This window comes from Pseudomonas sp. KB_12 (genome assembly GCF_052114545.1).
Taxonomy (GTDB): domain Bacteria; phylum Pseudomonadota; class Gammaproteobacteria; order Pseudomonadales; family Pseudomonadaceae; genus Aquipseudomonas; species Aquipseudomonas brassicacearum.
Genome location: NZ_JBFREY010000012.1, coordinates 1 through 56,597, shown reverse-complemented (window position 1 = coordinate 56,597; position 56,597 = coordinate 1). Strand labels below are relative to the sequence as shown.

The 56,597-nt window shown below is 60.1% G+C and carries 51 protein-coding genes (1 of these 51 running past the window's edge); 24 read left to right on the top strand and 27 right to left on the bottom strand.

Annotation, left to right across the window (positions count from 1 at the left end):
- The 4 genes from AB4Z20_RS12140 to rpsU all read right to left on the bottom strand — a co-directional run.
- Positions 1–1,100 carry the 5' portion of a bifunctional diguanylate cyclase/phosphodiesterase gene (locus AB4Z20_RS12140; RefSeq protein WP_253469949.1) on the bottom strand. 2,644 nt of this gene lie to the left of the window's left edge, so the window shows 1,100 of its 3,744 coding nt (coding positions 1–1,100); its start codon is at positions 1,098–1,100; its stop codon lies off the left edge, out of view.
- A gap of 124 nt (positions 1,101–1,224) precedes the next feature.
- The gene (gene rpoD / locus AB4Z20_RS12135; protein ID WP_258689541.1) at positions 1,225–3,072 is read right to left on the bottom strand and encodes an RNA polymerase sigma factor RpoD; all 1,848 of its coding nucleotides are present in this window, start codon (positions 3,070–3,072) and stop codon (positions 1,225–1,227) included.
- Between the two features lie 67 nt (positions 3,073–3,139).
- Positions 3,140–5,098: a DNA primase gene (gene dnaG, locus AB4Z20_RS12130; RefSeq protein WP_253469946.1), complete on the bottom strand. Its 1,959-nt coding sequence runs from the start codon at positions 5,096–5,098 to the stop codon at positions 3,140–3,142.
- Between the two features lie 479 nt (positions 5,099–5,577).
- Positions 5,578–5,793 carry a 30S ribosomal protein S21 gene (rpsU, locus tag AB4Z20_RS12125; RefSeq protein WP_002551877.1) on the bottom strand — a complete coding sequence of 72 codons (216 nt, stop codon included), beginning with the start codon at positions 5,791–5,793 and terminating at the stop codon, positions 5,578–5,580.
- Positions 5,794–5,992: 199 nt separating this feature from the next.
- Between rpsU and tsaD the strand changes: the two genes are divergently transcribed.
- A complete protein-coding gene (gene tsaD / locus AB4Z20_RS12120; RefSeq protein WP_253469943.1) occupies positions 5,993–7,018 on the top strand; it encodes a tRNA (adenosine(37)-N6)-threonylcarbamoyltransferase complex transferase subunit TsaD in 1,026 nt (341 codons plus the stop codon).
- Positions 7,019–7,026: 8 nt separating this feature from the next.
- Here tsaD and plsY read toward each other — a convergent pair whose 3' ends face one another.
- Positions 7,027–7,596 carry a glycerol-3-phosphate 1-O-acyltransferase PlsY gene (gene plsY / locus AB4Z20_RS12115; protein ID WP_442089961.1) on the bottom strand — a complete coding sequence of 190 codons (570 nt, stop codon included), beginning with the start codon at positions 7,594–7,596 and terminating at the stop codon, positions 7,027–7,029.
- Between the two features lie 74 nt (positions 7,597–7,670).
- Between plsY and folB the strand changes: the two genes are divergently transcribed.
- Positions 7,671–8,024: a dihydroneopterin aldolase gene (gene folB / locus AB4Z20_RS12110; protein ID WP_253469940.1), complete on the top strand. Its 354-nt coding sequence runs from the start codon at positions 7,671–7,673 to the stop codon at positions 8,022–8,024.
- Positions 8,015–8,533 (top strand): 2-amino-4-hydroxy-6-hydroxymethyldihydropteridine diphosphokinase, encoded by a 519-nt coding sequence (gene folK / locus AB4Z20_RS12105; RefSeq protein ID WP_253469937.1) that lies wholly within the window; start codon positions 8,015–8,017, stop codon positions 8,531–8,533. Before folB ends, folK begins: the two co-directional genes overlap by 10 nt.
- A gap of 151 nt (positions 8,534–8,684) precedes the next feature.
- Here folK and AB4Z20_RS12100 read toward each other — a convergent pair whose 3' ends face one another.
- The 11 genes from AB4Z20_RS12100 to AB4Z20_RS12050 form a co-directional block, all read right to left on the bottom strand.
- Complete coding sequence (locus AB4Z20_RS12100) at positions 8,685–9,911, bottom strand: multifunctional CCA addition/repair protein (protein WP_253469934.1); 1,227 nt, start codon at positions 9,909–9,911, stop codon at positions 8,685–8,687.
- Between the two features lie 63 nt (positions 9,912–9,974).
- Entirely contained in the window at positions 9,975–11,540 is a 1,566-nt protein-coding gene (locus AB4Z20_RS12095) for a SpoVR family protein (RefSeq protein ID WP_253469931.1), read from the bottom strand.
- A complete protein-coding gene (locus AB4Z20_RS12090) occupies positions 11,537–12,808 on the bottom strand; it encodes a YeaH/YhbH family protein (RefSeq protein ID WP_014340517.1) in 1,272 nt (423 codons plus the stop codon). The genes AB4Z20_RS12095 and AB4Z20_RS12090 overlap by 4 nt, the downstream gene beginning before the upstream one ends.
- Before the next feature lie 113 nt (positions 12,809–12,921).
- Positions 12,922–14,844 (bottom strand): PrkA family serine protein kinase, encoded by a 1,923-nt coding sequence (locus AB4Z20_RS12085; RefSeq protein ID WP_442089958.1) that lies wholly within the window; start codon positions 14,842–14,844, stop codon positions 12,922–12,924.
- Between the two features lie 300 nt (positions 14,845–15,144).
- Positions 15,145–15,474 (bottom strand): thiosulfate sulfurtransferase GlpE, encoded by a 330-nt coding sequence (glpE, locus tag AB4Z20_RS12080; protein WP_253469925.1) that lies wholly within the window; start codon positions 15,472–15,474, stop codon positions 15,145–15,147.
- 32 nt (positions 15,475–15,506) lie between these two features.
- Positions 15,507–16,382 carry a symmetrical bis(5'-nucleosyl)-tetraphosphatase gene (locus AB4Z20_RS12075; protein WP_442089955.1) on the bottom strand — a complete coding sequence of 292 codons (876 nt, stop codon included), beginning with the start codon at positions 16,380–16,382 and terminating at the stop codon, positions 15,507–15,509.
- The gene (gene apaG, locus AB4Z20_RS12070; protein WP_214509852.1) at positions 16,382–16,762 is read right to left on the bottom strand and encodes a Co2+/Mg2+ efflux protein ApaG; all 381 of its coding nucleotides are present in this window, start codon (positions 16,760–16,762) and stop codon (positions 16,382–16,384) included. The genes AB4Z20_RS12075 and apaG overlap by 1 nt, the downstream gene beginning before the upstream one ends.
- Before the next feature lie 115 nt (positions 16,763–16,877).
- On the bottom strand, positions 16,878–17,696 hold the full coding sequence (rsmA, locus tag AB4Z20_RS12065) for a 16S rRNA (adenine(1518)-N(6)/adenine(1519)-N(6))-dimethyltransferase RsmA (RefSeq protein ID WP_018607222.1): 819 nt from the start codon (positions 17,694–17,696) through the stop codon (positions 16,878–16,880).
- Positions 17,693–18,682, bottom strand: a complete 990-nt coding sequence (gene pdxA / locus AB4Z20_RS12060) for a 4-hydroxythreonine-4-phosphate dehydrogenase PdxA (protein WP_214509851.1) — start codon at positions 18,680–18,682, stop codon at positions 17,693–17,695. The genes rsmA and pdxA overlap by 4 nt, the downstream gene beginning before the upstream one ends.
- A complete protein-coding gene (gene surA, locus AB4Z20_RS12055; RefSeq protein WP_152667581.1) occupies positions 18,679–19,995 on the bottom strand; it encodes a peptidylprolyl isomerase SurA in 1,317 nt (438 codons plus the stop codon). The genes pdxA and surA overlap by 4 nt, the downstream gene beginning before the upstream one ends.
- Complete coding sequence (locus tag AB4Z20_RS12050; protein ID WP_442089952.1) at positions 19,976–22,744, bottom strand: LPS-assembly protein LptD; 2,769 nt, start codon at positions 22,742–22,744, stop codon at positions 19,976–19,978. The genes surA and AB4Z20_RS12050 overlap by 20 nt, the downstream gene beginning before the upstream one ends.
- A gap of 130 nt (positions 22,745–22,874) precedes the next feature.
- On the opposite strand from AB4Z20_RS12050, the gene AB4Z20_RS12045 reads away from it, so the two are divergent.
- Genes AB4Z20_RS12045 through AB4Z20_RS12035 form a run of 3 tightly spaced genes read left to right on the top strand, consistent with a single transcriptional unit; the run spans position 22,875 to position 25,337 of the window.
- On the top strand, positions 22,875–23,900 hold the full coding sequence (locus AB4Z20_RS12045; protein WP_253469915.1) for an aminoglycoside phosphotransferase family protein: 1,026 nt from the start codon (positions 22,875–22,877) through the stop codon (positions 23,898–23,900).
- Entirely contained in the window at positions 23,897–24,568 is a 672-nt protein-coding gene (murU, locus tag AB4Z20_RS12040; RefSeq protein WP_214509848.1) for an N-acetylmuramate alpha-1-phosphate uridylyltransferase MurU, read from the top strand. Before AB4Z20_RS12045 ends, murU begins: the two co-directional genes overlap by 4 nt.
- Before the next feature lies 1 nt (position 24,569).
- Positions 24,570–25,337 carry a TerB family tellurite resistance protein gene (locus AB4Z20_RS12035; RefSeq protein ID WP_253469910.1) on the top strand — a complete coding sequence of 256 codons (768 nt, stop codon included), beginning with the start codon at positions 24,570–24,572 and terminating at the stop codon, positions 25,335–25,337.
- Positions 25,338–25,553: 216 nt separating this feature from the next.
- Here the strand turns inward: AB4Z20_RS12035 and AB4Z20_RS12030 are convergent, their stop codons facing one another.
- A complete protein-coding gene (locus tag AB4Z20_RS12030) occupies positions 25,554–26,546 on the bottom strand; it encodes an alpha/beta hydrolase family protein (protein WP_442089949.1) in 993 nt (330 codons plus the stop codon).
- Between the two features lie 74 nt (positions 26,547–26,620).
- Here AB4Z20_RS12030 and AB4Z20_RS12025 point away from each other — a divergent pair, with 74 nt between their 5' ends.
- The 10 genes from AB4Z20_RS12025 to trpE all read left to right on the top strand — a co-directional run bounded on the left by AB4Z20_RS12025 (position 26,621) and on the right by trpE (position 39,095).
- Positions 26,621–29,017, top strand: a complete 2,397-nt coding sequence (locus tag AB4Z20_RS12025) for a PAS domain-containing sensor histidine kinase (RefSeq protein WP_442089948.1) — start codon at positions 26,621–26,623, stop codon at positions 29,015–29,017.
- A gap of 123 nt (positions 29,018–29,140) precedes the next feature.
- Positions 29,141–29,770, top strand: coding sequence for a response regulator (locus AB4Z20_RS12020; protein ID WP_122566692.1), 630 nt, complete (start codon positions 29,141–29,143; stop codon positions 29,768–29,770).
- Positions 29,771–30,115: 345 nt separating this feature from the next.
- The gene (locus tag AB4Z20_RS12015; RefSeq protein ID WP_214509844.1) at positions 30,116–31,240 is read left to right on the top strand and encodes an ABC transporter ATP-binding protein; all 1,125 of its coding nucleotides are present in this window, start codon (positions 30,116–30,118) and stop codon (positions 31,238–31,240) included.
- 49 nt (positions 31,241–31,289) lie between these two features.
- The gene (locus AB4Z20_RS12010; RefSeq protein ID WP_214509843.1) at positions 31,290–32,333 is read left to right on the top strand and encodes an ABC transporter substrate-binding protein; all 1,044 of its coding nucleotides are present in this window, start codon (positions 31,290–31,292) and stop codon (positions 32,331–32,333) included.
- A 204-nt stretch (positions 32,334–32,537) separates the two neighbouring features.
- On the top strand, positions 32,538–33,785 hold the full coding sequence (locus AB4Z20_RS12005) for an ABC transporter permease (RefSeq protein ID WP_214509842.1): 1,248 nt from the start codon (positions 32,538–32,540) through the stop codon (positions 33,783–33,785).
- Positions 33,786–33,798: 13 nt separating this feature from the next.
- Entirely contained in the window at positions 33,799–34,623 is an 825-nt protein-coding gene (locus AB4Z20_RS12000; RefSeq protein ID WP_057449609.1) for an ABC transporter permease, read from the top strand.
- A 203-nt stretch (positions 34,624–34,826) separates the two neighbouring features.
- Positions 34,827–35,975, top strand: a complete 1,149-nt coding sequence (locus AB4Z20_RS11995; RefSeq protein ID WP_253469902.1) for an iron-containing alcohol dehydrogenase — start codon at positions 34,827–34,829, stop codon at positions 35,973–35,975.
- A 78-nt stretch (positions 35,976–36,053) separates the two neighbouring features.
- Positions 36,054–36,728, top strand: coding sequence for a ribulose-phosphate 3-epimerase (rpe, locus tag AB4Z20_RS11990; RefSeq protein ID WP_057449607.1), 675 nt, complete (start codon positions 36,054–36,056; stop codon positions 36,726–36,728).
- Positions 36,725–37,543: a phosphoglycolate phosphatase gene (locus AB4Z20_RS11985; RefSeq protein WP_214509839.1), complete on the top strand. Its 819-nt coding sequence runs from the start codon at positions 36,725–36,727 to the stop codon at positions 37,541–37,543. The genes rpe and AB4Z20_RS11985 overlap by 4 nt, the downstream gene beginning before the upstream one ends.
- Before the next feature lie 70 nt (positions 37,544–37,613).
- Complete coding sequence (trpE, locus tag AB4Z20_RS11980; RefSeq protein WP_253469900.1) at positions 37,614–39,095, top strand: anthranilate synthase component I; 1,482 nt, start codon at positions 37,614–37,616, stop codon at positions 39,093–39,095.
- A gap of 174 nt (positions 39,096–39,269) precedes the next feature.
- Here trpE and estP read toward each other — a convergent pair whose 3' ends face one another.
- Entirely contained in the window at positions 39,270–41,177 is a 1,908-nt protein-coding gene (estP, locus tag AB4Z20_RS11975; RefSeq protein WP_442089943.1) for an esterase EstP, read from the bottom strand.
- Positions 41,178–41,588: 411 nt separating this feature from the next.
- On the opposite strand from estP, the gene AB4Z20_RS11970 reads away from it, so the two are divergent.
- From AB4Z20_RS11970 to AB4Z20_RS11955, 4 genes are read left to right on the top strand one after another with little or no spacing between them, the layout of a single operon-like run.
- Complete coding sequence (locus AB4Z20_RS11970; protein WP_063324125.1) at positions 41,589–42,182, top strand: aminodeoxychorismate/anthranilate synthase component II; 594 nt, start codon at positions 41,589–41,591, stop codon at positions 42,180–42,182.
- Positions 42,183–42,191: 9 nt separating this feature from the next.
- Positions 42,192–43,241, top strand: coding sequence for an anthranilate phosphoribosyltransferase (trpD, locus tag AB4Z20_RS11965; protein ID WP_253469893.1), 1,050 nt, complete (start codon positions 42,192–42,194; stop codon positions 43,239–43,241).
- On the top strand, positions 43,238–44,074 hold the full coding sequence (trpC, locus tag AB4Z20_RS11960; RefSeq protein ID WP_214509835.1) for an indole-3-glycerol phosphate synthase TrpC: 837 nt from the start codon (positions 43,238–43,240) through the stop codon (positions 44,072–44,074). The genes trpD and trpC overlap by 4 nt, the downstream gene beginning before the upstream one ends.
- 3 nt (positions 44,075–44,077) lie before the next feature.
- A complete protein-coding gene (locus AB4Z20_RS11955; protein WP_253469887.1) occupies positions 44,078–44,779 on the top strand; it encodes a lipoate--protein ligase family protein in 702 nt (233 codons plus the stop codon).
- Here AB4Z20_RS11955 and crp read toward each other — a convergent pair.
- Complete coding sequence (gene crp, locus AB4Z20_RS11950) at positions 44,776–45,420, bottom strand: cAMP-activated global transcriptional regulator CRP (RefSeq protein ID WP_060740379.1); 645 nt, start codon at positions 45,418–45,420, stop codon at positions 44,776–44,778. The genes AB4Z20_RS11955 and crp overlap by 4 nt on opposite strands.
- Positions 45,421–45,656: 236 nt before the next feature.
- On the opposite strand from crp, the gene AB4Z20_RS11945 reads away from it, so the two are divergent.
- Positions 45,657–46,079, top strand: coding sequence for an OsmC family protein (locus tag AB4Z20_RS11945; RefSeq protein WP_003206127.1), 423 nt, complete (start codon positions 45,657–45,659; stop codon positions 46,077–46,079).
- Positions 46,080–46,193: 114 nt separating this feature from the next.
- Here the strand turns inward: AB4Z20_RS11945 and coq7 are convergent, their stop codons facing one another.
- The 6 genes from coq7 to hemJ all read right to left on the bottom strand — a co-directional run bounded on the left by coq7 (position 46,194) and on the right by hemJ (position 50,643).
- A complete protein-coding gene (coq7, locus tag AB4Z20_RS11940) occupies positions 46,194–46,841 on the bottom strand; it encodes a 2-polyprenyl-3-methyl-6-methoxy-1,4-benzoquinone monooxygenase (RefSeq protein ID WP_014340488.1) in 648 nt (215 codons plus the stop codon).
- A 75-nt stretch (positions 46,842–46,916) separates the two neighbouring features.
- Positions 46,917–47,255 carry a histidine triad nucleotide-binding protein gene (locus AB4Z20_RS11935; protein WP_003206124.1) on the bottom strand — a complete coding sequence of 113 codons (339 nt, stop codon included), beginning with the start codon at positions 47,253–47,255 and terminating at the stop codon, positions 46,917–46,919.
- 81 nt (positions 47,256–47,336) lie between these two features.
- Entirely contained in the window at positions 47,337–48,125 is a 789-nt protein-coding gene (locus AB4Z20_RS11930) for an SDR family NAD(P)-dependent oxidoreductase (RefSeq protein WP_442089940.1), read from the bottom strand.
- Between the two features lie 62 nt (positions 48,126–48,187).
- Positions 48,188–49,156: a DUF805 domain-containing protein gene (locus AB4Z20_RS11925; protein WP_442089938.1), complete on the bottom strand. Its 969-nt coding sequence runs from the start codon at positions 49,154–49,156 to the stop codon at positions 48,188–48,190.
- A 51-nt stretch (positions 49,157–49,207) separates the two neighbouring features.
- Complete coding sequence (locus AB4Z20_RS11920; protein WP_442089936.1) at positions 49,208–50,176, bottom strand: NAD(P)H-dependent flavin oxidoreductase; 969 nt, start codon at positions 50,174–50,176, stop codon at positions 49,208–49,210.
- A 35-nt stretch (positions 50,177–50,211) separates the two neighbouring features.
- On the bottom strand, positions 50,212–50,643 hold the full coding sequence (gene hemJ, locus AB4Z20_RS11915) for a protoporphyrinogen oxidase HemJ (RefSeq protein ID WP_442089934.1): 432 nt from the start codon (positions 50,641–50,643) through the stop codon (positions 50,212–50,214).
- Between the two features lie 135 nt (positions 50,644–50,778).
- Between hemJ and argC the strand changes: the two genes are divergently transcribed.
- On the top strand, positions 50,779–51,813 hold the full coding sequence (gene argC / locus AB4Z20_RS11910) for an N-acetyl-gamma-glutamyl-phosphate reductase (protein WP_214509830.1): 1,035 nt from the start codon (positions 50,779–50,781) through the stop codon (positions 51,811–51,813).
- Between the two features lie 148 nt (positions 51,814–51,961).
- Positions 51,962–52,312 (top strand): iron-sulfur cluster insertion protein ErpA, encoded by a 351-nt coding sequence (gene erpA, locus AB4Z20_RS11905; protein ID WP_003206114.1) that lies wholly within the window; start codon positions 51,962–51,964, stop codon positions 52,310–52,312.
- A gap of 66 nt (positions 52,313–52,378) precedes the next feature.
- On the opposite strand, the gene AB4Z20_RS11900 is transcribed toward erpA, so the two are convergent.
- Both AB4Z20_RS11900 and AB4Z20_RS11895 read right to left on the bottom strand, forming a co-directional pair.
- Positions 52,379–53,470, bottom strand: coding sequence for an anhydro-N-acetylmuramic acid kinase (locus tag AB4Z20_RS11900; RefSeq protein ID WP_442089932.1), 1,092 nt, complete (start codon positions 53,468–53,470; stop codon positions 52,379–52,381).
- A 2-nt stretch (positions 53,471–53,472) separates the two neighbouring features.
- Positions 53,473–54,891, bottom strand: coding sequence for a peptidoglycan DD-metalloendopeptidase family protein (locus tag AB4Z20_RS11895; RefSeq protein ID WP_253469873.1), 1,419 nt, complete (start codon positions 54,889–54,891; stop codon positions 53,473–53,475).
- A 212-nt stretch (positions 54,892–55,103) separates the two neighbouring features.
- Here AB4Z20_RS11895 and tyrS point away from each other — a divergent pair, with 212 nt between their 5' ends.
- The gene (tyrS, locus tag AB4Z20_RS11890; RefSeq protein ID WP_253469870.1) at positions 55,104–56,303 is read left to right on the top strand and encodes a tyrosine--tRNA ligase; all 1,200 of its coding nucleotides are present in this window, start codon (positions 55,104–55,106) and stop codon (positions 56,301–56,303) included.
- The last annotated feature ends 294 nt before the right edge of the window (positions 56,304–56,597 follow it).

Here is a 56,597-nt window from a genome sequence, read left to right as displayed (position 1 = left end):
AGGTCGGCCGGATGAATGATGTTGCGCCAGAAGCCTGGGATCAGCCAATGGGAAAGGGGATAGCCCAGCAAGTCTTCGGCGTGGGGCGACACGTAGCTGTAGGTGAAGTCGCTGACCCTGGCCTCCCAGGCGATGGCCGACAGGCTCTCCACCAGTCCACGGTAATGGTATTCGCTGCTGCGCAGCTCCTGTTCCAGCTCGACCCGCCGGGCGATTTCCGAGCTGAGTCGGCGGTTGATGCGAATCACCACCGCCAGTATGCCGACCAGGAGCAGCAACGCAGGCAGGCCGTAAAGCAGCAAATCTGACCAGAGCTGGCGGTAGTCATGCACATTGCCGACCCACTTCTGCTGGATCTCGTCGACTTCGGCCGGGCTCATGTCCGCCATGACCTTGTCCAGGATGCTTACCAGTATCTTGCTATCTGGAGGGACGGCCATTGCCAATTGATAGCGATAAGGCGTTTCCCCGCTGACGTAAAGACCTTCGAGCTTGAGTTGGCGCAGGCTCCAGACACTGGAGGCCAGATCGCCGACTACCGCGTCTACCTCGTCGGTTGCCAGGGCTTGAAGGGCTGAACTGACGTTGGGCAGCGCCACGAGGTTCAGGTCGGGATGGTGGTTGCGCAGCAGTTCATGGGGGGCATAGTTCTCCACCACGGCGATTTTCAGCCCGTACAGTTCCTTGAGGTTGTGCGGCTGGGCGCCACCGCGATGGGCCAGGATGACAATGGGGAAATCCAGGTAAGGCCGTGTAAACGCCAGGTAATTCTGGCGTTCCGGCGTGGACATGATGCCCGGCAAAAGGTCGATCTTGCCCTGTCCAACCTGCTCCAGCACGGCGGTCCAGCTAACCGGCTCTATGGGGGTGAGCTTGATGGCCAGCCGCTCACGAATGATGTCGACGTAGTCGGCAGCCAGGCCCTGATAGCGGCCCTGGTCGTCACGAAACTCAAACGGCGGCCATGAGGCATCGACACCCAGGCGCAGGTCAGGGTGGTCCTTGAGCCAGCGGAGCTCCTCGTCGGTGAGCGTCAACGCGCCAGCTGTTGCGGTCCAGGTCATCAATGACAGCAAAAGCGCGGCCGTCAGTCTGGGCATCACTGTCTCGACATGGCTTGGGGAGGATGATTCGAGTGTAGACGGACAGGGCGGGGAGGGCTGTAATGAAAGGGATTTTATCTGCACATAACAAAACCCCCGGCAGGGCCGGGGGTTTTGAAGGTCACTCGTCGAGGAAGGAGCGCAGATGCTCGCTTCGCGTCGGGTGGCGCAGTTTGCGCAACGCCTTGGCTTCGATCTGACGAATCCGCTCACGGGTTACATCGAACTGCTTACCGACTTCCTCAAGGGTGTGGTCGGTATTCATGTCGATGCCGAAGCGCATGCGCAGTACCTTGGCTTCACGGGCAGTGAGGCCGGAGAGTACTTCGCGAGTCGCTTCCTTGAGACTCTCGACAGTGGCGACATCGATCGGAGACTGCATGGTGGAGTCTTCGATGAAGTCACCCAGATGGGAGTCTTCGTCATCACCGATCGGGGTTTCCATGGAGATCGGCTCTTTGGCGATCTTCAATACCTTGCGGATCTTGTCCTCAGGCATTTCCATGCGTTCGCCCAGCTCTTCCGGCGTCGGTTCGCGACCCATTTCCTGCAGCATCTGCCGGGAAATACGGTTGAGCTTGTTGATCGTCTCGATCATGTGCACCGGGATACGGATGGTGCGGGCCTGGTCGGCGATCGAGCGAGTGATCGCCTGACGGATCCACCAGGTGGCATAAGTCGAGAACTTGTAGCCGCGACGGTATTCGAACTTGTCCACCGCCTTCATCAGGCCGATGTTGCCTTCCTGGATCAGGTCGAGGAATTGCAGGCCGCGGTTGGTGTACTTCTTGGCGATGGAGATCACCAGACGCAAGTTCGCTTCGACCATCTCTTTCTTCGCGCGACGGGCCTTGGCCTCGCCGATCGACATGCGACGGTTGATGTCCTTGATTTCGGCGATCGTCAAACCGGTTTCGGTTTCCAGCGCGGTCAGCTTCTGCTGGCAACGAATGATGTCCGGTTGCAGGCGACCAATGGCTTCGGCGTATTTGCTCTTGCCCTTGGCCAGTGCATCGGTCCAGCTTTCGTCGACTTCGTTGCCAGGGAACTGGCGCAGGAAATCGGCACGCGGCATGCGGGCATCACGCACGCAAAGCTGCATGATCGCGCGCTCTTGCTGGCGCAGGCGATCCAGGGCACTGCGAACACGCTCGACCAGGCCTTCGAATTGCTTCGGTACCAGCTTGATCGGCATGAACAGCTCGGCCAGTGCCAACAGCTCGGCAATCGCCTGCTTGTTGTTGCGGCCGTGCTTTTTCAGCGCCTTGCGGGTGATTTCCATCTGGTCGGCCACAGCGCCGAAACGCTGTGCTGCGATGACCGGATCCGGACCGCTTTCGGCTTCTTCCTCGTCGTCGCTCGCTTCGGCGTCGTCGTCATCGGTGTCGTCGTCGGCCTTGGCGGCTTTCGCGTCGATCGGTGGCGGCACTTCGGCGGCAGGCGGCGCAATGCCGTCGTCCGGATCGATATAACCGCTCAAGACGTCGGACAGGCGGCCACCTTCGGTGGTGACGCGGGTGTACTCGGAGAGAATATGGTCAACCGTGCCAGGGAAGTGCGCGATTGCGCCCATCACCTCACGGATGCCTTCTTCAATACGCTTGGCGATTTCGATTTCGCCTTCACGCGTGAGGAGCTCTACCGTACCCATTTCACGCATGTACATGCGCACGGGGTCGGTGGTGCGACCAATGTCGGTCTCGACCGCTGCCAACGCTGCGGCCGCTTCTTCAGCGGCCGCCTCGTCGGTATCGGCGTCGGCCAGCATAAGGGCATCCTTATCTGGAGCAACCTCGAATACGTTGATCCCCATGTCGTTGATCATGCGGATGATGTCTTCCACCTGTTCCGGATCTGAAATATCCTCCGGCAGGTGGTCGTTGACCTCCGCGTAAGTCAGGTAGCCCTGCTCACGACCCAATAGGATCAACTCTTTGATACGAGACTGCTGTTGCGCTTTTCCGGACATAACACCCTATCCACTGAAGGTCTTGGCGGGCAAAAAACAAGCCGAGGATTATACCTGAGCTGTGACCTCACGCGCCAGTTGAGGTCGGGTTTGATGCGCAAACATTGCGGCTGAGTAAGTCGCGCAATTGGTTTTTCTCTTCGCTGGTCAACTCGCTCTGGCGAGCTTTTCGCAGAAGTTGTTCCAGGTTTCGCTCGCGTTGGCGGGCGGACAAGCTAGTAATGGTGTCGAAAAACTGTTGTTCAAGGTTGTCTCCCTCAATCAGCCATTCCTTCTCGGCCAGGGCCTTCAACAGGCGCCCCTGCTCGGTGCCATGCCACCGCGCAATCAACTGGAAAGAGTTTAGCTTGGGGTTCTTCTGCACGGCTTCAAGGAGTGCAACCAGCAATTGCGTATTGCTGTGGTCCTCGGCGGCGAAGTGCCCGGCGTCCTCTACTTTTTCCGCCAGTTGCGGGTGATGCAGCAAAGTGCGCAAGGCGGCCAGTGTTGGTGGTTCGACGGCGGCCGGCACGCGCGGGGCACGTGGCTGGTCGCGATCGCCGCGCTTGCCGTTCTTGTCCCAGGGTTTCTTGTCCCATTTCTTGCCGCCACTGCCGGGTTTTTTCGGTGTCCATTCCTGCTGGGGGGCGTAATCCTGTTGGGGTTGATGATAGTCGGCGAAATCCGGCATCGCGTCGTAATCGATGCCCGGGTCATAAGCCGGTGGCGCTTCCTGGGGGGCGCTGTGCACCAGTTGATTGACCGCTTCGCTGTTCAGGCCGGTGATTTCGGTCAGGCGCTGGCGCATGAGTGTGCGCAGGTTGGCGCCGGGCACCTTGTCGATCAGCGGTGCCGCGAGGGTGGCCATGTGGGCCTTGCCTTCGAGGGAGCGTGGATCGGCTTCTTCGGTCAATTGCTGGAAAAAATAGTCGGCCAACGGTTGTGCATGCTGGTTGATCCGCGCACGGAACGCATCGGTACCTTCGGAGCGCACCAGGGTGTCCGGGTCCTCGCCCTCGGGCAGGAACAGGAAGCGTGCCCGGCGTCCGTCCTGCAGGCACGGCAGGGTAGCCTCCAGTGCGCGCCAGGCGGCGTTACGGCCGGCCTGGTCGCCGTCGAAGCAGAACAGCACGTTGGGCACGACGCGAAACAGGCGCTTCATGTGCTCTTCGCTGGTGGCTGTGCCCAGGGTTGCCACGGCGTTGCGCAGGCCTTGCTGGGCCAGGGCAATAACGTCCATGTAGCCTTCGACGACAATGATTTCATCGAGGTTGCGGTTGTTCTTGCGCGCTTCGTACAGGCCGTAGAGTTCCTGGCCCTTATGGAACACCGGGGTTTCCGGGGAGTTCAGGTATTTCGGCTTGTCGTCGCCCAGCACTCGGCCACCAAAGGCGATGATCCGTCCGCGTGTGTCGCGGATCGGAAACATGACCCGGTCGCGGAAGCGGTCGTAGCGCTTGCCGGTTTCGGCATTTTCAATCAGCAGGCCGGCGTCGATCATGGCGCGCTGTTGCAGCGTATCGCTGCTTAGGTGCTTGTACAGATTGTCCCAACCGGGCGGGGCGAAGCCGAGGCCGAAGTCCCGGGCGATTTCGCCGGTCAGGCCGCGGCCCTTGAGATAATCCACCGCAGCCTTGCGTGCCGGATGGCTTTTGAGGGCCAGACGATAAAAATCCGCCGCCGCCGTCAGCAGTGGGTAAAGCGGAGAATCGGTCGGTTGGCGTGGCTTGTGCTGTCGACCGCTTTCCTCCCGGGGTATTTCCATGCCAGCGGCTTTGGCCAGTTCTTCGACGGCCTGGGGGAAGTCCAGATTGTCGTGGTCCATGATGAAGCCGAGGGCATTGCCGCCAGCGCCGCAGCCGAAGCAATAATAGAACTGCTTGTCGGGGCTGACGCTGAAAGAAGGCGTTTTTTCTTTATGGAACGGGCAGCAGGCCGTGTAGTTCTTGCCCGCTTTCTTCATTTGCAGGCGAGAGCTGACCACGTCGACGATGTCGGTGCGGTTCAGGAGGTCGTCAATAAAGCTCTGGGGAATCAGCCCGGCCATGGCGTTCTCATCATCACTGCGCGAAATATGGACCCGAAATCGGCAGGCGTAACCGGGTCTGGGTTTGAGGCACGCTAAATCGGTGGCTCGACCGGGTCGTCTGCATCATCGCTGTCGGGAAGTGTATCTGCCGATAATCCACTGACGTTAATAACTATCAGTATTCGACTGTTTGAATGTGTTGCGCTGAGTCCGGTAACGGCTGTTCAGGCCTCGGATAGCTCATGAAGCGGACACGCAGGCAGGTGCCTTGGGCTGATCGTCGTTAGAGGAATCAGGGTGTGCTCGTCGGTAGCCTTGGAAGGCTCGTCAGGAAAGACGTGCACCGCTGGCAAAAGAGCCAGGTCTGACGCGGTGAAGCAGGTTGTCTTGGTCGCGTCTGCGGCTTTGACGGTGAAGCATCAAGCGTTATTCCGCAAATGCCATAAGCCCGGCTTGAGGGCCGGGCTTGGCAGAAGCTTGCTACGAACGTCTGTGTATTAGTACAGACGTACGGCGCGGCGCTGTTCGCGCTGAACTTTCTTGGCGTGACGCTTAACAGCGGCTGCTGCCTTGCGCTTACGCTCAGAAGTCGGCTTCTCGTAGAATTCGCGGCTACGAACTTCAGCCAGAACACCGGCTTTTTCGCAGGAGCGCTTGAAACGACGCAGAGCTACGTCGAAGGGTTCGTTCTCTTTTACTTTGACGGCTGGCATCCAGAGCTACCTTCATTCATTACCGGGGGCAACATCCTCGCGGCAAAAGAGCACTTGAAGACGTCGGTTTTTAAGGGTTGCGGATGTTAACCCCTCAACGCTCGGAATGCAAAGCCTCTGATCGAAAACCGCTGGTCGGGGCACAACGCGGCGACTATTATGCGCGCCTTCGAATTCAGCCTCTACAAGGCGCAAACCCATGCTAGTACTGGGATTAGAAACCTCCTGCGACGAAACTGGTGTCGCACTTTACGACAGTGAGCGCGGCCTGCTGGCCGATGCGCTGTTCAGCCAGATCGACCTGCACCGCGCCTATGGCGGGGTGGTGCCCGAGCTTGCCTCCCGCGATCACGTCAAGCGCATGCTGCCCTTGATCCGCCAGGTCCTGGCCGAAGCTGGCTGCGTGCCGACCGAGATCGACGGCATCGCCTACACCGCTGGCCCGGGCCTGGTGGGCGCGTTGCTGGTGGGCGCCTCCTGTGCCCAGGCGCTGGCCTTTGCCTGGGGGATTCCGGCCCTGGGCGTGCATCACATGGAAGGCCACCTGCTGGCGCCGATGCTGGAGTCGCAACCGCCGCAATTCCCGTTCGTCGCTTTGTTGGTATCGGGCGGCCATACGCAGCTCATTCGGGTCGATGGCATCGGCCAATACGAGTTGCTCGGCGAGACGCTCGATGATGCTGCCGGCGAAGCGTTCGACAAAACTGCAAAAATGATGGGCCTCAATTATCCCGGCGGGCCGGAAATCTCCCGGCTTGCGACGCAAGGGGTCGATGGGCGTTTCGTGTTCCCGCGGCCAATGTGCGACCGTCCCGGCCTGGATTTCAGTTTCAGCGGGTTGAAGACCTTCGCCCTGAACACCTGGCAGCAGTGCGTCAGCGCCGGGGACGACAGCGAGCAAACCCGTTGCGACATCTCGCTGGCGTTCCAGCAGGCCGTGGTGGAGACTTTGACCATCAAGTGCAAGCGCGCCCTCAAGCAGGCCGGGCTCAAGCGCCTGGTGATCGCAGGCGGCGTGAGCGCGAACAAGGCCTTGCGGACATCGCTGGAGAAAATGCTCGGCGACATGAAGGGCGACGTTTACTACGCCCGGCCGGAGTTCTGTACAGATAACGGCGCGATGATTGCCTTTGCCGGTTGCCAGCGCTTGCAGGCCGGCCAGCACGAAAGCCTGGCGATCAGCGTACAGGCGCGCTGGCCGATGGAGCAGTTGGCGCCCCTGTGAAGCGTCATTTAAAAATGCCGTTCGCGCCCGGCGAACAGGTCGCGTAGATTGCCCCGGTGACGCCAGACGATCAGCGCAACCAGTGCGGTCATGGGCAGCAAGGCCGCCGGTTCCTGCCAGGCCAGCAACGGCAGGGTCAGCGGCGTGGCGATCAGCGCGGCCAGGGAGCTGGTGCGGGTCAGGTAGAGCGTCAGCAGCCAGGCACAGACAGCCAGCAGGGCGGCGGGCGGGTACAGGCCCAGCAGCATGCCGGCGGCGGTTGCGACACCCTTGCCGCCACGAAAGCGAAAGTACAGCGGGAATAGATGGCCGATGACGGCGCAGACGCCAATCCAGGCCTGTTGCTGCAACGAGAGCCCTGCGAGGCTGGCGATCAATACCGGGACAAGGCCTTTGCAGAGGTCGCCCAGCAGGGTCAGGATGGCAAGTTTGCGTCCGGCCAGGCGCAGCATGTTGGTGGCGCCGGCATTGCCTGAGCCACTCATTCGCGGATCCGGGCGACCGGTCAGGCGGCTGAGCAAAATGGCGAAGGACAGCGAGCCGAGCAGGTAGGCGAGAATCGCCAGTAACCAAAACATGCTAACTATTCCGGGCGAGGACGCCCTGATTCTAACGGCGCATTGCGCCCTTGTCGTGCTGCGGAGAAGAGTGCTTGGACAGAGTGTTTATCGAGGGCCTGGAAGTCGACACGGTAATCGGGGCCTACGACTGGGAGCGAGGCATCCGACAGTGCCTGCGGCTTGACCTGAGCTTCGCCTGGGACAACCGCCCGGCCGCCGCAGGCGACGACCTGACCCTGGCGCTCGACTACGCCAGCGTATCGTCGCGCATCCAGGCATTTGCCGAACGGGCGCAGTTCCAATTGGTCGAGACCTTTGCGGAGCGACTGGCCCAGGAGCTCATGGATGAGTTCAAGATCACCTGGCTGCGTCTGAAATTAACCAAGCCTGGCGCCGTACCGGCGGCCAGCGGCGTGGGTGTGGAGATCGAGCGCGGATGTCGCTGACTCAGGTTTTTCTCGGGCTCGGCAGCAATATCGAGCGCGAAACCCATCTGTGCGCCGGTCTTGAAGCCTTGGCCGGTTTCCTGGTGGACATCCGCTGTTCGGCCGTGTTCGAGAGCCAGCCAGTGGGTATCAAGAGCGGGCCATTCTTCAATTTCGTCGTCTCGGCCTTCACCGATCTGCCGCTGATGGAGCTGGATCGTCGTCTCAAGTTCATCGAGGCGGACAACGGTCGCTATGCGCCGGACCGCAAGGGGCTGCCGCTGGATATCGACGTGTTGTTGTATGGCGAACAGGTCGGCAACTTCGATGGGTTGATCTTGCCGCGTGCGGAAATCCTCAAGAACGCCTTCGTCCTGTGGCCTTTGTCGTTGATTGCTCCGGATCGGATTCACCCAGGCGTGGGCAAAAGCTTCGCCACTTTGTGGGAAGAATCGCAGATCGACCAGGTGCTGGCGCCGGTGGCTTTCGAATGGCGAGGCCAGCAGCTTACGCCATCGAATCTGCGCTGAAGCGCCTGCCGCTATCGCGAGCAAGCTCGCTCCCACAGTGGATCTCGGTTGAACACTAGAGATGTGCTCACTGAAATCCTAATGTGGCAGCGAGCTTGCTCGCGATGACGACGGAACATCCAACACAAATGCAAGCTGATCCAAGATTCCGTCAGCTTGCCGCTTCCTTGTAGGCCTTCAAAGCCCTGAGGCGCTCGCGCTTGATCGCCTCACCCAGCTCCGGTCCCTTGAAGCCCTTCTCCAGCAAGGGCTGCACCGCCACTGCGCGGGCCGCTGCCGCTGCCCCCCGCAAATAATCAGCCTGTGGATAACTTCGCTCTTCAAGCCCTTTGCGCCCCCGCGCATCCATCTCACAGGCTGCGATGAATTCCTCGAAGCGCTGAGGTCGACGGTACACATCGAAACTCTGCAGCAGCTCAAGCAAAGTGGACGCCTTGAGCTCAAGCGCACGATGACCATGGGTGTGGTATTGGCCAACCAGTAACGCCAATTCCTGACAGTCGCGGGGCGCCTTGAAGCGTTCGTTGACCGCTTTGATCAGCTTCAGCCCTGTGTGCTCATGGGCGATGTGCCGCGGCCATTCGTGTTGGGGCGTCAGGCCTTTGCCCAGGTCATGGAGCAGGCAGGCCCAGCGGACTGTCAGCGGTTGTTGGTGCAGGGCGGCTTGTTCCAGCACGCTCAGGGTATGGATGCCTGTGTCGATTTCCGGGTGATGGGCTTCAGGCTGGGGCACGCCAAACAGCGCATCGACCTCTGGCATCAGGACCTTGAGGGCCGTGCAGTCGCGCAAGACCTGGATAAATACCTGTGGCTGTTTTTCCATGAGGGCGCGGGAAATTTCTTTCCAGCTGCGCTCGGCCGTCAGAGCTTCCAGCTCGCCGGAATCGCTGAGTTGGCGCATCAGTTCAAGGGTTTCGTCCGCCACCTTGAAACCCAGCGAAGCATAACGCGCGGCGAAGCGGGCAACTCGCAGGACTCGAAGGGGATCTTCGGCGAAAGCGGGGGAAACGTGGCGTAGTACCCGGGCTTCCAAGTCGCGTTGGCCATGGTACGGATCGGTCAGGTTGCCGTGGTCATCTTCGGCCATGGCGTTGATCGTCAGGTCCCGGCGAACCAGATCCTCCTCCAGGGTCACTTCAGGGCTGGCATGGAACACGAAGCCGCCATAGCCTCGGCCGCTCTTGCGTTCGGTGCGGGCGAGGGCGTACTCCTCGCCGCTCTTCGGGTGTAGGAATACCGGAAAATCGGCTCCCACCGGGCGAAACCCCTTGGCGAGCATTTCCTCGGCGGTGGCACCCACCACGACCCGATCGATGTCGGTGACGGGAATGCCTAGCAGGCGGTCGCGAACGGCGCCGCCGACTTTATAGATCTGCATAAAAAACCTCCGTTGGTCCGACAGGATAACCTTTGCGTCGGACGTCCGGAGGTGAAAACGGGCTCAAAGATGAATGACGGCCAGGTCCAGGCGACCGTAGTCTCCTTCGGCTTGTTCGCCTCTGGGTGGCACGTGATGGGTTTTCATCACCTGATCGCCTTGCAGGGTTTCCAAGTGGATGTCGAAACCCCAGAGGCGATGCAGGTGCTTGAGCACTTCGTCGGTGGAGTCGCCCAGTGGTTTGCGGTTGTGCGCCTGGTGCCGCAGGGTCAGCGAGCGATCCCCGCGGCGGTCGATGCTGTAGATCTGCACATTGGGCTCGCGATTGCCCAGGTTGTACTGCGCCGCCAGGGTTTCGCGAATGATGCGATAGCCGCCCTCATCGTGAATGGCAGGTACCACCAGGTCATCTTTCTGATCGTCATCGAGGATGCTGAACAGTTTCAGGTCGCGGATCACCTTGGGCGAGAGGTACTGCAGGATGAAGCTTTCGTCCTTGAAGCTGCTCATGGCGAATTTAATGGCGGACAACCAGTCCGAACCGGCGATTTCCGGGAACCAGTGACGATCTTCTTCGGTAGGGTTTTCGCACATGCGCCGGATGTCGCGGTACATGGCGAAACCCAGTGCGTAGGGGTTGATACCGCTGTAGTACGGGCTATCGAAGCCAGGTTGGAATACCACGCTGGTGTGGGACGTCAGGAACTCCATCATGAAGCCGTCGGTGACCAGGCCCTCGTCGTACAGGTCGTTCATCAGCGTGTAGTGCCAGAACGTGGCCCAGCCTTCGTTCATCACTTGGGTTTGGCGCTGTGGATAGAAATACTGGGCGATCTTGCGCACGATGCGCACGATTTCCCGCTGCCACGGCTCCAGCAGCGGCGCATGTTTTTCAATGAAGTAGAGAATGTTTTCCTGGGGCTCGGCAGGGAACCGGGCATTGTCTTTTTCGTTGTACTTGTCTGCACCTTTGGGGATGGTGCGCCACAGATCGTTGATCTGTTTTTGCAGGTGCTCTTCGCGATCCTTTTGGCGCCGACGTTCTTCTTCGGCGGAAATCGGATACGGCCGCTTGTAGCGGTCCACGCCGTAGTTCATCAGGGCGTGGCAGGAGTCCAGCAGGTCCTCCACCGCGTCGATACCATGGCGTTCCTCGCATTGCATGATGTACTGCTTGGCGAACACCAGGTAATCGATGATCGAGCTGGCATCGGTCCAGGTGCGGAACAGGTAGTTGCCCTTGAAGAAGCTGTTGTGCCCATAGCAGGCATGCGCCACCACCAGGGCCTGCATGCAGATGGTGTTTTCTTCCATCAGGTAGGCGATGCAAGGATCGGAGTTGATGACGATCTCATAGGCCAACCCCATCTGGCCCCGGCTGTAGGATTTCTCGGTGCTGAGGAAGTGCTTGCCGTAGGACCAGTGGTGATAGCCCAGCGGCATGCCGACCGACGCGTAGGCGTCCATCATCTGCTCGGCGGTGATCACCTCGATCTGGTTCGGGTAGGTGTCGAGGGCATAACGGTCCGCGATACGGCTGATTTCGCGGTCGTAGGCCTTGATCAGCTCGAATGTCCATTCGGAGCCGGTGGAAATAGGCTGGCGCTTCTGCTCTTTTTTGGCGGTCATGTCACTAACCTGCGCTGGAAGAGTTCACGGAAGACCGGGTAGATATCCCCGGCCGAGACCAATTGCTGTTGGGCAAATGTGTCGGAAAAAGCTTCGGCAATCCGTTCGTATTCGTACCACAAGGCCTGGTGTTCGCGTGGAGTAATTTCCACGTAGGTGTAGTACTGGACGAACGGCATGATCTGGTTGATCAGGATGTCACGGCAGATCGGTGAATCGTCGTTCCAGTTGTCACCGTCCGACGCCTGGGCTGCATAGATGTTCCATTCGTTGGCGGGGTAGCGCTCGGCCATGATCTCCTGCATCAGCTTCAGGGCGCTGGAGACGATGGTGCCGCCGGTTTCCCTGGAATAGAAGAATTCCTCTTCGTCCACTTCCCGGGCGCTGGTGTGATGGCGGATGAACACGACATCGATCTTGTCGTAGTTCCGTTTCAGGAACAGGTACAACAGGATGAAGAAGCGCTTGGCGATGTCCTTGGTGGCCTGGGTCATGGAACCGGAGACGTCCATCAGGCAGAACATCACCGCCTTGGAGCTGGGGTTTGGCTGTTTCACCAGCAGGTTGTACTTGAGGTCGAACGTGTCGAGGAACGGTACGCGATGGATGCGGGCGCTGAGTTTCTCGATTTCCGCTTCAAGGTCCTGAATGTCGCCAAAATTGTCGGGTTCTTCGCGTTTCAGGCGGGCCAGTTCTTCCTTGGCCTCGCGTAGTTTTGCCCGACTGCTGCCCGACAGAGCGATACGCCGGGCGTGGGCCGAGCGAAGGGTGCGGATAATGTTGATGCGTGACGGATTGCCTTCGTTGCTGATACCGGCACGCACGGTCTTGAAGGTGTCGGTGCCGGTCAGGTTGCGCTTGACCAGGTTCGGCAGCTCCAGGTCCTCGAACATGAACTCCAGGAATTCCTCCTGGGTGATCTGGAACACGAACTCATCCATGCCTTCGCCGGAGTTACCGGCCTTGCCGGGTCCCTTGCCGGCGCCTCCGCCCTGGGGACGGGGGATGTGCTCGCCACTGGTGAATTCCTTGTTGCCGGGGTGCACGACGGTCTGTTTGCCACCGCGACCATGGTGAAGCACCGGCTCGTCGATGTCGCGACCGGGGATACTGATCTGTTCGCCGTGTTCCATGTCGGTAATGGAACGACGGCTGACCGCCTCTTCGACGGCCTTCTTGATGTGGTCACGGTAACGCCGCAGAAACCGCTGGCGGTTCACCGTGCTCTTGTTCTTGCCATTAAGGCGTCGGTCGATCACATAGCTCATAGGCCCCTCCGGGGGAGCTTCAAGTCGTAAGCCTCAAGCTGCAAGGAGCGTGGCGTCGAGCCATGGGCTCAACGCCGTTCCCTTGCAGGCTGTAGCTAGAAGCTTGCCGCTGCTTACTGCGATTTCCGGACCCGCAGATACCACTCGGAGAGCAGTCGTACCTGTTTGTCGGTGTAGCCACGTTCGACCATGCGTGTGACGAAATCGTTGTGTTTTTGCTGGTCCTCCTTGCTGGCCTTGGCGTTGAAGCTGATGACTGGCAGCAGGTCTTCGGTGTTGGAGAACATTTTCTTCTCGATGACCACCCGCAGCTTTTCATAGCTGAGCCAGGTTGGGTTCTTGCCGTTGTTGTTGGCCCGGGCGCGCAATACGAAGTTGACGATCTCGTTGCGGAAGTCCTTCGGATTGCTGATGCCCGCCGGTTTCTCGATTTTTTCCAGTTCCTCGTTGAGGGCCACGCGATTGAGTATTTCGCCGGTTTCCGGGTCGCGGTATTCCTGGTCCTGGATCCAGAAGTCTGCGTACAGCACGTAGCGGTCGAAGATGTTCTGGCCGTACTCGCTGTAGGACTCCAGGTACGCCGTCTGGATTTCCTTGCCGATGAACTCGATGTAGCGCGGGGCCAGGTATTCCTTGAGGAAACGCAGGTAGCGCTCGCGGGTTTCGGCCTGGAATTGCTCCTGCTCGATCTGCTGTTCCAGCACATACAGCAGGTGAACCGGGTTGGCCGCGATCTCGTGGGGGTCGAAGTTGAAGACCTTGGACAGGATCTTGAACGCGAAACGTGTGGACAGCCCGTTCATCCCTTCATCGACCCCCGCGTTGTCGCGGTATTCCTGGATCGACTTGGCCTTCGGATCGGTGTCCTTGAGGTTTTCACCGTCGTACACGCGCATCTTCGAATAGATGTTGGAGTTTTCCGGCTCCTTGAGGCGCGACAGTACCGTGAACTGGGCAAGCATCTTCAGGGTGTCGGGTGCGCAATGAGCCTTGGCCAGCGAACTGTTGAACAGCAGCTTGTCGTAGATCTTCACCTCATCGCTCACTCGCAGGCAGTACGGCACCTTGACGATGTAGATCCGGTCGATGAAGGCCTCGTTGTTCTTGTTGTTGCGGAAGGTATGCCATTCCGATTCGTTGGAGTGGGCCAGCAGGATGCCGGTGAACGGAATGGCGCCCAGGCCCTCGGTGCTGTTGTAGTTGCCTTCCTGAGTGGCGGTCAGCAGCGGGTGCAGCACCTTGATGGGCGCCTTGAACATTTCGACGAATTCCATCAGGCCCTGGTTGGCCCGGCACAGCGCACCCGAATAGCTGTAGGCGTCGGCGTCGTTCTGTGGGAATTCTTCCAGTTTACGGATATCGACCTTGCCCACCAGGGCGGAAATATCCTGGTTGTTTTCGTCACCCGGTTCGGTCTTGGCCACCGCGATCTGGTTGAGGATCGATGGATAGAGCTTGACCACCTTGAACTGGCTGATGTCACCGCCGAACTCGGCCAGACGCTTGGTTGCCCATGGCGACATGATGGTATTGAGATAGCGGCGTGGAATGCCGAAGTCTTCCTCGAGGATCGCGCCATCTTCAGTGGCGTTGAAAAGCCCTAGAGGCGATTCGAACACCGGCGAGCCCTTGATGGCGTAGAAGGGCACTTTTTCGATCAGTTGCTTGAGCTTCTCGGCCAGGGACGATTTACCACCACCCACGGGGCCGAGCAGATAAAGGATTTGTTTCTTCTCTTCCAGGCCTTGGGCGGCGTGGCGGAAATAGGACACGATTTGTTCGATGCATTCTTCCATCCCGTGGAAGTCCGCAAAGGCCGGATAGCGGCGAATCACCTTGTTGGAAAAGATTCGCGAGAGCCTCGAGTTGGTCGAGGTATCCAGCAGCTCCGGTTCTCCGATTGCCAGCAACAGACGCTCCGCAGCCGATACATAGGCACTGCGGTCCTGCTTGCAGAGTTCGAGGTATTCCTGCAGCGAGTATTCCTCCTGCCGCGTGGACTCGAAACGTTGCTGGAAGTGGCTAAAAATGCTCATGACGTCACCTCGCTCGATACGTGGAGCCGGTGTCGGATCAATCAGTCGATGCTGGACAGCCGCTGGGAACCCAGTTGCCGTTTTACCCCCCAGAATGCTTTCAAGAATGCAGGCTCTTGAAAGCTGACTCCCGATGACCCGCGCGCCGGTGTACCGGCTCTCCCCTGTTTTGGATGGCCTGAGGCTAAGGATAGTTCGGAATCGCGGAGGTAAAGGTGGAATACGTAATTAGTTATGGCAGACCGTTCGTCTGCCATCGCTCAAGCCCACGGTTCACGCGGGCTTGGGCGGCATAAAAAATTATTCGTGATTGTCTTGCGCTGTTTCTGAAGGAAAAGTCGCACGCCACAATTCAAAACCGCCGTCCAGGCTGTAGACGTCGCTGAAGCCCTGGCTGACCAGATAGGCGGCCGCGCTCTGGCTGGAGTTGCCGTGATAGCAGACCACGACCGTAGGCGCATCGAGGTCGGCGGCACGGATGAAGTCGGCGATGGAATGGTTGTCCAGATGCCGGGAGCCACTGATATGCGAAGCCGCAAAAGTGGCTGGGTCGCGGACATCGACGACGACCGCGCCTTGCTCGCGCAGGGCCTTGGCCTGTTCCGGGGGGATGCGTTTGAATTCGCTCATGAGGGGCTCCTGTAGCTGAAGCGCAACGCCGGTCAAACGGCAGTGCCGGCCGGCAATGGTGCAGTGGTCGGGTGATAGGTTTTGGCGTGGCCCTGTTCATCGCAATCGCAATGCAGTTGCTCGCCAGTGTCGACGTTCATCAGGGTCATGGCGCTGCCCCATACGCAACCGGTATCGAGGGCGAAGACGCCAGGTTCGTCGGATTGTCCGCCCAGTGCCGCCCAGTGCCCGAAAATGATCTTCAGGTTACGGGTCTTGCGCTCACTGTGCTTGAACCAGGGGGCGTAGCCGGGCGGCGCCGTCTCGATGCCTTCCTTGCCCTTGAGATCGAGCTTGCCGTCGCGGGTGCAGAAGCGCATGCGCGTGAAATAATTGGTGATGACGCGAAGACGAGCGCTGCCAGTCAGGTCGTTGTCCCACTTGACCGGCTCGTTGCCGTACATGCCATCCAGGTAGGGGGCGAACAGGTTGTCGTCGCGCAATGCCTGTTCGACTTCGCCAGCGCACTTGAGCGCCTTGCGCAGGGACCACTGGGGCGGGATGCCGGCATGGACCAGTGCAAGGTTGCGCGCCTCGTCGTAGTGCATGAGCTTCTGCTGGCGCAACCACTCCAGCAATTCAACGCAATCGGGGGCGTCGAGGATTTCGCTCAAGGTGTCGGACTTTTTCAGGCGCTCGATGTTCTGCCAGGCAGCCAGCAGATGCAGGTCGTGGTTACCGAGCACGCACACCAGCGACTGACGAATGGTGTAGAGAAAGCGCAAGGTCTCGAGGGACTGCGGGCCACGGTTGACCAGGTCGCCCACCAGCCACAGCGTGTCTTTTTGAGGATCGAAAGCAACGCGCTCCAGCAAGCATTTGAGCGGGTCGAGGCAGCCTTGCAGGTCGCCGACCGCATACGTGGCCATTAGTGCAGGGCTCCGGGCACGGCCAGGCGAAAGGGCTTGATGACGGCGTCGAAGCGTTTGCCGTCCTCGGCCAGCATCTGGTAGGTGCCCTGCATGGTGCCGACCTTGCTCGTCATCACCGTGCCGCTGCTGTAGCTGTGGCTTTTGCCTGCCTCGATCAACGGCTGCTGGCCGACCACACCTTCGCCACGCACTTCTTCGACATGGCCATCGCCGTCGGTGATGATCCAATGCCGTGACAGCAGCCTGGCCGGCAAGGAGCCGTTATTGCGCACGGTAATGCTGTAGGCGAAAGCGAAGCGGTCATGCTCGGGTTGCGACTGTTCTGCCAGAAAACGGGTGGTGACGCTGACGTCGACCTGGTAACGAGGATCGGACATGCAAAAAGGCCTTAAAAACGAAGCGGGACGCGGGCGCGACTCAAGGGATCAGTCTAGGCCAAGTATCGGGTAGTAGACCAGACTGGCGTACTGCCCGATAGCGATCGTCACCCGTTCAGTTGGCGTCGACTTGCGGGGCGACCTGTTCACTGAGTTTGTCGGCCAGGCGCACGAACGCAGCCAGGTCCAACTGCTCTGGGCGCAGGCTGCCATCGACGCCGGCGGCTTCGATTTCGGTGCTGCTGAGCAATAGTTTCAAGGTGTTGCGCAAGGTCTTGCGACGCTGGTTGAACGCTTCACGTACCACCCGCTCCAGCAGGCGATGATCCTTGGCCGGGTGCGGCAGGACGGCATGGGGTACCAGGCGGACAATGGCCGAGTCGACTTTCGGCGGCGGGTTGAACGCACCCGGGCCTACGTTGAACAGGTGTTCGACCCGGCAATGGTACTGGACCATGATCGACAGGCGACCCCAGTCACCACCGCCAGGGCCGGCGGCGAGGCGCTCGACCACTTCCTTTTGCAGCATGAAGTGCATGTCGCGGATCAGGCCGGCGTTGCTCAACAGGTGGAAGATCAGCGGCGTGGAGATGTTGTACGGCAGGTTTCCCACCACCCGCAGGCTGTTCGGTGCGGCGTTCAGGCTATTGAAGTCGAACTTCAGCGCGTCGCCCTGGTGCAGGCTGAAATTGCTCCTGCCGGCGAACTGCTGGTTGAGGATCGGGACCAGGTCCTTGTCCAGTTCCACCACATCGAGTTGCGCGCCGCTATCGAGCAGACCCTCGGTCAGGGCGCCCTGGCCCGGGCCGATTTCCAGCAGGCGGTCGTCGGGCTTGGCCCGGATCGAGCGCAGGATGCGATCGATCACGCCGGCGTCATGCAGGAAGTTCTGGCCGAAACGCTTGCGCGCGCGGTGTTGGTATTGCTCGGTCATAAATGGGTCTCGGCCATCTGGTAGGCGGTTTCCAGCGCGACTTGCAGGCTGCCGGTATCGATCTTGCCGCTGCCGGCCAGGTCCAGGGCAGTGCCATGGTCCACGGAGGTGCGGATGATCGGCAGGCCCAGCGTCACGTTGACCGCCGCGCCGAAACCTTTGTACTTCAGCACGGGCAGGCCCTGGTCGTGGTACATCGCCAGCACCGCGTCGCAGTGCTCCAGATATTTTGGGGTAAACAGAGTGTCGGCAGGCAGCGGGCCACGCAGGTCCATGCCCTCGCTGCGCAAGCGCTCCAAGGTGGGTTCGATGATGTCGATTTCTTCACGGCCCAGGTGTCCGCCTTCACCGGCATGGGGGTTGAGCCCACAGACGAGGATGCGTGGCCGGGCGATGCCGAATTTTTCCTGCAGGTCGGCGTGCAGGATGCGCGTGACCCGCTCCAGGCGTTCCGGGGTGATGGCGTCGGCGATGTCCCGCAAGGGCAGGTGAGTGGTCACCAGGGCCACTCGCAGGCCACGGGTGGCGAGCATCATCACTACTTGCTCGGTGTGGGTCAGCTCAGCCAGGAACTCGGTGTGCCCGGAAAAGGCAATCCCGGACTCGTTGATCACACCCTTGTGCACCGGTGCGGTGATCATGCCTGCGAATGACCCGTCCAGGCAGCCTTCGCCTGCGCGGGTCAGGGTTTGCAGGACGAACGCGGCGTTGGTCTTGTCCAACTGCCCTGTGACGACCGGAGCGCCCAGGGGCGTATCCCAGACATACAGGCTGTTGGCGGGCGCCGGGACGTCCGGCCAGGCCTGCGGTGTCACGGGCAACAGGTTGACGACCACCCCCAGTTGCGCGGCCCGCTCAAGGAGCAGGTCGCGACTGGTGATGGCTATCAGGGGATGTGGCTGGGCTTGCGAGGCGAGCAGCAGGCACAGGTCGGGACCGATGCCGGCTGGTTCGCCGGGAGTCAGCGCGAAACGCTTGGGTTTCACTGCGCTGCCTGGTCTGCACCAGGAAGTTTGATTTCAACGTAGGCTTCGTCGCGAATCTGACGCAGCCAGGTTTGCAGCTCTTCGTCGTATTTGCGGTTGCGCAAGACAGTCATTGCCTGCTGTTCGCGAGCCTGGGTGGTGCTGTCAGTGGCGCGGCGGCCAAGGACTTCCAGCACGTGCCAGCCATAAGGGCTCTTGAACGGTTTGGACAGCTGGCCTTGCGGCGTGTCGGCCATGACCTGGCGGAACTCGGGAACCAGTGCATTGGGGTCAACCCAATTCAGGTCGCCGCCGTTGAGGGCAGAGCCCGGGTCTTCCGAGAAATTTTTCGCCAGTTCAGCAAAGTCTTCACCCGCTTCGATGCGGTCGTAGAGTTTCTCCGCCAGGCGCTTGGTCTCGGCTTCGCTGCGAATCTCGCTTGGCTTGATCAGGATGTGGCGAACATGCACTTCGTCACGGACCTGGGTTCCACCACCGCGCTTCTCCAGCACTTTCAGGATGATGAAGCCGCCTGGCGTACGCGCTGGTTGGGTGATGTCGCCCACGGCCATGGCGCTCAGTTCGCGGTCGAACGGAGGCGGCAGTTGAGCGGGCTTGCGCCAGCCCATGTCACCGCCTTCCAGGGCGTTGTCGCTGCCCGACTTGGCAATGGCCATCTGACCGAAATCAGCGCCTTGCTTGAGCTGCTGGTAGACATCCATTGCCTGGCGATAAGCGCTCTGGATCGCTTCGGAGTTGGCGCTTTCCGGCGTCGGAATCAGGATGTTCGCCAAGTGCAGTTCTTCGGAAAGCTGCATCTTGCCCAGGTCGGAAGCGAGGAAGTTCTTCACTTCCTGCTCCGACACCTGGATGCGTTCGGCCACACGGCGCTGACGCACACGGCTGATGACCATTTCGCGACGGATCTGATCGCGGGCGTCCTCGTAGGAGAGGCCGTCGCGAGCCAGGGCGGCCCGGAACTGGTCGATGCTCATGTTGTTGCGCTGGGCAATGGTGCCAACGGCCTGGTTCAGTTCTTCATCGGTAATGCGAATGCCGGAGCGTTCGCCAATCTGCAACTGCAGGTTTTCGACGATCAGGCGTTCGAGCACTTGCTGGTCCAGTACGCCTGGTGGCGGCTGGCCACCGCCGCGCTTGGCGATGGTTTGCTGCACTTCATGGACGCGCTGGTCCAGCTGGCTCTGCATGACCACGTCGTTGTCGACGATGGCCACCACTTTATCGATGGACTGTACCGCGGCGTTGGCCGCGGTACCCAGGAACAGCGCGCCCAGCATCAGCGGGCGCAGACAATCAGAAAGCTTGGTCTTCACGTTCACGATAACCTTGGATGCCTTTGTCGAGGAAGCTCTCTACCTTGGCGCCAGTAAGGCCGCCGAGTCCCTTCAGAACAATTTGGAGGAAGACGCCGTGGTCGCCTTTTTCGTTTTCCGGGGCGGCTTGACTGAACTCTTCATAGTCGACCCAGTAACGGTTGATCAGGCGCAGTTTCCAGCAGCAGTTGTCATATTCGAAACCACCGAAGGCTTCCAGGGTGCGGTTGCGGTTGTAGTCATACTGCCAGCGGCTGATTGCGTTCCACTGCGGCACGATCGGCCAGATGACCGAGAAGTCGTGCTGCTTGATCTTGTAGTAGTCCTTCACGTAGTTCGGATCACCCGGCCTGCCGTAGTCGCCACCCCCCACTTGCCATTGACCAGTGGTCTCGTCGTAACGGACCTGGTCGTTGCGATAGCGATAACCGGCGTTGATGACCTTGTTCGGGTTGTCTTCCGGCTGGTAGTGGAACATCGCGCTGCCCGAACGAGGGCTGCGGGTGTCCGGATCCCAGTTGTAGGTGGCGGTGGTGCGCCAGTCGCGGTTCCAGCGGTATTCGTATTCCAGCGCGTATGGAGAGACGTCCGACTTGGCGTCTTCGCGGGTCTCGAAGTCGATGCCAGGCAGTTGGACCTTGCGATCCTTGAAATAGAACGCCTGGCCAACGGCGACACGTTGGCGTTCGAAGCCGTTGTCTTCAATCCAGCGGCTGGTTACGCCCAGGGACAGCTTGTTTTCGTCCCCGACACGGTCGGAGCCGGTGAAGCGGTTGTCGGCGAACAACGAGGAATAGCTAAAGGTCGACTCGCTCGTATCGAAGACAGGGATGTCGCTCTGGTCCTTCTCTGGTACATAGAGGTAGAACAGGCGTGGTTCCAGAGTCTGGCGATAGTTGGTACCGAACCATTGTGTGTTGCGATCGAAGTACAGGCCGCTGTCGACGCTGGCGATAGGAACACTGCGGTTTGGCGTGCTGTCGTAGCTGTTCCCAACGGCGCTCTTGCCCCTACCATCCAGATCCAAATCGTATTGGGTGTACTGGTACTTGAGGGATGGCTTGATATAGCCGTAGGACGCGGTCATCGGCAGGCTGATAACTGGCGCCAGGTTCAGGCGGTCGCCGTTGGCCCGTGCCAAGCCTGCAACGTTGGTGTCGAGGAAGTCATCAGTGTTGCCGTCTTCATCGGTGTACTTACCGGTCCGCAAATCACGATCAAACCGCACCAGCTCGGTCTTGTAAGCGAAATCCAGACCATACGGATGCTCGGGTAACGAGCCATTGAACGTGATCTGCGGCAGGCGGTTATAAGGCGTGATCTTCGAAATCGTCGCCATCTGGTAAGCCTGGGCATTCAATCGGGCAACGTAGTTGTCCCCCCGATAGCTGACGACCCCTTGCTGGTTCACATAATCCCTGGACTCGACACCGATCTGGTCGGTCTGCAAATCCTGGAAGTAGTAAGGATCGCTGATCTTGGTGTAGTCGACTTCCGTCAGCACGCGCGAATCGAGACCGCCCTTGTGCTGCCAGTTGTACATGTAGCGCGTCTTGTCGTAGTCGGTCTGCCCGCTGCGCTCATCGTCTTCGTCGTTGAGGTACGCCGCGCCGAACTGACCTTCGCTGGACTTGGTCAGGTAGCGGAACTCGCCTTCCATCAACAGGCCACGCTTGCCCATGTATCGCGGGTACAACGTGGCATCGTAGTTCGGTGCCAGGTTGAAGTAGTACGGGGTAACCAGCAGGAAGCCGGTATCGCTGCCGCTGCCGATGGTCGGCGGCAGGAAGCCGGACTGGCGACGGTCGTCGATCGGGAAGTAAATGTAAGGCGTGTACAGGACTGGAATGTCCTTGACCCGCAGCGTCACGTTGGTCGCGGTACCGAAGCCGGTGGCCGGGTTCAGGGTGATGTTGTTGCCCTTGAGCGTCCAGGCGTTGCTGTTCGGTTCGCACGTGGTGTACGTACCGTCCTTGAGGCGGATGATCGCGTTCTCGGCGCGCTTGGCGTACAGCGCGTTACCACGGATGCGCGATTTGTGCATGACGTATTCGGCGTTGTCGACCTTGGCTTCGCCGGTGTCCAGCTGTACATCGGCATGGTCGCCGACGATCAGTGCGCCGTTGTCGCGAACCCGCACGTTGCCGCTCAGCTCACCACGGTTCTCGGCCTGGTACAGGCTGGCCTCGTCGGCCTCGACCTGCATGCTGCCCTGGCGCATGACCACATCGCCGGCCAGGGTCGCCACCTGTTCTTCCTGCTGATAGCGTGAAGCCTTGGCGCCGAGGAAGGTAGGAGCGTCGCTCTTGGCCGTCTTGTCGTTCATGCCAGGACGGGTTGGCTCGATATAGGCACCCGAGCAGTAAGGGCCGGTTTCAGCCAATTGCGCCGGGGTGAGGTTCTCCCGTGGAACCCAATCGAGGTGACTGTAGTCTGCACTGCGTGACTTCAGGCCACGGCCCTTGGCTTCGGTAACGAGCATCGGCTTTTCGCCGGCTTCCTCGCCCGAGCTGCTGTCGGTCGCAGCGGCACCGCTGTCGGAAACCGCACTGCCATCATGCACGGGACGCGGCGGCAACGCGGCGGCCGGTGTCTTGGGCGCACAGTCCCAGGCACCCGAAGCGGAGACGGAGCAGTCATACTGCTGCGCCGCGACGACGAATGAAGAGGCCAGGGGTTGCAGGGCCAGCAGACTGCCGGTGACCAGCAACGGAAATTTTTTACGAAACGCGGGGGATTTCAATGCCATCTTATTAGTCCGGGCTTCCTGCGTGCCATCTGCCCGCGGTGTGGGCCGCACGCCTCTCGATGGTCTGAAAAAGATGCTGGATAATAAAGCATGACCCGCTTGACGGCTAGCGCCGTCGGAGACCCTTGCAATGCCCGACCAAGATGTACGCTTGCAACACCTGAAAGTTTGGCTCGATGAACAACTGCCGATCCTTTTCACTCAACAGGGCTGGGGCGTCGTACCCCCGGCCACGTTGACCGCCGCCAGCAGTGACGCGAGTTTCCGGCGTTATTTCCGCTGGGAAGGCGAGGGTCGCAGTTTGATCGTAATGGATGCGCCACCGCCCCAGGAAAACTGCAAACCCTTCGTGGATATTGCTTTTTTACTGGCGAAATCCGGCATTAACGTGCCAAAAATTTATGCCGAAGACCTCGAACGCGGCTTTCTTTTGCTCAATGACTTGGGCAATCAGACCTATCTGGACGTGATCAGCGGCGAAAATGCCGACGATTTATTCCGCGATGCCCTGCAAGCCTTGTTGGCTTTCCAGCAATTGCCAATGGTTGCGCCGCTGCCGAGCTACGATGTCGCGCTGCTGCGTCGGGAGCTGGAATTGTTCCCCGAGTGGTACGTCAAGCGCGAGCTGGGTATCGAGTTGGATTCGGCCCAGCAACAACTCTGGCAACAGGCCAGTGAGCTGCTGATCGACAGCGCCCTGGCCCAGCCCAAAGTGCTGGTGCACCGGGACTACATGCCACGCAACCTGATGCTCAGCGTGCCGAACCCCGGCGTGCTGGACTTTCAGGATGCCGTCTATGGTCCCGTCACCTACGATGTGACCTGTCTGTTCAAGGACGCCTTCCTCAGTTGGCCCGAGGCGCGCGTGCGCGGCTGGCTGGAGAGTTACTGGCAGCAGGCCGGCGCCCTCGGCATTCCCGTTCAGCCGGACCTCGAGGACTTCCTGCGCGCCAGCGATTTGATGGGCGTGCAGCGTCATCTCAAGGTCATCGGGATCTTCGCGCGCATTTGTCATCGTGATGGCAAGCCACGCTACCTCGGCGATGTGCCGCGATTCTTTGCTTATATAGAAGCGGTCATTGCCCGTCGTCCGGAGCTGGCACCGCTCGATGAGCTTCTGGGCAGCCTGCGGCAATCGGCCGGAGCAACGGCATGAAGGCGATGATTCTGGCGGCGGGCAAGGGCGAACGCATGCGGCCCTTGACCCTTACCACGCCAAAGCCATTGATTCGCGTCGGTGGTGTTCCCTTGATCGAATACCACTTGCGGGCGCTGGCCAGGGCCGGATTCACCGAGATCGTGATCAATCACGCCTGGCTCGGTCAGCAGATCGAAGATCACCTGGGGGATGGTTCACGGTTTGGCGTGAGCATTCGGTTTTCCCCTGAAGGCGAGCCGCTGGAAACCGGTGGTGGAATCTTCCGGGCCTTGCCGCTGCTGGGCGATGAAGCGTTTGTGGTGGTGAACGGCGATGTCTGGACCGACTACGACTTCAGCGCTTTGCGCCGGCCGCTCGAAGGGTTGGCGCACCTGGTGCTCGTCGATAATCCCGAGCATCACCCAGACGGCGATTTCGTCCTGGTCGACGGAAAGGTTCACGATAGGCACGCGCCTGCCGACAACCTGACCTATAGCGGCATTGCCGTCCTGCACCCGCGATTGTTCGACGGTTGCTCGGACGGTGCGTTCAAGCTTGCACCGCTGTTGCGCGCGGCCATGGCCGAGGGGCGCGTCAGTGGCGAGCACCTCAAAGGGCATTGGGTCGATGTCGGCACCCATGAACGTTTGGCGCAGGTCGAAACCTTGATAGAAGCGAGCGGTTGATATGTGGTGGCCAGGGACTCTGATTGGAGCCGGGGCGGGCTTTGCCATAGCCAGCATTCCGGGGGCCATGCTTGGGGCATTGTTGGGACAGGCGCTGGATCGACGCATGAACCTGCAGGGCTGGGCGCAGGTACGTGAGCGCCTGGGTGGACGCCCGGCGTTACGCAATGATGAATTGTTGTTTGTATTGCTGGGGCGGCTGGCGAAAAGCGATGGCCGCGTGGTCGATGGCCACATCCAGCAGGCTCGCCAGGAAATGCGTGCGCTGGACTTGAGCGAGCCGGCGCAACGCCGGGCGATCGCAGCGTTCAACCGGGGCAAGTCCGGGAACGATCGCTTGCGCGGTTACATGCGCCGCCTGGCTGTCCAGCCGCATGCGGCTGAAGGGGTATTGCGCGCGTGTTGGCGGATGGTCTGGGCCGATGGGCGCGCCGGTATCAGCGAGCGAGAACTGGTGGCCCAGTGGGGGCGATGGTTGGGCTGGACACCGCAACAGGTCCAGGCGCTGGCGGCTGATTACGAGCCGCAGAAACTGTCGCGGCCCAACAGTGGGGTGACCTATCAGGAAGCCTTGCGCTTGTTGGGGGTTTCGGCCACCAGCGAACCGTCACAGATCAAGCGCGCTTACCGACGCCTGCTCAGTCGTCATCACCCGGACAAGATTGCCGGCAGCGGGGCAACGCCCTTGCAGGTGCGTGAAGCCACCGACAAAACCCGGGAGTTGCATAACGCCTATCGGTTGATTCGCGAGCGGCGGGATTTTCGCTAGCCCACTGCCCCTGTGGCGAGGGAGCTTGCTCCCGCTCGGCTGCGGTAGGAGCTGCCGAAGGCTGCGATCTTTTGATCTTGATCTTTCGCTTGATATTCAACTGGTCTTGGAAAGATCGCAGCCTCGCTTCGCTCGGCAGCTCCTACAGCGCGGTCCAGCGGGAGCAAGCTCCCTCGCCACGGTGGATGGCACCGAAACACAACGTTGAGCCAGCCCTTACTCCCCTGCCTTCTGCGGATTCAACCAGCCCCGAACCCGACGAAACAGCTGCTCCTGCTCCGCCGACGGGTTCGGCAGGGCTTTGAGGGACACCTGGCTGAAGGTCGAGCCTTTCAAGCGTTTGCTCGCCTGCAAGCGCTCCAGCGCCGCGTTTCTATCCAGCGGCTTGTCCATGTAGAAAATGTCGGCTGTCGCCAGTTTCAAGGTCGAGGTCAGTTCGGCCAGGGCCGGCTTGGCGGTGGTTGGGGTCTGGGCGGCCACCATCACGAAACGTTCGACCTGCGAGGGCTGCTTTTCACTCAGGTAACGCGCTGCCCAATAGGCGCCAGTGCCATGGCCCAGCAGCACGATGCGGCGTGCGCTTTGCTGTTCGGCGTAGGTCAGGGCTGCATCGATACGGGCGAAGATACGCTCGGCGTCGGCCTTGGCATGTTCTTCATCGGTTTGGGCGACGACTGGATCTGCCGCATCGGCTTCGCCGCCTGCGACCTGTTCGATCGGCGCCGCCGTGGTGGCGTCCGGTGCTGCGGCAGCGGTGTCGGCCGGCTTGGTCGCGGGCGGTGCTTCCACTACGCGCGGTGCAATGACGTCGCTTTGCAAGTCCGGCAGGGTGATACTCAGGCTGCTCCATTCGACATCGGGCAACTTTTTCCGCAAAGGGCCGATAACTTGAGGCCAGTCAGCTGTTTCGCCAGCACCGGGGATTATGATGACTGCGCCCCTGGGATCGCCGGTATTGGCCGGTTTCCACAGCGCCAGGAAGGCATCGCTGCCGGTCTGTAACTGTTGTTGTTCCTGGGCTGGGACGGTTCGTTCAAGTGCGGTCGCTTCTTCCTGGCTACGCTCGAGCAAGGGTTGGCGCTCGACGGGTTTTTCCTCGGCAGGTTGCTGCACGGCGGGCGCCGTTTCGCTGGCCTGTACGGAAAAGGCACTTGGCAGGATCAGCGACAGGCACAATGCTGGCAACGCCAGGCGATAAACAGAGGGCATCGGATATTCCATGACCAGAAGTATTTCCGGCAGCCTAATGGGTTGGTCAGTATTTGTCAGTGCATGAGACTTCGATGATGCGTTTTTGCTGCCTGTGGGTTATCGGCTGTTTATGGCTTCCCTTGATGGCGTGGGCCGCGCCCGCGCCGTCGGCGCATGGGGTGCAATTGAATGCAGGCCAGCGCCAGTGGTTGGTGCAACATCCGCAATGGCGGGTCGGCCTGGTATTGCAGGCGCCCTATGCCCAATACGACCGGCGCCTGCAGCGTTTGTCCGGCACTAACGTCGAGTTGATGCAATGGCTGGGCAAGGCGTTGAACGTCGAGCTCACCTGGCGCAATTTCCAGGACCTGGCACAACTGGAAGCAGCGGTGCGTGCCGGTGAGGTGGACGTTGCTCCGGGCCTGACCCAATCCCCGGGCGGGCTCAAGCTCTGGCAGTTTTCCGATCCCTATATGCGCGTGCCGCAACTGATCGTCGGCGCGCAGAAGGGCGCCGAAGGGGTGGAGTTGGAAAAACTCGACAGCCAGGCTCGGGTCGCGGTGCGCATGCCCAGCGCGACGGCCGATTACCTGCGCAGCAACTACCCGACGCTGAATCTGCAAGGCGTGCCGATGGAGCGCGAGGCCCTGCAATTGCTGTTGACCCAGCAGGCCCGATACGCGGTGGTCGATGAGGCACAGCTCGGGCGGTTGATGGTCGAGCCCGAATTCGCCGAGCTGGCGGTGGTGGGCGACATCGGCCTGCCGCAGTTGCTGCGGGTTGCCACGCGCCGGGACTGGCCGGAACTGGCCGAGATCATCGACAGCGGTTTGCAGGCGATCCCGGCCAAGGAGCTGGAGCAACTGCACAGCCGTTGGCTCAAGCCAAAATATCCACGCCTGACCGAGACCCCGGGCTTCTGGCAGAACTTGACCCTATTGATTCTGGCCCTGCTGCTCAGCAGCGTCGCCATCGTGTTCTGGCAGCGCCGCCAGCAACGCGCGCTGGAGCGTCGTCTGCGTGCCGCGAGGGAGGACATCGCCCAGCGTACTGCCAGCGAAGAAGCCTTGCGCCTGACGCAGTTTTCCATCGATCAAAGTACGGTCGGCATCCTCTGGGTCAATTGGGACAGCCACGTGCGTTATGCCAACCGAGCGGCTGAAACCATGCTCGGTTATGCCTCGGGCGCCATCATCGACCGCCCGTTGATCGACTTCGAGCCGGGCTTGCACATGGATCGCTGGCTGAACCTGTGGAAGCGTGCCCGGGCCAGTGAAGATGGGCCGCAGAGTTTCGAAACCGAATGCGTGCGAGCCGATGGCAGCATCTTGCCGGCTGACGTTTCCCTGAGCTTCCTGCGTTTTCGCGACGCCGAATACCTGGTGGTCTATCTCAACGACGTGACCGAACGCCGACGTGCGCTGGCGGCGCTACGCGAAAGCGAAGCGCGGTTGCAAGGCATCGCCGCCAACGTGCCGGGTCTGGTCTTTCGCCTGGAGCGGGCGCCGGTGACTGGCCAGATCGACTTTGCCTACATCAGCGAAGGCAGCGAAAGCCTGGTGGGTTATTCCCCTGCAACCCTGGCCCGCAGCGACACCGGGCTGCGCAGCCTGGTGCACCCGCAGGACAAGGCCGATTACCACCGCACTCAGGACCAGGCGCTGGACACCGACAGCGACTGGTCATGGCAGGGCCGCATCCTGACCCGCGAAGGCTTGGAGCGCTGGGCCGAGATCAAGGCGATCACCCGTCGTCTCGAAGATGGCGCCTACGTCTGGGACGGAATCGTCTGGGACATCACCGAAAGCAAGCGTATCGAACTGGAGCTGGCCAGCTCCCGGGAACAGTTGCGCGAGTTGTCGGCGCACCTGGAAAGCGTGCGGGAAGAGGAAAAGGCGCGCATTGCCCGGGAGGTCCACGACGAGTTGGGCCAGATGCTGACGGTGTTGAAGCTAGAAACATCCATGTGTGAATTGGCCTACGCGCAACTCGATCCGGGCCTGCATGAGCGGCTTAATAGCATGAAGCGCCTGATTGCCCAGTTGTTCCAGCTGGTGCGGGACGTGGCGACGGCGCTGCGCCCGCCGATCCTGGATGCTGGCATTGCCTCGGCCATCGAATGGCAGGCTCGGCGTTTCGAGGCGCGTACGCAGATCCCATGCCTGGTGCAGGTGCCGGACAACCTGCCGGCCCTGAGCGACGCCAAGGCCATTGGCCTGTTCCGGATTCTCCAGGAAGCGCTGACCAACGTGATGCGCCATGCCCAAGCGCATACTGTAGAGCTGACGCTGGTTCAGGAGGGCGACGAATTGTGCCTGGCCGTCAGCGACGACGGTGTAGGATTTATTGCCGATACGGGTCGGCCAACCTCCTTTGGCCTGGTCGGCATGCGTGAACGGGTATTGATCATGGGCGGGCAGTTGACCCTGGAGAGTGAGCCGGGGGAGGGGACGACCCTGTCGGTGCGGGTGCCGTTGCGTGAGGCCTGATGGGGTGGGTTGCCTGGACGGGCCCAATCGCGAGCAAGCTCGCTCCCACATTGATTCAGATGTACACATACACCCTGTGGGAGCGAGCTTGCTCGCGATGAGATCCTGAATCTGGAGAACAATGTGATCCGTGTACTGGTAGCCGAAGACCACACCATCGTCCGTGAAGGCATCAAGCAGCTGATCGGCCTGGCCAAGGACCTGGTGGTGGTAGGGGAGGCGAGCAATGGTGAGCAGTTGCTCGAAACCTTGCGGCATGTGCCCTGCGAAGTAGTGCTGCTGGATATCTCCATGCCCGGCGTCAACGGCCTGGAGGCGATCCCACGGATCCGGGCGCTGAACAATCCGCCGGCCATCCTGGTGCTGTCGATGCATGACGAAGCGCAAATGGCTGCCCGCGCCCTGAAAGTCGGTGCCGCCGGCTACGCGACCAAGGACAGTGATCCGGCCTTGCTGCTCATGGCGATTCGCAAGGTCGCCGCCGGCGGACGCTATATCGACCCGGACCTGGCCGACCGCATGGTCTTCGAAGTCGGCCTGACCGACGCGCGACCGCTGCACTCGCTGCTGTCCGAGCGTGAATTCTCAGTCTTCGAACGCCTGGCCCAGGGCGCCAACGTCAACGATATCGCCCAGCAACTGGCCCTGAGCAGCAAGACCATCAGCACCCACAAGGCACGGCTGATGCAGAAGCTCAACATCACTTCGTTGGCGGAGCTGGTGAAATATGCGATGGAGCACAAGTTGCTCTGAGCTTCACCACTCCCCCTGTGGGAGCGAGCTCGCTCGCGATGGCGGCAGCACATTCAGTATTGATGTTGGCTGACACTCCGCTATCGCGAGCAAGCTCGTTCCCACAGGGTTTCGTGTTGGCATATCCATTTGCGACACGCCCCAACAGCGCTTTTTGCCCCTACTTGCTGCTTGCCGCTTAAAACGCGCCACTGCATTTACCCAATCCCGCCATCCCTGTAGGGCAATCCCTACCCCGACTCTTCCATCCGGCTGAGGTGATTCTCTCCTGCGTCCCGATTTGCGCAGGCCCCAGGCTCCACTAGGCTTGACTCACAAGCAGTCATCAAAACAAAAGGTGCGGGTATGAGCCAGGTCGATTCAAGCGCGGGGGCCAGTGATGTGCTGGTCAGCTTTCGTGGTGTGCAAAAGAGCTACGACGGCGAGAACCTGATCGTCAAAGACCTCAACCTGGATATTCGCAAAGGCGAGTTCCTGACCCTGCTCGGGCCTTCCGGCTCCGGCAAGACCACCAGCCTGATGATGCTCGCCGGGTTTGAAACCCCCACCGCCGGCGAGATCCTGCTGGCCGGGCGCTCGATCAACAATGTGCCGCCGCACAAGCGCGACATCGGCATGGTGTTCCAGAACTACGCCTTGTTCCCTCACATGACTGTCGCCGAGAACCTGGCGTTCCCGCTGACGGTGCGTGGCCTGAACAAGAGCGACGTGAGTGATCGGGTCAAGCGCGTCTTGAGCATGGTCCAACTGGACAGCTTCGCCCAACGCTACCCGGCGCAATTGTCCGGCGGCCAGCAACAACGGGTGGCCTTGGCCCGGGCGCTGGTGTTCGAGCCGCAATTGGTGCTGATGGACGAACCCCTGGGTGCGCTGGACAAGCAATTGCGCGAGCACATGCAGATGGAAATCAAACACCTGCACCAGCGCCTGGGCGTGACGGTGGTCTACGTGACTCACGACCAGGGCGAAGCCCTGACCATGTCCGACCGCGTGGCGGTATTCCACCAGGGCGAGATCCAGCAGATCGCCCCACCGCGCACACTGTATGAAGAGCCGAAAAACACCTTCGTCGCCAACTTCATCGGCGAAAACAACCGTCTCAACGGTCGTCTGCACAGTCACACCGGCGACCGTTGCCTGGTGGAGCTGGGGCGTGGCGAGAAGGTCGAGGCCCTGGCGGTGAACGTCGGCCAGCCCGGCGAGCCGGTGACCCTGTCGATCCGTCCGGAACGGGTGAGCCTCAACGGCGTCAGCGAACAATGTGTCAACCGCTTCTCAGGGAGGGTGGCGGAATTCATCTATCTGGGCGACCACGTCCGGGTTCGCCTGGAAGTCTGCGGCAAGACCGACTTCTTCGTGAAACAGCCGATTGCCGAGCTCGATCCCGCGCTCGCCGTCGGGGACGTGGTTCCGCTTGGCTGGCAAGTCGAGCATGTGCGTGCGCTCGATCCCCTTCTAGAGGCGAATTGATCGCCCCCTGCTGTACCAACACCAACCCTGCACGTGGAGAGAACAATAAATGTTGAGATCCCTGAAGTTCACAGCCCTGACACTGGGCATGATGGGTGCGGCAAGCGCGATGGCGGCGGGCCCGGACCTGACCGTGGTGTCTTTCGGCGGGGCGAACAAGGCGGCTCAGGTCAAAGCCTTCTACGCACCGTGGGAAGCGGCCGGCAATGGCAAGATCGTGGCTGGCGAGTACAACGGCGAAATGGCCAAGGTCAAGGCCATGGTCGATACCAAGAGCGTTTCCTGGGATTTGGTAGAAGTCGAGTCCCCGGAATTGTCCCGTGGTTGTGACGAAGACATGTTCGAACAACTCGATCCGAAGCTGTTCGGCAAGAGCGAAGACTACGTCAAGGGCGCCATCCAGCCTTGCGGCGTGGGCTTCTTCGTGTGGTCGACCGTGCTGGCCTACAACGCCGACAAATTGAAGACCGCGCCGACCAGCTGGGCGGACTTCTGGGACACCAAACAATTCCCGGGCAAACGTGGCCTGCGCAAGGGCGCCAAGTACACCCTGGAATTCGCCTTGATGGCTGATGGCGTAGCGCCGAAAGACGTCTACAAAGTGCTGGCTGGCAAAGATGGCCAGGATCGCGCCTTCAAGAAGCTCGATGAGCTCAAGCCGAACATCCAGTGGTGGGAAGCCGGTGCCCAGCCGCCGCAGTACCTGGCCTCAGGTGACGTGGTCATGAGCTCGGCCTACAACGGCCGGATCGCCGCGGTACAGAAAGAAAGCAACCTGAAAGTGGTGTGGAACGGCGGCATCTACGACTTCGACGCTTGGGCCATCCCACGCGGCCTGGACAAGACCCGCGCCGAAGCTGCGAAGAAATTCATCGCCTTCTCGGTGGCGCCGCAGCAGCAGAAGACCTACTCGGAAAACATCGCCTACGGTCCGGCCAACACCCAGGCTGTACCGTTGCTGGCCAAGGATGTCCTGAAGGACATGCCGACCACCCCGGAAAACATCGCCAACCAGGTGCAGATCGACGTCAGCTTCTGGGCTGACAACGGTGAGCAACTGGAGCAGCGCTTCAACTCCTGGGCTGCGAAGTAACCCCGACGGTCTGAAACCGGATGAGATCCATGTGGGAGAGAGCTTGCTCGCGATAGCGGTCTGTCAGGCACATCAATCTTGAATGTGCCGCAGCCATCGCGAGCAAGCTCGCTCCCACAGGTTCTTTCATCGACCCGGGTGTTTCAAAAGAACAGAGGCGGCCCGCCGCCCCTGTAACGATCAAAAAGATTTGCGGAGTTCGCCATGGCCATCGCCGTTCCACTGAACGCGGGCACCAGCCCCACCCTCAAGCAACGGCTCAAGCACGCCGAGCGGATCAACCGCTGGAAGGCCCAGGCCTTGATCGCGCCGCTGGTGCTGTTTCTGTTGCTGGTGTTCCTGGTACCGATCGTGGCGCTGCTGTTCAAAAGCGTCAGCAACCCGGAAGTGGTGAGCGCGATGCCGCGCACTGTCGCCGCCGTCGCTGCCTGGGACGGACGTGGTTTGCCGGGCGAGCCAGTGTACAAGGCTGCCAGCGAAGACCTGGCCGACGCCCGCAAGAATCAGACCCTGGGCGACTTGTCCAAGCGCCTGAACATGGAACTGGCCGGCTATCGCAGCCTGCTGACCAAGACCGCTCGGGCGTTGCCGTTTGCCACCGAGCCGGCTTCCTATAAAGAAGCCTTGGAAAACCTCGATGAGCGTTGGGGGGACCCAGCGTACTGGCAGGTGATCCGCCGCAACACCAGCAACGTCACCCCATATTACCTGCTGGCGGCCGTCGATCACCGCATCGATGACCTCGGCGAACTGGCCACGGCCACCCCTGACCAGGCGATCTACCTCGACATCTTTGCCCGTACCTTCTGGATGGGCCTGGTGATCACCGCGATCTGCCTGGTGCTGGCCTATCCGTTGGCCTACCTGCTGGCGAACCTGCCATCGCGCCAGAGCAACCTGCTGATGATCCTGGTGCTGCTGCCGTTCTGGACCTCGATCCTGGTACGCGTCGCCGCATGGATCGTGTTGCTGCAGTCCGGTGGCCTGATCAACAGTGCGCTGATGGCCATGGGCGTCATCGATAAGCCCCTGGAGCTGGTGTTCAACCGCACCGGCGTATACATCTCCATGGTCCACATCCTGCTGCCGTTCATGATCCTGCCGATCTACAGCGTGATGAAGGGCATCTCGCCAACCTATATGCGTGCGGCGATTTCCCTGGGCTGCCACCCGTTCGCCAGTTTCTGGCGGGTGTACTTCCCGCAGACCTATGCCGGGGTCGGTGCCGGTTGCCTGTTGGTGTTCATCCTTGCCATCGGCTACTACATCACGCCGGCGCTGCTGGGCAGCCCGAACGATCAGATGGTCAGCTACTTCGTCGCGTTCTACACCAACACCAGCATCAACTGGGGCATGGCCACGGCGCTCGGCGGGCTGCTGTTGCTGGCGACCATCGTGCTTTATCTGATTTACAGCTGGCTGGTGGGCGCCAGTCGCCTGCGCCTGAGCTAAGGGGAGATCGAAAATGGTGAGTCCTTACATGTCCCCCGTCGAGCGGGTGTGGTTCTACTGCTTGCGCACACTCTGCGGGCTGATTCTGTTGTTCCTGATCCTGCCGGTGCTGGTGATCATTCCACTGTCGTTCAACTCCGGCAGCTTCCTGGTCTACCCGTTGCAGGGCTTTTCGCTGCAGTGGTACCACGATTTCTTCGCCTCGGCCGAATGGATGCGAGCGCTGAAAAACAGCATCATCGTCGCCCCGGCGGCGACGTTGCTGGCGATGGTCTTCGGCACGCTCGCGGCCATCGGCCTGACCCGGGGTGACTTCCCAGGCAAGGCGTTGGTGATGGCCCTGGTGATTTCGCCGATGGTGGTGCCTGTGGTGATCATTGGCGTGGCCAGTTACCTGTTTTTCGCACCGCTGGGGTTGGGCAACAGCTTCTTCTCGCTGATCGTGGTCCACGCCGTGCTGGGTGTACCGTTCGTGATCATCACGGTGTCGGCGACCCTGCAGGGGTTCAACCACAACCTGGTTCGGGCCGCTGCCAGCCTTGGGGCTTCGCCACTGACGGCGTTTCGTCGGGTGACCCTGCCGTTGATCGCCCCGGGCGTGATCTCCGGGGCACTGTTCGCCTTCGCGACGTCGTTCGATGAAGTGGTGGTGACCCTGTTCCTGGCCGGCCCCGAGCAGGCAACCTTGCCACGGCAGATGTTCAGTGGCATTCGCGAAAACCTCAGCCCCACCATCGCGGCGGCGGCGACGCTGCTGATTGCCTTCTCGGTGATCCTGTTGCTGACCCTGGAGTGGTTGCGTGGGCGTAGCGAGAAGCTGCGTACGACCCAAGTCTGACGACCCATGCAAAACCAGTGTGGGAGCGAGCTTGCTCGCGATAGCGGTGTGTCAGCCAGCATCAATGTTGGATGTGATGGCCTCATCGCGAGCAAGCTCGCTCCCACAGGGGGGCTGAGGTGTATTCATGCGCTGAATGGCAGACAACCCTCAATACCGAGCTATCCTTGTGCCAGCTCATACTCGAATAAGAGGCCGCGCACATGAGTCTTTCCTCATTCAAAATCGCCCATAAACTGATCACCGGTGCTGCTGCCATCGAGCAACTGGCCGCGGAGTTGACGCGCCTGGACGTCGACAACCCGCTGATCGTGACCGATGCGGCGTTGGTCAAGTCCGGCACCGTGGAACTGGCCCTGCAACATCTGGGCGGACGGGACTACGAGATTTTCGACCGGGTCATGCCGGACCCGGAAATCGCCATTGTCGAGGACTGCATGCAAGCCTATCGCGACGGTGGTCATGATGGCCTGATCGGTCTCGGTGGTGGCAGTGCCATCGACATTGCCAAGTGCGTGGGCGTCTATGCCGGTTACCACGGCGAGCTGCAGGATATGTTCGGTGTCGATCAGGTGCCGCGCAAAGGCCCGCCCATGATTGCCATCCCCACCACGGCCGGTACTGGTTCGGAAGTCACCAACGTGGCGATCCTCTCCGACAAGGCTGCGCAGCTGAAAAAAGGTATCGTCAGCGATTATCTGTTGCCGGACGTGGCGCTGGTCAGTCCGCAAATGACCCTCACCTGCCCGCGCGGCGTCACGGCTGCCAGTGGCGTTGATGCGCTGGCACACGCCATCGAGGCCTACCTGTCGCTCAATGCTTCGCCCATCACCGATGCCCTGGCCATCGGCGCAATCAAGCTGATCAGCCGCGCGCTGCCCAAGGCCTATGCCAACCCGGCTCACCTGCAAGCCCGGGAAGACATGGCCACGGCCAGCCTGATGGCCGGCATGGCGTTCGGCAATGCCGGGGTCGGGGCGGTGCATGCGATGGCCTATCCGTTGGGCGGGCGTTTTCACGTGTCCCACGGCGTCGCCAATGCTTTGTTGCTGCCGTACGTCATGACCTGGAACAAGATGGCCTGTGTCGAGCGCATGCGTGACATCGCCGAGGCCATGGGCCTCAAGACCGCTCACCTGAGTGATCTTGAAGCGGCCGACGAAGCCGTGGAAGCCATGGTTGCGTTGTGCGCCGCCGTGGAAATACCCAAGGGCCTCAGCAGCCTGGGCGTGACCGAGGACGTGATTCCGTCCATGGCGGTGGAAGCGGCGGGAATAGAACGGCTAATGCGCAACAATCCACGCAAACTGAGCGCCGCCGATATCGAGAAGATCTACCGCGCGGCGTATTGATCGATTGCCACGGTGGGCGCGCCAAATCTTGAGGTATACAATGCGCGCCATCGTGATTTCGCTCAAAACAGGTGCGTCATGCAGCCCTTCGCTATTGCTCCGTCGATTCTCTCTGCCGACTTCGCCCGCCTGGGCGAGGAAGTGGACAACGTTCTGGCCGCCGGGGCCGACATCGTGCACTTCGATGTCATGGACAACCACTACGTGCCCAACCTGACCATCGGCCCGATGGTCTGCGCGGCGCTGCGCAAGTACGGCGTCACCGCGCCGATCGATGCGCACCTGATGGTCAGCCCGGTGGACCGCATCGTCGGTGACTTCATCGAAGCCGGCGCTACCTACATCACTTTCCACCCTGAAGCCACGCAGCACATCGACCGCTCCCTGCAGTTGATCCGCGAAGGCGGTTGCAAGGCCGGCCTGGTGTTCAACCCGGCAACGCCCCTGGACGTGCTCAAGTACGTGATGGACAAGGTCGACATGATCCTGCTGATGAGCGTCAACCCAGGCTTCGGTGGGCAGAAGTTCATCCCGGGCACGCTCGACAAGCTGCGCGAAGCCCGTGCGCTGATCGATGCCTCGGGCCGTGATATTCGCCTGGAAATCGACGGTGGCGTGAACGTGAAGAATATCCGTGAAATCGCCGCGGCCGGCGCCGATACGTTCGTCGCGGGTTCGGCGATCTTCAACGCACCGAACTACGAAGAGGTGATTGCACAAATGCGCGCCGAACTGGCCCTGGCGCGCCCATGAGCGGCTTCGAGCAGCTGTTCCCCGGCAGTTTGCCGCGTCTGGTGATGTTCGACCTTGATGGCACATTGGTCGATTCGGTCCCGGACCTCGCGGCGGCGGTGGACACGATGCTGCTCAAGCTTGGACGCCCGCCTGCCGGCCTCGATTCGGTGCGCCACTGGGTCGGCAATGGCGCGCCGATGCTGGTGCGCCGGGCCCTGGCCAATGACATCGACGCCCAAGGTGTCGATGATGCCGAGGTCGAGCGGGCGCTGGAGTTGTTCAATGAAGCCTACGAAGACAATCACCAGCTGACGGTGGTCTACCCCGGCGTGCGTTCCACCCTCAAGTGGCTGCAAAAGCAGGGCGTGGAAATGGCCCTGATTACCAACAAGCCGGAGCGCTTCGTTGCGCCGTTGCTGGACCAGATGAAAATCGGCCGCTATTTTCGCTGGATCATCGGTGGCGATACCTTGCCGCAGAAAAAACCGGATCCGGCCGCGCTGTTTTTCGTGATGAAAATGGCCAACATCCCGGCCTCGCAATCCTTGTTCGTCGGCGACTCGCGCAGTGACGTGCTGGCGGCCAAGGCGGCAGGGGTCAAGTGCGTGGCACTGAGTTACGGCTACAACCACGGCCGGCCAATCGCCGAAGAGTTTCCGACGCTGGTGATTGACGATTTGCGCCTGTTAATTCCCGGTTGCCTGGACCCGGCCGCTGAGATAACGTTGCCCGACGCTGTTCAATCCTCTTCTGGAAACGCCATCGTGGTGGTCACTCGCAAACTCTGGATGAAAGTCATGAAGGCCCTGGCCCGCTGGCGTTGGCGCACCTGACATGATCCTGGCCGGTTATCCGGCGCGTTTGCATACCTGACTGTCAGCTCCTCTTGCCACGAGGCACCCCATGATCCGCGAAGAATTCCTGCGTCTAGCCGCTGCCGGCTACAACCGCATCCCCCTTGCCTGTGAAACCCTGGCCGACTTCGACACGCCGCTGTCGATCTACCTCAAGTTGGCCGACCAGCCCAACTCTTACTTGCTCGAATCGGTACAGGGCGGCGAAAAATGGGGCCGTTATTCCATCATCGGCTTGCCGTGCCGCACGGTGCTGCGGGTCCATGACCATCGCGTCAGCGTGACCCACGACGGTGTCGAAATCGAAAGCCTCGAAGTCGAAGACCCGCTGGCGTTCGTCGAAACCTTCAAGGCCCGCTACAACGTACCGACCATCCCCGGCCTGCCGCGTTTCAACGGTGGCCTGGTGGGTTATTTCGGCTACGACTGCGTGCGCTACGTGGAAAAACGCCTGGGCACCTGCCCGAACCCCGATCCGCTGGGCGTGCCGGATATTTTGCTGATGGTGTCCGACGCGGTCGTCGTTTTCGACAACCTTGCCGGCAAGATGCACGCCATCGTCCTGGCCGATCCGTCCCAGGAAGATGCCTACGAGCAAGGTCAACAAAGCCTGCAAGCACTGTTGGAAAAGTTGCGTCAGCCGATCGCTCCGCGTCCTGGCCTGGACTTCAGCAAGCAGTCGGCGGCCGATCCGGTGTTTCGTTCCAGTTTCACCCAGGACGATTACGAACGGGCCGTCGATACCATCAAGGAGTACATCCTCGCCGGTGACTGCATGCAGGTCGTGCCGTCGCAACGGATGTCCATCGACTTCAAGGCAGCGCCCATCGATCTCTATCGGGCGCTGCGCTGTTTCAACCCGACGCCCTACATGTATTTCTTCAACTTCGGCGACTTCCATGTCGTGGGCAGTTCGCCGGAAGTGCTGGTGCGGGTCGAAGACAACCTGATCACGGTGCGGCCGATCGCCGGCACTCGTCCCCGTGGCGCCACGGAGGAAGCTGACCGGGCCTTGGAAGAGGACCTGCTGTCAGACGACAAGGAAATCGCCGAGCACTTGATGCTGATTGACCTGGGGCGCAACGACACCGGGCGGGTCTCGGAAATCGGCTCGGTGAAGCTCACCGAGAAGATGGTCATCGAGCGCTACTCCAACGTGATGCACATCGTTTCCAACGTCACCGGCCAGTTGAAGGCCGGGCTGACGGCGATGGATGCCTTGCGGGCGATCCTGCCGGCGGGCACCTTGTCTGGCGCGCCGAAAATCCGCGCGATGGAAATCATCGACGAACTGGAGCCGGTCAAGCGGGGCGTGTACGGCGGGGCCGTGGGTTACTTCGCCTGGAACGGCAATATGGACACCGCCATTGCCATTCGCACCGCCGTCATCAAGAACGGTGAACTGCACGTACAGGCCGGCGGCGGTATCGTCGCCGACTCGGTGCCGGCGCTGGAGTGGGAAGAAACCCTGAACAAGCGCCGGGCCATGTTCCGCGCCGTGGCGCTTGCCGAGCAGACCTCGAACGACTGAAGCCCTCGAACAAACAACTGTAGCGAGGGAGCAAGTTCCCTCGCCACAGTTCGTTCAGGCAACTCGATCAACATGTGGGAGCGAGCTTGCTCGCGATGAGGCCGTCATATTCAACCCATAGGTCGACTGACAGTCCGCTATCGCGAGCAAGCTCGCTCCCACAGGTTTTCTCGCTCAGAAATCCAGGCTGACCCCCAGGCTTACCCCTTGTTGGGTCATGTCATCATCCTTGCGCAGTGTATAACCACCCCGTAGCGCCAAGTCGTTGGTCAACTTGTGGCTGACCCCCAGGCTCAGGCGATTGAGGTGGCTCTGTGGCGTATAGCCTTCCAGTGTGAAGTCGTTGGCCGGCAGGCTGTTGAGAGCGATGTTGACCTTTTGCGTGTCGTCTTCGTACTCGCGTTCGTGGGCATATTCGCCAAACACCTGGGTCTGGCGGGTGATGTTGTATTTACCCTGCAAGCCAATGCCCAGGCGTTTCGAATCGCGGGTCTGGTCGTCGAAGGTCAGGGCTGTGGAGCGGCTGCTCTTTTCCGAATAGCCGTCGACTTCCACCTTCGCATAATCAGCGCTGACAAACGGCGAGAGGTGCCATTCGCTGCCCGGCTGGGCGATGTCGTAGCCCACCCGCGTGCTGAATGCCCATAGATGGCCGTCCGTGTCGCCTTTCTCCTGCGCTTCGTTGACGCCCAGGTCGAACTTGCGCTCCAGGTTGTCATAGTCGAGCTTGCCGCCGGTCAGCGCTGCATCGGCCCACCAGCGGTTTTGCTGGAACTGGGCGAAAGCGGTCGCCAGGTAGCTGTTGAGCTTGTAGTCCGAGTCGTTATGGCCTGCTTCCATGTCCTGGCGATAGAAACCGGCGGCGACACCCACGCGCCACGCGTCGTTGAGGCGATAGCTACCGCCGATGTTCAGGCTGTAGCCGCTGCCGTCGGCGCTGGCGCCGCCGCTCTGGCTGTCCAGGTCCAGATGCTGGCCGCCGCCTGCGACGATGGCTCGCCATTGGCCGACGGCCTGCCAGTTCTCCCAGTCCGATTGCCATTGGCTGCGCAACTCGTCCTGATGGGCGCGTAGGGTCGAGTGGGCCATTTCCGGCAACAGCGTCAGCTCCCATGGTGCCGCGAGCAGGGAATAGGCGTAGTCGGCGATCAGTTTTTGCCCGGTTTCGGTCGGATGGACCGCGTCGTTGTAGATCAGCTTGGTGGGATCAGGCGTGGCGCTGTTGATGCCGTAGGTGGCGTTTTCCGTGCAGCCGTTGCCGCTGAAGCAGGTCGCGGTGAGATTCTCACCGGTGGCGAGGCCAAATCTTGCTGGGTCGGCGAAGCTTTCCTTCAGCAGAAGCGGAATGTTCAATGGAATGATTTCAGCGTCGATGCCTTGCAGTCGCGTGATCAGTTGTTGGTTGAACTGGTTGCCCAGTTGCGAAAAGGCGTCTTGCAAAGGACCGCCGTTGAGGGCCGGGGTCAGGCCCAGGTCGGGCAACAACCAGACCATCACATAGCGCGCGCCGGCCGTTTGCAGCACCTGGACGCTGTCGGCCAGGCGGTCCGCGGCGGCGTTCGCTTGTTCGGGGGTCAGCACCCGACCTTGTAGGAAGTCGTTGCCACCACCGGAAATGTAATACAGCGCATTCGGATCGGCGCGCAGGCCATTGGACTGCAAGTAGCCGGGACGGCTGCGCTCGCCGGTGTCGGACACGCCAGTAATCGATTCGAGGATCTGGTCGGTACGATAACCGCCCACTGCCCAGTTGTTGCCGTCCGCCAGCCCCTCGCTGGCGCGGACCGCCGAAGTGGAAGCGGCGGTCTCGTCGGCGGAATAACCCAAGCGCCCACCGAGCAACTGGGTGGAGTTGGCGGAGTAGGCCTCGCCGCTGCCGTCGGTGTAGATCGGACCGGTTCGGTTGGTATAACGCTCGGTCGAGCCGGGTGGACCATTCGGGTCGGCAAACTGGCCAGCGTCGTTGAGGCTGTCGCCGAACACGATGAACTTGGAATAAGGGTTGGGGGCGGCGCTCGCCTGGGCGCAGGCCATCGCCAGCAGGCAACCGGCAATCGGTACGAACAGCGTTTTTTTGATCATGAGGAAGTCCGTTTTTATCTTATTTTTGTTAGAAAACGAAACGACAGTACCAAAAACTTCCGGCATTTTGCCATCCATCTTGAACGTCGCGATTGTTTCAAAGCCCTTCGGGATCGCTCATATTGCGTGCTCCGCCCAGCTAAGCTACTGTGCCGGGACGTATGAACGAGACTTTCCCTGTGTCGATTGTCAGCAAACTTCTGGATCAAATGATCAAGGCTCACGCCCGCTGGCGTTGGCGCGCCTGAACATTCTCCGCCGGCCTCGCCGGACCTGTACCGATTTGCCTTCTTTACCCGCTCGTAGAGCCGCTTCGCAGGGGCATCACTTGCCTCGCCAAGCGCAGCAGCGTGCGGGTCTCTCTCTGAAGGCTGTATTTAAAGTCAGTGAATTCAATAGGTTGCTTACGCCATGTTGCTGATGATCGATAACTACGACTCTTTTACCTACAACGTTGTGCAGTACCTCGGCGAGCTGGGCTCCGAGGTCAAGGTCGTGCGCAACGACGAATTGACCATCGCCGAAATCGAAGCCCTCAAGCCTGAGCGCATCGTGGTTTCGCCCGGCCCGTGCACGCCGACCGAAGCGGGCATTTCCATCGACGCCATCAAGTATTTCGCCGGCAAGCTGCCGATCCTCGGTGTTTGCCTGGGACATCAGTCGATCGGCCAGGCGTTCGGCGGCGACGTGGTGCGTGCCCGACAAGTCATGCACGGTAAGACTAGCCCGGTATTCCACGAGGACAAGGGCGTGTTCGAGGGGCTGAATCATCCGCTTACCGTAACCCGCTACCATTCCCTGGTGGTCAAGCGCGAAACTCTGCCCGACTGTCTGGAATTGACCGCCTGGACCCAGTTTGAAGATGGCTCGGTCGATGAAATCATGGGGCTGCGCCACAAGACGCTGAATATCGAGGGTGTGCAATTTCATCCCGAGTCTATTCTCACCGAACAGGGCCACGAACTGTTCGCCAACTTTCTCAAACAAACCGGCGGCACGCGCTAAGGACTTTTCATGGATATCAAGACAGCCCTGAGCCGTATCGTCGGCCATCTCGACCTGAGCACCGACGAGATGCGCGACGTGATGCGCGAAATCATGACCGGCCAATGCTCGGATGCGCAGATCGGCGCGTTCATGATGGCCATGCGCATGAAGAGTGAGAGCATCGATGAAATCGTGGGTGCGGTTTCGGCGATGCGTGAGCTGGCGGACAAGGTCGAACTCAAGACGCTGGACGGTGTAGTGGATGTAGCGGGCACCGGTGGTGACGGCGCTAATATTTTCAACGTTTCCAGCGCCTCGGCATTTGTCGTCGCGGCAGCTGGGTGCACGGTGGCCAAACACGGCAATCGCGCCGTCTCTGGCAAGAGTGGCAGCGCCGATGTACTGGAGGCGGCCGGTATCTACCTGAGCCTGACGCCGATCCAAGTGGCCCGTTGCATTGATAATGTCGGCATCGGCTTCATGTTTGCCCAAAACCATCACAGCTCCATGAAACACGCCGCCGCGCCGCGCCGTGAGCTGGGCCTGCGTACGCTGTTCAACATGCTCGGCCCGCTTACGAATCCGGCCGGCGTGAAACATCAGGTAGTCGGTGTGTTCAGCCAGGCGTTGTGCCGGCCATTGGCTGAAGTCTTGCAACGCCTGGGCAGCAAGCACGTACTGGTGGTCCATTCGAAGGATGGGCTGGATGAGTTCAGCCTGGCGGCGCCTACATTCGTGGCCGAACTAAAAAATGATCAGATCAGCGAGTATTGGGTCGAACCTGAAGACCTCGGCATGAAGAGCCAGAGCCTGCACGGGCTGGCAGTCGACAGCCCGGCCCAGTCGCTGGAGCTGATTCGTGATGCCCTGGGGCGTCGCAAGACCGAGAATGGCCAGAAAGCCGCCGAGATGATCGTGCTCAATGCCGGTGCCGCGTTGTACGCCGCCGACCACGCCAGCAGCCTCAAGCAAGGCGTGGAACTGGCCCATGATGCACTGCACACAGGGCTGGCCAGGGAAAAGCTCGAAGAGTTGGGTGCATTTACCGCCGTATTCAAAGTGGAGAACGAAGGATGAGCGTGCCAACGGTTCTGGAAAAAATTCTGGCTCGCAAGGCCCAGGAAGTGGCCGAGCGCAGCGCTCGGGTCAGTCTGGCCGAGCTGGAAAGCCTGGCGCGTTCAGCGGATGCGCCGCGCGGCTTTGCCCAGGCTCTGATCGATCAGGCCAAGAAAAAACAGCCGGCGGTGATTGCCGAAATCAAGAAGGCGTCCCCCAGCAAGGGCGTGATTCGCGAGCACTTTGTCCCGGCCGAGATCGCGCGAAGCTACGAGAAGGGCGGTGCTACCTGCCTCTCGGTGCTGACCGACGTCGACTTTTTCCAAGGGGCCGACGATTACCTGAAGCAGGCGCGGGCGGCATGCAAGCTGCCAGTGATCCGCAAGGATTTCATGATCGACCCGTACCAGATCATCGAGGCGCGTGCGCTGGGCGCCGACTGCGTACTGTTGATCGTTTCCGCCTTGGACGACGTGAAAATGGCCGAGCTGGCGGCCGTTGCCAAAAGCGTCGGGCTGGACGTCCTGGTGGAAGTCCACGACGGTGACGAGTTGGAGCGAGCCCTGAAAACCCTCGATACCAAACTGGTCGGCGTGAACAATCGCAACCTGCACACTTTCGAAGTGAGCCTGGAAACCACCCTGGACCTGTTGCCGCGCATTCCGCGCGATCGCTTGGTCATCACCGAAAGCGGGATCCTCAACCGGGCCGATGTCGAGCTGATGGAAGTCAGCGATGTGTACTCGTTCCTGGTGGGCGAAGCGTTCATGCGCGCCGAGAACCCGGGTACGGAATTGCAGCGACTGTTCTTTCCTGAGCGTGGTCTGCCGGTAAGCGGCTCGACGCTGGACTGATCCATGTCGCCTGTGATTTCCCTCACCGTCGAAGCTGGTCTGCAAGCCGAACAGGATCTGTTGGCCAGCATCTGCGCGGGCGACGCCGAGTTCGGCCTGCTGTTCTGGCAGCCCAACGACCGTGCGCTGGTTATGCCGCGTCGCTTGAGTCGCCTGCCAGGGTTTGAACACGCCTGTGAAGTATCGGCCGCCAACGGTTGGCCGGTGCTGTTGCGCGAAACGGGCGGCGAACCGGTGCCGCAGTCAGCCGCTACGGTCAATATCGCCTTGGTCTACGCACCACCGCGCAGTGAAGGTGACCACGGACGTATCGAAACCGGGTATCGCCGGTTGTGCGATCCCATCTGTCAGCTGTTGGACGAGTTGGGCGGGGTAGCTTCGCTGGGAGAGGTGGAAGGGGCTTTTTGTGACGGGCGCTTCAACGTCAACCTCGACGGCCGGAAAATGGTGGGCACCGCTCAGCGCTGGCGCCAGAGCAAGGGTGGCCAACGTCCGGTGGGGCTGGTTCATGGCGCGCTTTTGCTGGAGAACGAGCGCGAGTCCATGGTCGCGGCAGTCAATCGCTTCAATGAGGCTTGCGGCCTGGAGCAGCGAGTGCGAGCTGAGAGCCATATTGCCCTGCATGAAAAATTCCCGGCGCCTCACGCGCTGGAGCGGCTCGACGCTTTGTACCGGGAGCTGCTGAGCAATCTGCTGGGCGCCTAACGCGTTCCGAACACCACCATGGTCTTGCCTTTGACACTGACCAGGTTGCGCTCTTCCAGATCCTTGAGAACGCGACCGACCATTTCCCGCGAACAGCCGACAATCCGCCCAATCTCTTGGCGGGTCACCTTGATCTGCATGCCGTCCGGGTGGGTCATGGCATCGGGCTGCTTGCACAGTTCCAACAGGCAGCGTGCGACTCGTCCGGTGACATCGAAAAATGCGAGATCGCCGACCTTGCGGGTGGTATTGCGCAGGCGCTGTGCGATTTGTCCGCTGAGGACGTAAAGAATGTCTGGGTCTTGCAGGGACAGTTCTCGGAATTTTGCGTAGCTGATTTCCGCAACTTCACATTCAATCTTGGTCCGCACCCAGGCACTGCGTTCCTGTTCCTTGCCCGCCTGTTCGAATAACCCCAGCTCGCCGAAAAAATCCCCGGAATTGAGGTAGGCGATGATCATTTCCCGACCGTCATCATCTTCTATGAGGATAGTGACCGACCCCTTGATGATGAAAAACAGCGTCTCGGAACGATCTCCCGCACAAATGATGTTGTGTTTGGCTGGATAGCGGCGGCGCTGGCAATGCATCAAGAGTTTGTCGAGATTCTTGATCTTGAACGTGGGAGTAATGGCAACCATGGTTGTATCCCGAAAGACTGCGCAGTGATTTGGTTTTTTTATAGACGCGAATGGCTATCGCTAAAAGCTGGCCATGCGCCAGCGAGTTGGCGTATGGCCAGCTTAACAGAGGCGTCCTTAATTGATTTGAGAATTTACCTACGTGCTGGTAGGTCAGGTCTCCTAAGACGCAGAGCGGTCATGCCGGAGCGCTGTGCTAAGCTGGCGACCCTTTTTTTAACAGTGGAGTCTTGGCGATGAAGGCACGCATCCAATGGGCTGGTGAAGCCATGTTCCTCGGTGAGTCAGGCAGTGGTCATGTGGTCGTCATGGACGGCCCGCCAGAGGCCGGTGGGCGGAACCTGGGTGTTCGGCCGATGGAAATGCTCCTGCTGGGCGTGGGCGGTTGCAGCAACTTCGACGTGGTCAGCATTCTCAAAAAATCCCGCCAGGCGGTCGAAAGCTGCGAAGCTTTCCTGGAGGCAGAGCGCGCCACTGAAGATCCCAAAGTGTTTACCAAGATCCACATGCACTTCGTGGTGAAGGGGCGGGCCCTGAAGGAAGCCCAGGTCAAGCGCGCCATTGAGCTGTCCGCCGAGAAATACTGCTCGGCTTCGATCATGCTTGGCGCCGCCGGGGTCGAAATCACCCACGATTATGAAATCATCGAGTTGGGTTGAGTCGATAGCTGACGGGCCGTATTGAAGTTTTCGGACAGAAAAAAGGCGACTTCCCTAGGGGGACGTCGCCTTTTTAATTTCCGTGGGAATGAGCTAGTCAGTCCCCAATTGCCGTCAAATCCGATAAGTGCTTTTGGTCATGACCTTGGCCAGCAGGCTCATGCCGAACTTCACCGGGGCCGGAAAACGGAAGCCACCGGCCTCAAGCGCACTCTCGGCGTGGTGTTCCTCATCCACGCGCATCTGCTCAAGGATCGCCCGGGATTTTTCATCCTCGGCTGGCAGTTGTTCGAGGTGTTCATTCAAATGCTTGCACACTTGATGCTCGGTCGCCGCAACGAAACCAAGGCTGACTTTGTCACTGATCAACCCGGCAACGGCGCCGATCCCGAATGACATCCCATAGAACAGCGGGTTCAGGACGCTGGTATGGCTGCCCAGCTGGCGAATCCGTTGTTCACACCAGACCAGATGGTCGATTTCTTCCTCGGCGGCATGCTCCATTGCCTCACGCACTTGCGGTAGCTTCGCTGTCAGCGCCTGGCCCTGATACAGCGCCTGGGCACAGACTTCGCCGGTGTGGTTGATGCGCATCAGTCCGGCGACGTGGCGGGTTTGCTCGTCACTCAGTTGCGCGTCTGGCTGCACGATAGCCGGTGATGGGCGGTACGGCTGGCCACTGAAGGGCAGCAGCGTGCGCATCGCGGTATCAGCTTGCAGCAACAGACGGTCAATCGGCGAGTAGTGACGTTGGGTAGTCATGCTTACCTCCGGGAAAAATCACAGCGGCCAGTTTAACCCAATCGACCGCCGAAGATTTGCGTTGGGTCAGGGGTATCAGCCCGGCGGCCAGTTCATCTGGCGCTGCCCCAGCACATGCATATGAATGTGATAGACCGTTTGCCCACCCAGTTCATTGCAATTCATCACCACGCGAAAACCTTCTTCACAGCCCAATTCAAGTGCCAGGCGCTGGGCAGTGAACAAAATGTGTCCAGCCAGGCCTTTGTCTTCTTCGGCCAGGTCATTGAGGGTGCGAATCGGTTTTTTCGGTATGACCAAGAAATGTACAGGCGCCTGTGGGGCGATGTCGTGGAAGGCCAATACCTGGTCATCCTCGTAAATGATCTTCGCCGGGATTTCCCGGTTGATAATCTTGGTAAACAGAGTATCCACAGCTGTTTTCTCCGTTGGGTTCGTCGAGGTCGGGGGCATGAAGGCTCCGGTTGAGGCGCCTGGTTATTCAACTTGAAGGGGTCAGCGCGGGCAATAAGCCTTGTTGATCATGCCGGCGATGGTTCGTACCAGCCATCGCGACCCCAGTCGCGGCAGTGCGGCCAGCCAGCGGTTGCGGCGTCCGGGAATGATGATGGCGCGGTTGCGGTCCAGTGCACGCACGGCGTACAGGGCCACTTCTTCCGGGCTCATCAGCAACTTGCTGTCGATGAGTTTCTGTTCGTCCATCTGCGCCCTGGAAAAGAAGCCGGTCCGGGTCGGGCCAGGGCAAAGCACCGAAACCTTGATCGCGCATTTCTTCAGCTCGACCCGCAGGGCTTCGGAGAAGTGCAGCACATAGACCTTGCTGGCGTAATAGGTACTCATCCAGGGGCCGGGCCGGAACGCGGCAGTCGAGGCGACGTTGAGGATCTGGCCGCCGCCAAGCAGCGCCATGCTGTTACCGATGGCATGACAAAGCCGTGTCAGGGCGAGGATGTTGACTTCGATCAGATCCTGCTCGGTCATCCAGTCCTGGCCCAGGAACGGCCCGCTGGTGCCGATGCCAGCACAATTGACCAGCAGATCAATCTGCCGCTCGCCTTCCTCCAGTTCCAGCAGAAAGCCTGAAAGCCTCAGCGGTTCTCCCAGGTCGCAGGCCCGGAACAACACCTCTACGCCAAACCGCTGAGTCAGTTCGATTGCAATACTTTCCAGCCGATCACGCTGTCGAGCCACCAGTATCAGGTTGCGGCCGCGCCGGGCCAGCGCTTCAGCCATGGCCAGGCCAATGCCGCTGGAAGCGCCAGTGATCAGTGCGTAACGGGTCATGCAGTTCTCCATCGCAACAGCCCGCCGCCAGTTGACTGGGCTGTCACCGGCATGAAGCGCGCTTATTGTTCCTCTTCTTCCTCATAGTCTACAGAAGGCGAGGCGGGCTCGGCTGCCTCGACAGCGGGTTCTTCGGTGGTTTCGTTGCTGGACTCGCTGCTTTCATAGCTGCTCAGGCTGCTGCTGTCGTAATCCTCCTGGAGGGCTCCGAAGATGCCGGCAAAGGTAGCCAGGAAAATCAGGACGATCATCACAAGCCAAAGCGACGCCAGCAGTTTGACTGCCGTGGTATTGCGCGGTGGCGGCGGACCATACTGGTTTGCACCGGTATTGCCTGGGGCGATGATCAGGATGAACGGGAAGATGCTGCCCACGAATGGAACGAGGTTGATCAGCCACAACCACCCCGACCAGCCGAGGTCATGCAGGCGCTGGACGTTGAACTGGATGCTCACGAAGGCAAAGGCAAGTACAACGGCTGCGCCGAGCAGACCGCCGACAATCAGTGCAGCTATCGAGTTGGAAGCCAGCAGCCAGGCCGTGGCCAACCAGAAGCCCAGGCCGACCAAGGGCAGCATGGCCAGGGTCAACACCATGGTCCAGGCCAGGTAGCGCAAACGCCCGATACGCCCATCGAAGCTGAAGGGTTTTAGCGTGCTGTACTCGGCGAGCGCTTCACCCACTTCGGCGCGGGGAGGCGCGTACGGCGAGACGGGGTCGACGATCGACTCTGGATGGCGTCCACCCGGCTGTTGCGGCGACTCCTGTACTTCGCCAAGGCTCAGTTGGAGGGCGGCAGGTTCGGCTTCGATTCGGGCGTCGATTCCGCTCTTGTTGAGCGCTTCCAGGTACTGCTGGGCTTCGCTCTGGGACAGGTTGCTTTTAAGGGCAACCTTGCGACCGGTGAACAGCCGTTCAATGGCGCTGATGTCGCTTTTGAACAGTTCGGCGAGGTTGAGTTTGGCGGTGGTGGTATCGACGCCCGGCATCAGGCCTCCGTCGAATACGATGTTGAAACGGGTTTCGCTCATGCCCGGCATCCTTGTCTCTGAAAGTTAAGTAACTGTTGTTTTGGGGTTGCTTCAGCGGGGCCATTGCCCGCCAAGCTGCGCCGCCCGGGCATGTGCCTGACGGTATTCTTCATCCAGGCGTGCCACCAACTGATCGACGCTGGGCAAATCATTGATTTCACCCACGCCCTGGCCCGCGGACCATACGGTTTTCCAGGCCTTGGCTTCATCGTTCAGCGGTTTGAGTTTCGAGCCAAAATCCACCTCGCCCTTGTTCTGCAGAGCGGCCAGATCGAAACCGGCGTTCTCCAGGCTCTGGCGCATGAAACTGGCCGGCACTCCGGATACAGCGGGAGTATGCACGATGTCTGCGGCTCTGGATGTGAGCAACATCTCTTTATAAGCGTCAGGGGCGTGGCTTTCGCTCGTAGCGATAAAGCGCGTACCGAAGTAGGCCAGATCGGCGCCGAGCAATTGTGCGGCCAGAATCTGATGACCGTGGTTCAGGCATCCTGCAAGCAGCAAGGTCTTATCAAAAAACTGCCGGATCTCGGCAATCAATGAAAACGGGCTCCAGGTCCCGGCGTGTCCGCCTGCACCGGCGGCAACGGCGATCAAGCCATCGACACCGGCTTCGGCGGCTTTCTCGGCATGACGCCGGGTCGTCACGTCATGGAACACCAGTCCGCCATAAACATGGACGGCATCCACCAACTCCTTCACCGCGCCAAGGCTGGTGATGACAATCGGCACCTTGTGTTCGATGCAGATGGCCAAGTCGGCTTGAAGCCGCGGGTTGCTGTGATGGACGATCAGGTTCACAGCGTAGGGTGCCGGATTTTCCAGGGTCCCCAGGCCTGCTTCGATTTCCTCCAGCCAGGCCTTGAAGCCACTGCTTTCGCGCTGGTTCAACGCCGGAAAGCTACCGACGATGCCGTTACGGCAGCAGGCCAGCACCAGTTGCGGATTGGAAATCAGGAACATTGGCGCTGCCACGACGGGCAGGCGCAAGCGTTGTTCAAGCAGAGCGGGCAACGACATCGCAAGTACCCCGGATAATGGACGCTGATTGGAGATTAGAACGGTCGGACGACAACCAGAATTACGATAGCCAGCAATATCAGGACCGGCACTTCATTGAACCAGCGATAAAAGACATGGCTGCGGGTGTTTTCGCCACGGGCGAAGCGTTTTACCTGGGCGCCGCACATATGGTGGTAACCGATCAGCAGCACGACCAGGGTCAGCTTGGCGTGCATCCAGCCACCTTGGGTGAAGTAGGCGCCGGCATTGAGACTGAGCAGCCAGATGCCGAATACCACGGTGGCAATCATCGCCGGGCCCATGATGCCGCGATACAACTTGCGCTCCATGACGCTGAAACGCTCCTTGCTGACGCTGTCCTCGCTTTGGGCGTGATAGACAAACAGGCGAGGCAGGTAGAACAGGCCGGCGAACCAGCAGACCATGCTGACGATGTGAAGTGCTTTGAGCCACAGATAGAGCATTTTTAGTTATTCCCAGGATTCACGGTAGCCCGATAGTAGAGGTTAGAGCGTCCGCACGTCACCTTGGCGGTTGTCGCCGGGCCCTGCGGCCCCTATCATCGACGGCTTTCCAGTGGGTTCGTTGAGGGCAGGTTTATGGTCAAGGTCGGTATCGTCGGCGGCACGGGGTACACCGGTGTCGAACTGCTGCGTCTGTTGGCACAGCATCCGCAAGCTGAGGTGGTGGTCATCACTTCCCGATCCGAGGCCGGCCTGGCCGTCGCCGACATGTACCCGAACCTGCGAGGTCATTACGACGGCCTGGCGTTCAGCGTTCCGGACATCAAGACCCTCGGCGCTTGCGATGTGGTGTTCTTCGCCACGCCCCACGGTGTCGCCCACGCCCTGGCGGGTGAACTGCTGGCCGCCGGGACCAAGGTCATCGACCTGTCGGCGGACTTCCGCCTGCAGGACGCCGATGAATGGGCCAAGTGGTACGGTCAACCTCACGGCGCGCCGGATCTGCTCGACGAGGCAGTCTATGGATTGCCGGAAGTCAATCGCGAGAAAATCAAGCAGGCCCGACTGATCGCGGTGCCAGGTTGCTATCCGACGGCAACTCAGCTGGGGTTCCTGCCGCTGCTCGAGGCCGGTCTTGCCGATGCTTCGCGTCTGATTGCCGACTGCAAGTCCGGTGTCAGTGGGGCCGGGCGTGGCGCCAGTGTCGGTTCGCTGTACTCCGAAACGTCGGAAAGCATGAAGGCGTACGCGGTCAAGGGGCACCGTCACCTGCCGGAAATTCGCCAGGGATTGCGCCGGGCTGCGGGCAAGGAGGTCGGCCTGACCTTCGTGCCGCACCTGACGCCGATGATTCGTGGTATCCACTCCACTCTTTATGCGACCGTCGTCGATCGTTCGGTGGACCTGCAGGCGTTGTTTGAAAAGCGTTACGCCAACGAGCCGTTCGTCGACGTAATGCCGGCAGGCAGCCATCCGGAAACCCGCAGCGTACGCGGTGCGAACGTTTGCCGGATCGCCGTGCATCGTCCGCAGGACGGTGATCTGGTGGTGGTGTTGTCGGTCATCGATAACCTGGTCAAGGGCGCGTCCGGCCAGGCAGTGCAGAACATGAACATCCTGTTCGGGCTGGATGAGCGCCTGGGGCTGTCCCATGCAGGGATGTTGCCGTAACGGCAGTTACACGCTTTCAGTTGGCAACTACAAGCTTGAGGCTTGTAGTCGCCGCTGCTCTTCTAAATAGTTGACCGATTTTCTAGGAGAAGCGGATAATGCCTGCCATCACGCATTATGGCGGCGTAAGCGCCGGGAGATATTCAGCATGAGCGTCGAAACCTTCACCCCCACGGCTTTGCAATTCACCCACGGTGCCGCGCACAAGGTGAAGAGCCTGGTCGATGAAGAGGGCAATGATCGTTTGAAACTGCGCGTGTTTGTCACGGGCGGCGGTTGTTCCGGTTTTCAGTACGGTTTCACTTTTGATGAAGAAGTGGCCGACGACGACACCATCGTCGAGCGCGAAGGGGTCAGCCTGGTGGTCGATCCGATGAGCTTCCAGTACCTGGCAGGTGCCGAGGTGGATTATCAGGAAGGCCTGGAAGGCTCGCGATTCGTGATCAAGAACCCAAACGCGACCACGACCTGTGGGTGCGGTTCTTCGTTCTCGATCTGAGTACTTCAATAAAAAGCCGCAGCGCCTTAGGGCCCTGCGGCTTTTTTGTGTCCGTCATTATTGGATTCAGGCCGGGTAGATGGCGCCGAGTACGCGTAGCCCGCGTGCGCCGGTGACACTTGGGCGGTTGCCGGGAATACCTTCAAGGCAACAATGGGCAAGCCAGGCGAAGGCCATGGCTTCAACCCAATCCGGGTCTACGCCGTATACCGCTGTACTGCTGACTTTGGTATCTGGCAGCAAGTCAGCCAGGCGTTTCATAAGCGCCTGGTTGTGCGCGCCGCCGCCACAGACGAGCAACTCTTGAGTATTGGACTGGGCATGTTGGAGTGATTCGACGATGGTCAGGGCTGTCAGTTCGAGCAACGTTGCCTGCACGTCTTCCGGGGTGAAGACTGGTAACTGCGACAAATGCTGTCTCAGCCAAGGCAGGTTGAATACTTCACGCCCGGTACTTTTCGGCCCCTTCGTGACAAAGAAGGGATCGCTGAGCAGCGTCTTGAGCAGAGCTGGCTCGACTTTCCCGCTGGCAGCCCATTGACCGTCACGATCGAAATGCTCGCCTCGTTGTTGGTGTATCCAGGCATCGAGCAATACGTTGCCTGGGCCACAGTCGAAACCGGCTACTGGTTTTGCTGGCTCTATCAGGCTGAGATTGCTGAAACCGCCGACATTCAGCACGGCGCGATTACCGACTCGTTCTTCGAACAGTGCTTCGTGAAATGCCGGAACCAGCGGGGCGCCTTGTCCACCGGCGGCGACGTCGCGGCTGCGGAAATCGCTGACGACGGCGATGCCGGTCAACTCGCTCAACAAGGCCGGATTGCCAATCTGTACGGTAAACCCGCGGGCTGGTTCATGGCGGATGGTCTGGCCGTGGCTGCCGACCGCCGTGATGTCTTCAGGCTTGAGTTTCTGTTCGTTGAGCAGGGTATGGATACCCTGTGCAGCGAGCTTTACCCAGCTTTGCTGGGCAATGGCGGAGCGGGCGATTTCATCGGGCCCACTGCTGCACAATCCGAGCAATTCGGTGTGCAGGACGGCGGGCATCGGAATGTAGTGCGTGGCGATCAGTTTGATCGCCGGGGTCAGTTCGATCAGTGCGATATCCAAGCCATCCAGGCTGGTCCCGGACATCACACCGATATAGAGCGCCATGCTTAACGCTTGCTCGAGGCCAGCATGGTGGCTTTCTCTTGATCCATGCGAGCCATCAGGGGCTGGCTTTGGGCCAGGAAGCGCGCGCGCTCGGCCTTGGCGATCGGATCGGCCATCGGCAGTTTCTGGCCTAGTGGATCGACGTGGACGCCGTTGACCTGGAACTCATAATGCAAGTGTGGGCCGGTGGACAGGCCGGTAGTGCCGATGTAGCCGATCACCTGCCCTTGCTTGACAGTACCGCCGGTCTTCACGCCTTTGGCGAAGCCCTGCATATGGCCGTACAGCGTGCGATAGGTATTGCCGTGCTGGATGATCACGGTGTTGCCATAACCGCCACGACGTCCGGCCAGCAATACCTTGCCGTCGCCGGCAGCCTTGATTGGCGTACCACGGGGGGCGGCGTAGTCGACGCCTTTATGGGCGCGGATCTTGTTCAGGATTGGATGCTTGCGACCGGCGGAGAACTTCGAGCTGATACGGGCGAAATCAACCGGTGTACGGATGAAGGCCTTGCGCATGCTGTTGCCGTCGGCAGTGTAGTAGCTGCTGTTGCCTTGTTTGTTGGTGTAGCGCACTGCGGTGTACGTCTTGCCGCGGTTGGTGAAGCGCGCGGAAAGAATCGGACCGTTGCCGACGCTCTTGCCGTTGACCACTTTTTGCTCATAGATGATGTCGAATTCGTCACCCTGGCGAATGTCCTGGGCGAAGTCGATGTCGTAGCCAAATACACTGGCCATGTCCATGGTCAGGCTATGGGAAAGGCCGGCACGAGCCGCCGACTGGGACAATGAGCTGTTGATGACGCCATGAACGTAGGCCGAGCGAACGGTAGGTTTGGCGGTGACGCGGTTAAATACATAACCCTTGTCGTTTTTGGTCAGGGTGATGCTTTCCAGGTCGCTCAGCTTGGTGTGCAGGTTGGTCAGCTGTCCGTCTGGATTGAGTTCGAATTCGAGTTTCTGGCCGCGCTGCAGTTGAGTGAACTGCTTGGCTTGCTTGTCGCTGGCCAGGATTTCATGGACCGAAGTCGAGGGCAGGCCAACCTTTTCGAAGAGGGTGGAAAGTGTGTCGCCCTTGGCAACAATCACTTCGCGATGGTCTGGTCCCTTCTTCTCTTCTGCTACAGGCGCTTCTACTTGGGTGGCGGCCTCGGCGGTGTCTTGCGGGCTGTTTTCAATCTGCGCAAAAGGAGAGGCGGCCGGTTCGTTTGTGGCTTGAACGGCTTCGGCGGCGTCTTGTTCTTGTGTCAGTTGTTCAGCAGGGCTTTCCAGTTCAAGACTCAGAGTCGTCTTTTTGGCTTCAACATCGCTGGAGGGAAACACCAGGAGCGCCAGGCTAAGGAGGGCTGCGATGCCACTTGCGGCAAGCAGGTGGGTCTTTGGGTAAAGCGGTGGCGCTTTAGACGGTTCTGTGGTCATAAGTAATTTTGACTTTTGAAAAGATGAATTGGAAAAGATGAATGACATGATGAAGATGAAATAACTGTATAAAATATAACCAAAACCCCTGCGAAGCAAGCCCGCGAACGCTCTGTTCTGTGGATTGGCGTCCGCGCGCCGGGCAAACCTTGTATTTGGTGCGCGATCTTGTATGGTTGGGGCCCTTTGAATCTGAGCCTTACGGGTCTGTTATGAAGTCGGTTGAAGAGCAGCTAGCGCTGATCAAACGTGGTGCGGAAGAACTGTTGGTCGAGTCCGAGCTGATCGAAAAGCTCAAGCGCGGGCAGCCGCTGCGTATCAAGGCTGGCTTCGATCCGACGGCGCCCGATCTGCACCTGGGTCATACCGTGCTTATTAATAAGCTGCGCCAGTTCCAGGATCTGGGGCATCAGGTCATCTTCCTTATAGGTGACTTCACCGGGATGATCGGTGATCCAAGCGGCAAGAGTGCTACGCGCCCACCGCTGACTCGTGAGCAGGTTCTCGATAACGCCGAGACCTACAAGACTCAGGTTTTCAAGATTCTTGATCCGGCCAGGACTGAAGTGGCTTTCAACTCCACTTGGATGGATCAGATGGGGCCGGCGGATTTCATTCGCCTGACGTCTCAATACACCGTGGCTCGTATGCTCGAGCGCGATGATTTCGACAAGCGCTATAAATCCAATCAGCCAATTGCCATTCATGAGTTCCTCTACCCGCTTGTACAGGGTTATGACTCGGTCGCGTTGCGCGCGGACGTTGAGCTCGGCGGTACTGACCAGAAGTTCAACCTGTTGATGGGGCGTGAGTTGCAGCGCGGCTATGGTCAGGAGGCGCAGTGCATTCTGACCATGCCATTGCTGGAAGGTCTGGATGGCGTGAAGAAGATGTCCAAGTCGCTGGGCAACTACGTAGGTATCCAGGAAGCGCCAGGCGTCATGTACAGCAAACTGGTCTCCATTCCTGATGTGCTGATGTGGCGTTACTTCGAGCTGTTGAGCTTCCGATCCATGGATGAGATCAATGCGTTCCGTGCCGATGTCGAGGCGGGGGCCAATCCGCGAGACATCAAGATCAAGCTGGCCGAAGAGATTGTTGCTCGTTTCCACGGTGAGGAGGCTGCGGCCAATGCTCATCGTGCGGCGGGTAATCGCATGAAGGACGGTGAGTTGCCGGATGATCTGCCGGAGATCGAGTTGACTGCTGCCGAGGATATGCCGATTGCGGCAGTCCTTAATAAAGCAGGCCTGGTCAAGAACGCAGCGGTGGCGCGAGATCTCCTGGGTTCGGGCGGCGTGCGTATAGATGGTGAGGTTGTGGATCGCACCTATATATATGTGCTGGGTTCTACTCATGTATGTCAGGCCGGCAAGAAGGCTTTCGCGCGTATTACGCTGAAATCCGAATAAAGCTGAAAAAAGGTGTTGACGGCAGATTCTGGAAGTCTATAATTCGCCCCACTTCCGGCGCAGTCGAAACGGAAAACTCCTTGAGATTCAATGAGTTAAGTAAGTTTCGAAGGTGTTGGGCTTCAGTTCATCGAAGCCCGGAAGGAGCAGGTAGAGCGGTGTTGTTTGGCTCTATCGGCGGTTCGATCTTCTCGGTCGAAAGCGGTGAAAAAGAGGTGTTGACAGCAGCGAGTAACGCTGTAGAATTCGCCTCCCGCTAACGAGAGATCGGAAGCGCAAGTGGTCGCAAGTGGT

What these genes read in the sequence shown, in the direction of transcription:
- rsmA (WP_018607222.1), bottom strand. Translation starts at nt 17,696, where the DNA reads ATGACCGAGCAATACCAACACCGCGCGCGCAAGCGTTTCGGCCAGAAC.
- AB4Z20_RS12030 (WP_442089949.1), bottom strand. Translation starts at nt 26,546, where the DNA reads ATGCCCTCTGTTTATCGCCTGGCGTTGCCAGCATTGTGCCTGTCGCTG.
- hemJ (WP_442089934.1), bottom strand. Translation starts at nt 50,643, where the DNA reads ATGCTCTATCTGTGGCTCAAAGCACTTCACATCGTCAGCATGGTCTGC.
- tsaD (WP_253469943.1), top strand. Translation starts at nt 5,993, where the DNA reads ATGCTAGTACTGGGATTAGAAACCTCCTGCGACGAAACTGGTGTCGCA.
- erpA (WP_003206114.1), top strand. Translation starts at nt 51,962, where the DNA reads ATGAGCGTCGAAACCTTCACCCCCACGGCTTTGCAATTCACCCACGGT.
- AB4Z20_RS11985 (WP_214509839.1), top strand. Translation starts at nt 36,725, where the DNA reads ATGAGCGGCTTCGAGCAGCTGTTCCCCGGCAGTTTGCCGCGTCTGGTG.
- AB4Z20_RS11970 (WP_063324125.1), top strand. Translation starts at nt 41,589, where the DNA reads ATGTTGCTGATGATCGATAACTACGACTCTTTTACCTACAACGTTGTG.
- trpE (WP_253469900.1), top strand. Translation starts at nt 37,614, where the DNA reads ATGATCCGCGAAGAATTCCTGCGTCTAGCCGCTGCCGGCTACAACCGC.
- dnaG (WP_253469946.1), bottom strand. Translation starts at nt 5,098, where the DNA reads ATGGCCGGGCTGATTCCCCAGAGCTTTATTGACGACCTCCTGAACCGC.
- AB4Z20_RS12045 (WP_253469915.1), top strand. Translation starts at nt 22,875, where the DNA reads ATGCCCGACCAAGATGTACGCTTGCAACACCTGAAAGTTTGGCTCGAT.
- AB4Z20_RS11925 (WP_442089938.1), bottom strand. Translation starts at nt 49,156, where the DNA reads ATGAGCGAAACCCGTTTCAACATCGTATTCGACGGAGGCCTGATGCCG.
- rpoD (WP_258689541.1), bottom strand. Translation starts at nt 3,072, where the DNA reads ATGTCCGGAAAAGCGCAACAGCAGTCTCGTATCAAAGAGTTGATCCTA.
- AB4Z20_RS12015 (WP_214509844.1), top strand. Translation starts at nt 30,116, where the DNA reads ATGAGCCAGGTCGATTCAAGCGCGGGGGCCAGTGATGTGCTGGTCAGC.
- AB4Z20_RS12025 (WP_442089948.1), top strand. Translation starts at nt 26,621, where the DNA reads ATGATGCGTTTTTGCTGCCTGTGGGTTATCGGCTGTTTATGGCTTCCC.
- rpsU (WP_002551877.1), bottom strand. Translation starts at nt 5,793, where the DNA reads ATGCCAGCCGTCAAAGTAAAAGAGAACGAACCCTTCGACGTAGCTCTG.
- AB4Z20_RS11900 (WP_442089932.1), bottom strand. Translation starts at nt 53,470, where the DNA reads ATGGCGCTCTATATCGGTGTGATGTCCGGGACCAGCCTGGATGGCTTG.
- AB4Z20_RS12000 (WP_057449609.1), top strand. Translation starts at nt 33,799, where the DNA reads ATGGTGAGTCCTTACATGTCCCCCGTCGAGCGGGTGTGGTTCTACTGC.
- crp (WP_060740379.1), bottom strand. Translation starts at nt 45,420, where the DNA reads ATGGTTGCCATTACTCCCACGTTCAAGATCAAGAATCTCGACAAACTC.
- AB4Z20_RS12100 (WP_253469934.1), bottom strand. Translation starts at nt 9,911, where the DNA reads ATGCAGATCTATAAAGTCGGCGGCGCCGTTCGCGACCGCCTGCTAGGC.
- AB4Z20_RS12005 (WP_214509842.1), top strand. Translation starts at nt 32,538, where the DNA reads ATGGCCATCGCCGTTCCACTGAACGCGGGCACCAGCCCCACCCTCAAG.
- plsY (WP_442089961.1), bottom strand. Translation starts at nt 7,596, where the DNA reads ATGTTTTGGTTACTGGCGATTCTCGCCTACCTGCTCGGCTCGCTGTCC.
- estP (WP_442089943.1), bottom strand. Translation starts at nt 41,177, where the DNA reads ATGATCAAAAAAACGCTGTTCGTACCGATTGCCGGTTGCCTGCTGGCG.
- trpC (WP_214509835.1), top strand. Translation starts at nt 43,238, where the DNA reads ATGAGCGTGCCAACGGTTCTGGAAAAAATTCTGGCTCGCAAGGCCCAG.
- murU (WP_214509848.1), top strand. Translation starts at nt 23,897, where the DNA reads ATGAAGGCGATGATTCTGGCGGCGGGCAAGGGCGAACGCATGCGGCCC.
- AB4Z20_RS11945 (WP_003206127.1), top strand. Translation starts at nt 45,657, where the DNA reads ATGAAGGCACGCATCCAATGGGCTGGTGAAGCCATGTTCCTCGGTGAG.
- apaG (WP_214509852.1), bottom strand. Translation starts at nt 16,762, where the DNA reads ATGTCCGATCCTCGTTACCAGGTCGACGTCAGCGTCACCACCCGTTTT.
- AB4Z20_RS12035 (WP_253469910.1), top strand. Translation starts at nt 24,570, where the DNA reads ATGTGGTGGCCAGGGACTCTGATTGGAGCCGGGGCGGGCTTTGCCATA.
- AB4Z20_RS12010 (WP_214509843.1), top strand. Translation starts at nt 31,290, where the DNA reads ATGTTGAGATCCCTGAAGTTCACAGCCCTGACACTGGGCATGATGGGT.
- AB4Z20_RS12050 (WP_442089952.1), bottom strand. Translation starts at nt 22,744, where the DNA reads ATGGCATTGAAATCCCCCGCGTTTCGTAAAAAATTTCCGTTGCTGGTC.
- folK (WP_253469937.1), top strand. Translation starts at nt 8,015, where the DNA reads ATGTCGCTGACTCAGGTTTTTCTCGGGCTCGGCAGCAATATCGAGCGC.
- glpE (WP_253469925.1), bottom strand. Translation starts at nt 15,474, where the DNA reads ATGAGCGAATTCAAACGCATCCCCCCGGAACAGGCCAAGGCCCTGCGC.
- tyrS (WP_253469870.1), top strand. Translation starts at nt 55,104, where the DNA reads ATGAAGTCGGTTGAAGAGCAGCTAGCGCTGATCAAACGTGGTGCGGAA.
- AB4Z20_RS11895 (WP_253469873.1), bottom strand. Translation starts at nt 54,891, where the DNA reads ATGACCACAGAACCGTCTAAAGCGCCACCGCTTTACCCAAAGACCCAC.
- AB4Z20_RS11930 (WP_442089940.1), bottom strand. Translation starts at nt 48,125, where the DNA reads ATGACCCGTTACGCACTGATCACTGGCGCTTCCAGCGGCATTGGCCTG.
- argC (WP_214509830.1), top strand. Translation starts at nt 50,779, where the DNA reads ATGGTCAAGGTCGGTATCGTCGGCGGCACGGGGTACACCGGTGTCGAA.
- trpD (WP_253469893.1), top strand. Translation starts at nt 42,192, where the DNA reads ATGGATATCAAGACAGCCCTGAGCCGTATCGTCGGCCATCTCGACCTG.
- AB4Z20_RS12090 (WP_014340517.1), bottom strand. Translation starts at nt 12,808, where the DNA reads ATGAGCTATGTGATCGACCGACGCCTTAATGGCAAGAACAAGAGCACG.
- AB4Z20_RS12075 (WP_442089955.1), bottom strand. Translation starts at nt 16,382, where the DNA reads ATGGCCACGTATGCGGTCGGCGACCTGCAAGGCTGCCTCGACCCGCTC.
- AB4Z20_RS11955 (WP_253469887.1), top strand. Translation starts at nt 44,078, where the DNA reads ATGTCGCCTGTGATTTCCCTCACCGTCGAAGCTGGTCTGCAAGCCGAA.
- coq7 (WP_014340488.1), bottom strand. Translation starts at nt 46,841, where the DNA reads ATGACTACCCAACGTCACTACTCGCCGATTGACCGTCTGTTGCTGCAA.
- AB4Z20_RS11995 (WP_253469902.1), top strand. Translation starts at nt 34,827, where the DNA reads ATGAGTCTTTCCTCATTCAAAATCGCCCATAAACTGATCACCGGTGCT.
- rpe (WP_057449607.1), top strand. Translation starts at nt 36,054, where the DNA reads ATGCAGCCCTTCGCTATTGCTCCGTCGATTCTCTCTGCCGACTTCGCC.
- AB4Z20_RS12085 (WP_442089958.1), bottom strand. Translation starts at nt 14,844, where the DNA reads ATGAGCATTTTTAGCCACTTCCAGCAACGTTTCGAGTCCACGCGGCAG.
- AB4Z20_RS11920 (WP_442089936.1), bottom strand. Translation starts at nt 50,176, where the DNA reads ATGTCGTTGCCCGCTCTGCTTGAACAACGCTTGCGCCTGCCCGTCGTG.
- AB4Z20_RS12095 (WP_253469931.1), bottom strand. Translation starts at nt 11,540, where the DNA reads ATGACCGCCAAAAAAGAGCAGAAGCGCCAGCCTATTTCCACCGGCTCC.